We start from the raw sequence: 55869 nt of genomic DNA on the forward strand, positions 1-55869 counted from the left end.
CTCGTCGGCCGCCGGCTCGGGCGCTGCCGGGACAACGGCTGCCTCCGCCGCCGGTTCTGCGGCAGCCCCGCCGCCGGTGCCGGCCGCGATGCCGCCGCCCCCCGCCCCCGCCCCGGTTTGGCTGCCGCCGCCCGACTGCGCGACGATCATCCAGACCGCGCTCGAGGGCGACCGCATCCTCTTCGACTACTGGAAGGCCGAACAGCGCGCCGAGCACGGACCGGTGCTCGACCGTCTCGCTGCCGGAATCAAGCGCTGCGGCGCCGGGGCGCGGATCGAGGTGGCGGGTCATACCGACAGCCACAACTGGACGGGGCAGAACCAGAAGCTCTCCGAGGATCGCGCCGGGGTGATGCGCGCCGAACTCGTGCGGCGCGGCGTCGAGGCATCGGCGCTGGTCGTGGTCGGCCATGCTGCGAACCGGCCCGTCGCCCCGAACGACTCGGAGGAGGGCCGGGCCCTCAACCGCCGGGTCGAGTTCCACGTCCTGCCGCGCAATTGAGGAGAGGGTGATGCTGTATCTCGTCCAGACCTTCGCCGCTCCCCTGCTCCTCGCCCTCGCCGGTGGTCTCGCCGTCGGTTGGGTTACCTCCGACCGGGAGGATCAGGGGCCGAGCCCATGGGCCGCGCTTGCCATGACGGTCTTCGCGCTCATGGTGGTGGCTGCGGCCCTGAACTGGTTGCCGGGCCGCCCCGGCCTGTGGCTCGACACGGTGGTGCTGTTCGGTGCCGCCTATCTCCTCGGATGTCTCGTCGGTGCCTTCGCCCGCGTCTTCACCGACAAGGCCGAGGAGGTCGCAGATCCCCTGCAGCCCCTGGCTGCGGCGGGGCAGGCCTTGGCTGCAGGCACCGCGGCTGTCAAGGCGGTGGCCGGCTCGGCGGCTGCCGCATCGCCCCCGGCGACGGCCAGCGCCCTGGCGGCGTCCGAGGCCATGGCCCAGGGCAGCAAGCCGCAGGGCGTCGTCGCGCCACGCTCCGGCAAGGCCGACGAACTCGAACTGATCCGCGGCATCGGACCGCAGAACGAGGCGCGCCTCCATGCGCTCGGGATCTACCATTTCGACCAGATCGCCGCCTGGACGGCGAAGGAGGCCCAGTGGGTCGGCGGCTATCTCGCCTTCCCCGGCCGCATCGAGCGCGAGGACTGGATCGGCCAGGCCAGGGTGCTGGCTGCCGGCGGAACCACGGCCCATGCCGACCGCGTCAAGCGCGGCGAGATCGCCAGCACGCCCGACGGAAAACCGCCGGCCACATGAGGATTGCCCTGCAACGCAGAGGGCCCCGGCTGTCGATGCCGGGGCCCTCTGTCGTGGCGGTGACTGCCGTCAGATCAGGTAATGGACGCCGGCGGCGATGATCAGCGTCCAGACAACGAAATTGACGGTGATGGTGGCCAGAACAGCCCTGGCTGGAGACATGTGGAACCTCATCGCAAAGCCTCGCCCCGATGGGACAGACCCCGTCCGTCGTCTGTTCTAGCGCAGGGCGGCCGGACGTCGATGAAAGGATGAAGGCAGGGTTAACCGAGCGTCCCGGCGTGGGGCGCCGTCAGACACTGCCCACCGTCTTCAGGCGGACGCGCGGATGGATCTCCGCCTGGCTGAGGACCGGCGTCTGGGCGCGGAAGCGCTCGACGATGGAGCGCACGAAGGGCCGGATTCCGGGGCTGGTGAGCAGGACCGGCGCCTCGCCCATGCGTGCGGCATCCTCGAAGGAATCGCGCACCAGCATGATGAATTCCGACAGTTTGGACGGCTGCATGGCCAGCTGGCGGTCGTCGCCCTGGCCGACGATGGAATCGGCAAAGGCCTGTTCCCAGGTGGGCGACAGGGCGATGAGGGCGAGGCCGCCGTCATAACCGGCATATTGGGCGCAGAGCTGGCGGGCGAGGCGCGAACGCACGTGCTCGGCGATCTGGGCCGGTGACCGGGTGAAGGCGACCGCTTCGGCGATGCCCTCGAGGATGGTCGGCAGGTCGCGGATGGAGACGCGCTCCGCCAGAAGCGTCTGCAGGACACGCTGGATGCCGGAAATGGTGATCTGGCCGGGCACCAGATCCTTGATGAGGTCGCCCTGGTCCTTGGGCATCTCCTTCATCAGCTTCTGCACCTCGGTATAGCTGAGGAGGTCGGAGACATTGGCCTTGAGGATCTCGGTGAGGTGCGTCGACAGCACGGTCGCGGCATCGACCACCGTGTAGCCGCGCACGCTCGCCTCTTCCTTCAGCGCCGCATCGACCCAGGTCGCCGGCAGCCCGAAGGTTGGCTCGGTCGTGTGGACGCCCGGGAGGTCGACCTGGCCGCCGGCCGGGTCCATGACCATGAACTGCATCGGCCAGATCTGGCCCTGGCCGGCATCCACCTCCTTGACGCGGATGATGTACTGGTTGGGCGGCAGCTGCACATTGTCGAGGATGCGCACCGAGGGCATGACAAAGCCCATGTCGGAGGCGAGCTGGCGGCGCAGCGCCTTGATCTGGTCGGTCAGGCGGTCCGAACCCCCTTCCGACTGGACGAGCGGCAGCAGGCCGTAGCCGAGCTCGATCTTCAGGTCATCGATCTTCAGGACGGAGGACATCGGCTCCTCCGCCGGGGGTGCGGCGGCTGCCGCCACCTCGGCGGCCTGGGCGACATCCGCGTCCCGGGCGATGCGCTTGGATTCCTCGCTGAGCGAATAGGCGGCCCAGCCCGCCAGGGCCGCGAGGCTGGCGAAGGGCAGGAAGGGGATGCCCGGCAGGAGCGCCATGGCGCCCATGACGCCGGCCGAAAGACCCAGCGCCTTCGGATAGCCGGTCAGCTGTTTCAGCATCGCCTGGTCGGCGGAGCCCTGGACGCCCGCCTTGGACACCAGGAGGCCGGCGGAGGTCGAGATGATGAGGGCAGGGATCTGGCTGACCAGGCCGTCGCCGACGGTGAGGATCGTGTAGGTCCGCGCCGCCTCGAGGAAGGGCATGCCCTGCTGGGCGACGCCGATGATGAGGCCGGCGATGATGTTGATGAAGGTGATGAGCAGGCCGGCGATGGCGTCGCCCTTCACGAATTTCGAGGCACCGTCCATGGCGCCGTAGAAGGCGCTCTCGTCTTCCAGATCCTTGCGGCGTGTCTTGGCGGTCTGCTCGTCGATCAGGCCGGCGGAGAGATCGGCGTCGATCGCCATCTGCTTGCCGGGCATGGCGTCGAGAGAGAAGCGCGCCGCGACCTCGGCAATGCGGCCCGAGCCCTTGGTGATGACGATGAAGTTCACGATCACCAGGATGGCGAAGACGATGATGCCGATGACGAAGGAGCCGCCCATCACGAAATTGCCGAAGGCCTCGATGACATGGCCGGCAGCGGCGGTGCCCTCGTGTCCATGCGACAGGATCAGGCGGGTCGAGGCCAGATTCAGCGCCAGCCGCAGCATCGTGGCGATGAGCAGCACGGTCGGGAAGGACGAGAATTCCAGCGGCTTGTGGATGAACAGCGCGGTCATGAGGATCATGACCGAGGAGATGATCGATACCGCCAGCATCAGATCGAGGACGATCGCCGGCAGCGGGAAGATCAGGATGACCAGGATGCCGATGACGCCGACGGCCATCCACAGGTCGGGACGGCGCAGCCAGCCGGTCATCTGGCCAACCGACATGCCACTGGCCGTTGCGCGCTGTCTGTCGGCTAATGCCGTATCGCTCATGCCCGGTCCCCGGCCGCAAACACGCGCGGATTCGCTGAATCGTCCTGGGCAAGAATTGCCGGGCAGATGGTTAACGGGAGGTTACCCGGCGGCGCTGCGCCGGCGCTTGTTCCCGGCCTGGAGGAATGGCAAAGCTCTGGACGGGCGACGCTGCCCTCTCATGGAGCCCGCGATGGCCGATTTCCGTCTGTCCGGCGCCGGCGGCACGCCCGGTGGCCTGATCCCCTTCTTCGTCGGCCTCGGCATGACGGTCGCCGGGGCCTATCTCTTGACCAACCAGGTCTCCGTCCATGGGGGATCGTGGACTCTGGGCGGCTATTCGGCCTTCGGCCTGTCGCTTGTGCCCATTCTTTTCGGCATCGGCATGCTGTTCTTCGACGGCTCGTCGCGCTTCGGGTTCCTGCTCCTTTTCGCCGGCGTGGTCATCATCGCCGCCGGTATCCTGGTCAACCTGACCATCTATTTCGTGCCCACCAGCCTCTTCAACACACTGATGATGCTCGGCCTGACAGCCGGCGGAATCGGGCTCGTCCTGCGCTCGCTGCGGTAAAATCGTCAGTCCGCCCCAAAACGCACGGCCGCGTTAACCATCCGGTAACCACCCACCCGGCAAATCTTGCCCAGCGAACGGCGGCAGGCCGCGTCGCCTGGGACCGGATGGCTGGTGGCGTCTTGAACGGCATGATGGAGTTCATGAAGAAGCTGGGAGCGCCCCGCCTCGCGGCGATGGGGGCGGTCTCGCTCGGCCTGGTCGGGTTCTTCGTCTACATCATCCTCAGGATGAGCCAGCCGCAGATGGCGCTGCTCTTCTCCGATCTCACGCTGGAGGATTCGGCGCAGGTCGTGAAGGAACTGGAGCGCCGGCAGGTAAAGTTCCAGCTGCGCAACGATGGCGCGCAGGTCTTCGTCCCGCAGGAACAGGTCGCCCGGGTCCGCCTTCAGCTCGCCGAGGGCGGGATGCCGCGCGGCGGCGGTGTCGGCTACGAGATTTTCGACAAGGGCGACGCGCTCTCCTCCACCTCCTTCGTCCAGAACATGAACCAGCTGCGGGCGCTGGAAGGCGAGCTCGCCCGGACCATTCGCGGCATCGAGCGGGTGCAGTCGGCGCGCGTCCACCTGGTTCTGCCCGAGCGCGCCCTGTTCTCGCGCGAGCGGAGCGAGCCCTCCGCCTCCATCGTTCTCCGAGTGCGCGGCGGGCTGGAGCCGCAGCAGATCCGCGCGGTGCGCCATCTCGTCGCCTCGGCGGTCAGGGGCCTGTCGCCGCAGCGCATCTCCATCGTCGACGAGGGCGGCCGGCTCCTCGCCGACGGGGCAGGCGATGCCACGGGCATGATGGGGTCCACGGTCGACGAGCGGAAGGCCGGCCAGGAGCGCCGCCTGCGCGAGCAGGTCGAGAGCATCATCGCCTCGGTCGTCGGTCCCGGCCGGGCCCGCGTCCAGGTTGCCGCCGACATGGACTTCAACAGGGTCACGCAGACTTCCGACGATTTCGACCCGGAGCGCCGCGTGGTCCGCTCGACCCAGACGCGCGAGGAACAGTCCAGCTCCAACGAGGGTCGTGGCGACGGGCAGGTGACGGTCGGCAACGAGCTTCCCGGCGCCAACCAGACCGGCGCCGGCGCCAATCCATCGCGCGAGGCGAGCCGCAAGACCGAGGAAACGGTCAATTACGAGATCGCCCGCACCCAGCGCACCGAGGTGATCGAGGGCGGTCGCATCAGGCGCGTGTCCGTGGCGGTTCTGGTTGACGGCATCTATGCCCGCGACGCCCAGGGCAACGTCAACTATCAGCCCCGGTCGGCGGAGGAGCTGGAGCGGATCGGCGCGCTGGTCCGTTCGGCCATCGGCTTCGACCAGCGCCGCGGCGATCAGGTGGAGATCGTCAACCTGCGCTTCGCCGAGGCGCCGCAGCTGGCTGCGCCCGAGGCCGAGCGGCCCTGGTGGATGGTCTATGACTTCACCAAGGAGGACATCCGCTACGCCATCGAGCTCGTCGTGCTGCTGCTCGTGTCGCTGCTGGTCATGCTCTTCGTCGTCCGCCCGCTGCTCCGCCGCATCGTGGCGCCGGAGGAGACGCCAACGGCGGCCCTGCCGGCCGGCAGCACCGGCAACGCCGCGGTGCGGACCGAGGCCGCCGCGGGGGGCGAGACCGGTGAACGCGGCGACGGCACGGTAGCGGTCAAGGCGCCGCCGCTGGCGCCGACCGCCGAGAGCCCCACGATGAAGATGATCGAGATCGCCCAGATCAAGGGCGAGGTGCACCAGGCCTCGCTCGCGAAGGTCGGCGAACTGGTCGAAAAGAACCCGCACGAGACGGTGTCGATCATCCGCCAGTGGCTGAATGACGGGGAACCGAAATGACCATCGCCCAGATGGAACGCGACGCGGAATTCGGCAAGGCCCTCGCCGCCCTGTCCGCTGAGGGCCGCGTCAACACGCTCGCCGCCAAGGGGCTGAATGGCCACCAGCGCGCCGCCATCCTGATGCTGACGCTGGGCGACAAGGTCTCCGCCCGGATCTGGAAACTGCTCGACGACGACGAGATCCGCGTCCTGTCGATCGCCATGTCGCAGCTCGGCACGGTCGAGCCGGACGTCGTGGAAAGCCTGATGCTCGAATTCGTCGGCCGTCTGTCGGCCGCCGGCGGCCTGATGGGCAATTTCGACGCGACCGAACGCCTTCTCTCGCAATTCATGCCGTCGGACCGCGTCGCCAGCCTGATGGAGGAGATCCGCGGACCTGCCGGCCGCAACATGTGGGAGAAGCTCTCCAACGTGCAGGAGCAGGTGCTCGCCAACTACCTGAAGAACGAGTATCCGCAGACGGTTGCGGTGGTGCTGTCAAAGATCAAGCCGGAACATGCCGGCCGGGTCCTCGCCATCCTGCCGGAGGAATTCGCCCTCGATGTCGTCGGTCGCATGCTCAAGATGGAGGCGATCCAGAAGGACGTCCTCGAGCGCATCGAACAGACGCTGCGCACCGAGTTCATGTCGAACCTGTCGCAGACCTCCCGCCGCGACAGCCACGAGGCCATGGCGGAGATCTTCAACTCCTTCGACCGGCAGACCGAGACGCGTTTCATCACCGCCCTGGAAGAGCAGAGCCGCGACTCGGCCGAGCGCATCAAGAGCCTGATGTTCACCTTCGACGACCTCGCCAAACTCGATGCCGGTTCGGCCCAGACGCTGGTCCGCCAGGTCGAGAAGGACAAGCTGGCCATTGCCCTCAAGGGTGCCAGCCAGACGATGCGCGACTTCTTCCTGGCGCAGATGTCGACCCGCGCCGCCAAGATGCTGCAGGACGACATGCAGGCGCTCGGACCGATGCGCCTCAAGGACGTGGACGAGGCGCAGGGCGTTCTCGTCAACCTCGCCAAGGATCTGGCCGCCAAGGGCGAGATCATGATCTCCAAGAATCGTGCCGACGACGAACTGGTCTTCTGAGGGCATGAACGTGGCAGCACCGGTCAAATATCTCTTCGAGACGGAGTTCGGGCAGGAGGCCAAGCGCGCCGCCGAGCCGCGGATCGCGCTGTCCGAACACCAGCAGCTGGTCGCGCTGGCGCGCCAGGAAGGCGAGGCGGCCGGGTTCATCGCCGGCGAGACCAGGGCCATGGCCTCGGTCGAGCGCCAGCGCGCCATCGCCCTCGGCGATCTCGGTGACCGGCTGACCGTCGCCGCTGCCGCGCTGACCGCCCTGGAGGGGCGGCTGGAGGCAGAGGCCATCGACATCGCGGTGGCGGTCGCACGGAAATTGTCCGAGGCTCTCGTCGCCCGCGAGCCGCTGGTCGCCATCCGCGATCTCGTGTCCGACTGCTTCGCCAATCTGCGCAGCGCGCCGCATCTGGTCGTCCGCGTCAGCGACGAACTGCTTGAGGACGCCCGCACAGAACTGACAAGGCTCGCCGCCGAGCGCGGCTTCGACGGGCGCCTGGTGATCCTCGCCGAACCGGGCGTCCCGCTTGGCGACTGCCGCATCGAATGGTCGAGCGGCGGCGTCATGCTCGACCGTGACGAGACCGCCCGCCGCATCGCCGAGGCGGTCGGCCGCTATATCGCCTCCACTTCCGGTACCGCCGAGGCCCTGTCATGACCAACCCGACCGAAACCGGCATGCCGCTGCCCGATCTCGAGAATGACGGCATGGACGTGGTGCCCGGCAGCAATGCCGGCATGGAGGTGGACGAGGGCGCCGACAACAGTTCCAAGGACGCCGCGGATCTGGAAGCCGTCTTCGACGTGCCGGTCAATGTCTCCGCCGTCCTCGGCCGCTCGCGGCTGGATGTCGGCGAACTCCTCAAGCTCGGCCCGGGCACGGTTCTCGAACTCGACCGCAAGGTCGGCGAGGCCATCGATATCTATGTGAACGATCGTCTCGTCGCGCGTGGCGAAGTGGTTCTCGTCGAGGACCGCCTCGGCGTCACCATGACCGAAATCATCAAAGCCGAGCGCTGAAGGAAACCGAACGATGCGCCTCCTGATCGTCGGAACACTCAAGGGCCAGCTTTCCATCGCCACCAAGATGGCGGTGGACAAGGGTGCGGCCGTCACCAATGCCGAAGACATCGAGACGGCCTTGCGCGTCATGCGCGCGAAGGGGGCCGACCTTGTCATGGTCGAAGTGACGATGGACGTCAGGGCGCTCGTCCAGGCCTTCGCCGACGAGATGATCGCGGTGCCGATCGTCGCCTGCGGGACCTCGAACGACGCCCGCGCGGCGGTGGCGGCGATCCATGCGGGTGCCAAAGAGTACATCCCGCTGCCGCCCGACCCGGAACTCATCGCCGCGGTGCTGGCGGCGGTCGCCGACGACGCCAAGCAGCTCATCTACCGCGACGAATCCATGGCGCGCGTCGTCCAGCTCGCCAATCAGGTGGCGGGCTCGGATGCCTCCATCCTGATCACCGGCGAGAGCGGCACCGGCAAGGAGGTGCTGGCCCGCTATGTCCACACCAAGTCGAACCGGGCGAAGGCGCCCTTCGTGGCGGTGAACTGCGCCGCCATTCCCGACAATCTGCTGGAGAGCGAACTCTTTGGCCACGAGAAGGGCGCCTTTACCGGCGCCGTGGCCCGCCGCATCGGCAAGTTCGAGGAGGCCAATGGCGGCACGCTGCTTCTCGACGAAATCTCTGAGATGGACATCCGCCTGCAGTCCAAGCTCCTGCGCGCCATCCAGGAGCGGGTCATTGACCGTGTCGGCGGCAACCGCCCGGTGCCGGTCGACATCCGCATTCTCGCGACCTCCAACCGCACGCTGGCGGACGAGGTGCGCAAGGGCACGTTCCGCGAGGATCTGCTCTACCGGCTCAATGTCGTGAACCTGAAACTCCCGCCGCTGCGCGAGCGGCCGGCCGACATCCTCGAACTCGCCGGGCATTTCGCCAAGAAATATGCCGAAGCCAACGGCATGGCACCCAAGCTGCTCTCGGCGGAGGCCCGACGCCAGCTCACGGTGGCCCGCTGGCCGGGCAATGTGCGCGAACTCGAGAACACGCTGCACCGCGCCGTGCTGCTCTCGACGGGCCCCGAGATCGGCGTCGACGCCATCCGCTCGCCTGACGGCGCGCGGCTCGACGAGCGCCGCGGTCCCGATCAGGTGGCGGCGCAGGCGGCGATCGCGGCGGAGGCGGTGACACGCGGTCTCGTCGGCCGCACCGTCGCCGATGTCGAGCGCGACCTCATCCTCGACACGCTCGGCCATACGCTCGGCAACCGCACCCATGCGGCCAATATCCTCGGCATCTCCATCCGCACGCTGCGCAACAAGCTGAACCAGTATGCCGACGAGGGCCATGCCATCCCGCCGCCGCCGCAGGGCGAGGCGCGCTACGAGGCCCGCTACGGCTGATCCGTCCGGATCGCCCGTCGGCAGCGCCCTTGGCTAGCCGGCCTGCTTCGGCCGGGCCGCGCGGCAGCGGTCGGAGCAATAGCGGACCTCGTGCCAGACCCGTTCCCATTTCTTGCGCCAGGCGAAGGGGCGCCCGCAGGTCGCGCAGGTCTTCTGCGGCAGGTCTGCCTTGCGGATCATCTTCGCCATCGCGCATCCGTCCCTGAACCGCCGCCCGGTGCCCGCCGTATCACGATGACCGGCCACAATGCCGGCAGCGGAACAGCGGCATCATGGCGGATACCTTCCTCATCTACGGCGGCTCGGGCGGCATCGGATCGGCGCTGGCGCGCCGGCTGCACGGCCGCGGGCATCGGGTTCACCTGGTGGCGCGCGACCGTGAACGCCTGGTCGCGCTGGCAACCGAGATCGGCGCGAGCTTCTCGGTGGCCGACGTCGCCGATCGCGCCAGCATCGCGGCAGCCGCGGCCGAGGCCGGCGACAGGCTCGCGGGCCTTGCCTATTGCGTCGGCTCGATCAACCTGAAGCCCGTGGCGCGTCTCACCGATGCCGATTTCACCCGCGACTTCGAGATCAACGCCCTCGGTGCCGTGCGTGCCGTCCAGGCGAGCCTCCCGGCCCTCAAGGCCCATGACGGGCCGACGGCTGCGATCCTTCTCGTCTCGACCGTGGCGGTGGCCCAGGGCTTTGCCGCCCATGCCTCCGTCTCCATGGCCAAGGGTGCGGTGGAAGGCCTGACCGTGGCGCTCGCCGCCGAACTCGCCCCGAAGATTCGCGTCAATTGCGTCGCGCCCTCGCTGACGCGGACGCCCCTGGCCAAGGCGCTGACCGGGTCGGAGACCATGGCCAATGCCATCGCCGCGCTGCATGCGGTCCCGCGGCTCGGCGAGCCGGACGACGTGGCGGCGCTCGGTGCACTTCTGCTCGACGCCGAAGCGGGCTGGATCACCGGCCAGATCATCGGCGTCGATGGTGGCCGCTCCATGCTGCGCACCAAGGGCTGAGGCCGGTCTTGCCGACGCTGCGCCTCGTTCTCGGGGACCATCTGTCGCGTGACGTCGCCGCCCTCGACGGCTTGGACGCGGCCGGCGACGTCGTGCTCATGGTGGAGGTGGCGGCGGAGACAACCTATGTCCCGCATCACAAGCAGAAGATCGTCTTCATCCTCGCAGCGATGCGGCATTTCGCCGAGGCGCTGCGGGGGGAGGGGATCAACGTCGATTATGTGCGGCTCGACGACCCGGCCAATGGCGGCAGCTTCACCAGCGAGTTGATGCGGGCGCTGACGCGTCATGCCGTCGACCGCATCGTGGTGACCGAGCCCGGCGAGTGGCGGGTACGCGCCATGATGGAGGATTGGGCCGCGGCGACCGGGCTGCCGGTCGAGATCCGCGAGGACGACCGGTTCTTTTGCCCGCGCGGCCGCTTCGCCCGCTGGGCCGAGGGGCGCAAAGCATTCCGCATGGAGTTCTTCTATCGCGAGATGCGGCGCGAGACGGGGCTGCTGATGGAGGGCGGCCAGCCCGCCGGCGGGCAATGGAACTATGACGCCGAGAACCGCAAGGCCCTGCCGAAGGACGCGCGGCTGCCGCGGCGCCTGCGTTTCGCACCGGACGCGATCACCCGGGCGGTGATGGATCTGGTGAGCACGCGTTTCGCCGGTCATTTCGGCGACCTCGAAGCTTTCGGCTGGGCGGTGACGCGGGCGGATGCCCTCATGGCGCTCGATCATTTCATCGCCGAGGCGCTGCCGGCCTTCGGCGACGTGCAGGACGCGATGAAGCGCGGCGAGCCCTTCCTCTATCACGGTCTTCTCTCGCCCTATCTGAATGTCGGACTGCTGACGGCCCGGGAGGTCTGTCTGGCGGCCGAGACGGCCTGGCGCCGCGGCACCGCTCCGCTCAATGCCGTCGAGGGGTTCATCCGCCAGATCCTCGGCTGGCGCGAATATGTCCGCGGCATCTACTGGCACCAGATGCCCGCCTATGCCGAGACGAATGCGCTGAACGCCACGCGTCCGCTGCCCTGGTTCTACTGGTCCGGAGAGACCGATCTCGCCTGTCTGGCCGAGGTGGTCGGCGACACCCGCCGCAACGCCTATGCCCACCATATCCAGCGGCTGATGGTCACCGGCAATTTCGCCCTTCTCGCCGGCATCCGGCCGGCGGAGGTGGAGGCCTGGTATCTCGCCGTCTATGTCGATGCCTTCGAGTGGGTGGAACTGCCCAATGTCCACGGCATGGTGATGTTCGCCGATGGCGGGCTCCTCGCCTCCAAGCCCTATGCCGCGTCGGGCGCCTATATCGACCGGATGTCCGATTATTGCGCGGGCTGTGCCTATGATCCGAAGGTGAAGATCGGCAAGGGGGCCTGCCCGTTCAACCTGCTTTACTGGCGCTTCATCGCCGAGAATGCCGGCACGCTCAGCGGCAATCCGCGGATGGCCATGCCCTACCGGACCTGGGAAGGCATGGAGAGCGGCCGCAAGGTGCAGATCCTGACTGAGGCGCGCGCCTTCCTCGACGGGCTGGATGCACGCCCGGCGGGCCCATCGCGCGGGCGCCCGGCGATGCTCGACCTCTAGCTGCGTCACGCCATCCGCCGACCGGGAGGGCTTCCGCAAGGCGATCCGATCGGCTTTGATGCGACGTGTCGATACACGTCACGAAACAATTGGCCCCGGAACGCTCCCCATGTCGCTTCCCGCTTCGCTCGCCAGCCGCCTGCAGCTCCCGGCCATCGGGTCGCCGCTGTTCATCGTGTCGAACCCCGACCTCGTCATCGCCCAGTGCAAGGCCGGCATCGTCGGCTCCTTCCCGGCGCTGAACGCGCGGCCGGGCCCGGTGCTGGAGGACTGGCTCAAGCGAATCACCGAGGAACTGGGCGCCTATGACGAGGCCAACCCGCATGCGCCATCGGCGCCCTTCGCGGTCAACCAGATCGTCCACAAGTCCAACGACCGGCTCATGCACGATGTCGAGATGTGCGTGAAATACAAGGTGCCGGTGGTCATCACCTCGCTCGGCGCGCGCCCGGAACTGAACGACGCGATCCATTCCTATGGCGGCATCACGCTGCACGACATCATCAACATCACCCATGCCAGGAAGGCGCTGGAGAAGGGCGCCGACGGGCTCATCGCCGTGGCCGCCGGGGCCGGTGGCCATGCCGGCACGCTCTCCCCCATCGCCCTGATCCAGGAGATCCGTGAGTTCTTCCAGGGGCCGCTGGTGCTGTCGGGCGCCATCGCGACGGGCCGTGCCATCCTCGCGGCCCAGGCGATGGGGGCCGATCTCGGCTATATCGGCTCGGCCTTCATCGCCACGAAGGAGGCCAATGCGACGGAGGCCTACAAGCAGGCGATCGTCGACGGGACCGCCGGCGACATCGTCTATTCGAACCTGTTCACCGGCGTGCACGGCAATTACCTGCGCGCTTCCATCGTCAATGCCGGTCTCGACCCGGACAACCTGCCGGAGAGCGATCCCTCCAAGATGAGCTTTGGCTCGGGTGGCTCGGAGAAGAGCAAGGCCTGGCGCGACATCTGGGGTTCGGGCCAGGGCATCGGCGCCGTCAAGGCGGTGGAGAGCGCCGGCGAGTTCATCGCGCGGCTCAAGCGGGACTATGCCGCGGCCTGCAAGGGCCTTGCCGGCGTGACCTCCTGGCCGCTGCGCGAGGCCCAGCGTCTCGCCGGCTGAACCACGGAACGGCTTGACGCGGCGCGCGAGCGCGTCATCCTCTCACCCGTCCCCCCGAAAGTCGCCGGCCACGAAGCCGGCCACGTCATGCCATGCGGGGAGGCACCATCATGACCGATACATCGGCAGCGGGCATCGCGCCGCGACCGCCGCAGCCTGTGATCAAGATCGCCACGGTCGAGGACATCAAGGCGGCGCTGGAGGCGGCCTGGGGCGACCTGAGGGCCGCGCCGGCCTTTGGTCTGTTCTTCGGCGCCATCTACTGGCTCGGCGGGCTGACGCTGCTGATACTGCCCGCCCGCTTCGGCTATGCCTGGGCGGTGTTTCCTCTCGCCGCCGGTTTCGCGCTGATCGGCCCCTTCGTTGCGGTCGGTCTCTACCAGGTGTCGCGCCTGCGCGAACAGGGCATCCGGCCGAGCTGGGGGGCGGTGCTGGCCATGGTCTGGCGGCAGGGCGGGCGGGAGCTCTCCTGGCTCGCCTTCCTCACCATCTTCGTCTTCATCATCTGGATGTACCAGGTGCGCATGCTCTATGCGCTGTTCTTCGGCTTCGCCAGCCTCGACCCCGTGCTCTTCGCCAAAGCGCTGTTCCTGACCACCGACGGCTGGACCTTCCTGGCGATCGGCACCGCCGTGGGCGCGGTGATGGCGCTTTTCACCTTCTCCATCACCGTGGTCTCCTTTCCGCTGCTGCTCGATCGCGACCTCGACATCGTCACCGCCGTCATCACTTCGGTGCGGACCGTGCAGGCGAGCCCGGTGGTCATGCTCGGCTGGGGGGCGGTCACAGCGGTCGTCGTCTTCCTCGCCATGGCGCCGCTCTTTGCCGGCCTGCTGGTGGTGCTGCCGCTCTGGGGCCATGCGACCTGGCATCTCTACCGGCGGCTGGTCAGTTTCGGTCCGCCCGACTGAGACGACGGCAACCTGTCTGGTCCTTATGGCAAAGTTCTTGCGTCGGTTCCCTCCGTGACTGTCCGGCCGCCATCGCGCGGCCTTTTCCGCGGAGCCAGACCCATGATCACCCGACGCGCAGCCACTGCCGGCCTCGGCCTCGCCCTGTTCGCCCCCGCGGTGCGGGCGCAGGCCCTGACGCCCATCAAGTTCACGCTGGGCTGGAAGACCCAGGGCTCCGATGCGCCCTATTTCGTTGCCCGCGACAAGGGCTACTTCCGCGAGGCAGGGCTCGACGTGACCATTGACCAGGGCGAGGGCTCGGGCGCCACGGTCACGCGCATCATGGGCGGTGCCTATGATGCAGGCTTCGGCGACATCAATGCGATCATTCAGAATGCAGCGACCCGCCCGGCCGACACGCCGGTCATGGTCTACCAGATGTGGAACCAGCCGCCCTTCGCCATCGTGGCGAAGAAATCGACCGGCATCGCCACGGTGAAGGACCTCGAGGGCCGCAAGCTCGGCGGTGCTCCCGGCACGCCGACGACCCGCCTCCTGCCGGTCTTCGCCAAGGCCAACAACCTCGACATGGCCAAGCTCACTGTCACCAGCATGGCGCCGAACCTGCAGGAGCCGATGCTGATCCAGGGCCAGATCGATGCGGCGCTGGTCTTCAACATCACCAGCTATTTCAACCTGGTGCTGAATCGCCAGGACCCCGACAAGGATTTCGTCTGGTTCGCCTTCGGCGACCACGGTCTCGATCTCTATTCCAACGGCATGATGGTGTCGCAGAAGCTGCTCAGGGACAATCCGCGGGCCGTGGCCGGCCTGGTCAGGGCCGTCAACCGCGCCAATGTCGAGGTCGCCGCCGACCAGAATATGGGCATGGCCGCGGTGCGGGCCTTCGACGGGCTCGTCAACATCCCGGTCGAGAAACGCCGCCTGCAATATGCCTTCGACAAGCTGATCATGTCGCCCGAGCTGAAGGAGATCGGTGCCGGCGACGTGAAGGACGACCGGCTCGCGCGCGCCATCGGGATGGTGGTGACCGGCTATGGGCTGACGCGCACGCCGGCGCCGGCAGAGATCTTCAACCGTGCATTCCTGCCGGCCCGCGGCGAGCGCGAGATGACCTACACGATGACCTGAGGCGGGCGCCGCGGGGGGCTCAGGCCCCCCGCGACCCCGGAACGATCCCCTCCGGCAGGGCGGCGACATGGTCGGCGATGGCGCCGGCCGTGGCCAGCCAGACATCGTCGCGGCGCAGGGCGATATGGGCGAGGGCCCGGCGCAGCTGGCGCAGGCGGTAGGGCTGGCCGACGATATAGGGGTGGAGCGCGATGCCCATGACCAGCGGCATGGCGCGCGACTGGTCCAGCATCTCCTCGAACTGGTCGATGATCATGTCGGCGAACTGGCTCGCGGAATCCTTGCGCGCGACAATGGACGGGATGTCGTTGAGCTCCTGCGGATAGGGCATGGAGAGGATCCGCCCACCACCACGGGTCGCGAACCAGACCGGCTGGTCGTCCTGGCACCAGTCGAGCAGATAGGTATAGCCGCCCTCGGCGAGGAGATCGGGCGTCACCGGGCTCTGCGAGATCCAGGGGCCGAGCCAGCCCTTCGGGGCCTTGCCCTCGGCGGCGGCGATGACGGCCGTCGTCTCGCCGACCAGCGTGCGCTCACCGGCCTCGTCGAGCAGGCCCTGACGCTCGGAATTGGTCCGGCCGTGGCCGAGGACCTCGTCGCCGCGCGCGCGAAAGGCGTCCATGACCTCCGGGCAATAGCCGTAGATCGATGCATTGACGAGCACGGAGGCAGGCAGGGCGAGCGTGTCGAAGAGGTCGATCATCCGCCAGATGCCGACCCGGTTGCCATAGTCGCGCCAGGCGTAGTTGAGGACGTCTGGCTGCGGCCCGCCGGGGGCGAGTTCGGCGCCGAGCCCGGTACCGAAGGCGAAATGCTCGAGATTGACGCCGAGATAGACGGCGAGCCGCTTGCCCTCCGGCCAGTCATAGACCGGCCGGCGGGTGATGGCGCTGTAGGCATAGCGCCCGTGGGAGGGCAGGGTCGGCGGTATGGGTGGCTGGGTCATGATCGCAAGGGCATGAAAGGACTGGGAGAGCAGGGCAGCGTGCCGAAAGGCTGTGACGCTTTGCAAGCGCCGTACCGCGGCAGGCTCCATGCGCGCCGGCCTGTGGACCGTCCCGCGCGCCGCCATTGCCTTCCCCGCGCTTCTGGGGATGATCGGCCGGCCCTTCATCCCGGATGATCCATGACCGCCTTGCCCGCGCTTTCCGACCTGACCATCGGCTTCGGCCATTCCGCCTATCGCCTCGGGGAGGAGTTCGCCCGCCGGAACACCGGCATCCGCTTCGCGGAGTTCCGCTCCGCCGCGGAGTTTCACCAGCGCATCTGCGATTTCGACGTCGTCTGCGTCTCCGCCTTCTGGCGGGGCGCGCCGCTGGAACAGGCGGGGAAACTGCGATTCATCCAGTCGGTGAGCGCGGGGATCGACGTCTTCGCCCTCGACGCGCTGAAGGCCCGCGGCGTGCGTCTTGCCAGCGCCCAGGGCGCCAATGCCATCGCGGTGGCCGAGCACGCCATGGGGCTGACGCTGGCGCTGTCGCGGATGATCCACACCGCCCGCGACAACCAGGCGCGCAAGCACTGGCGGGGCATGATCTCGGATCCCCTCGCGCGCGAGGACGAACTCGCCGGCAAGACCATGCTGATTGTCGGGCTCGGCGGCATCGGCGGGCGCCTCGCGCGCTTCGCCAAGGCTTTCGACATGCGCGTCATCGGCCTCAAGCGGGACACCAGCGTCCGTGTGGACAATGTCGATGCGCTGGTCGGTTCTGCCGATCTGGACCGGGCGCTGGGCGAGGCCGACATCGTGGCGCTGACCTGCCCGCTGACGCCGGAGACGCAGGGGCTGATCAATGCCGAGCGGCTGAAGGCGATGAAGCCGACCGCCCATCTCATCAATTGTGCGCGTGGCAAGGTCGTGGACGAGGATGCGCTGGTGGCTGCACTTCAGGCTGGCACGATCGCCGCGGCCGGCCTCGACGTGACGCGCGAGGAGCCGCTCCCCGAGGCCTCGCCGCTCTGGACGATGGAGAATGTGCTGATCACCCCGCATACGGGCGGCGAGACGGCGTCCTATGAGAGGCGCGTCGTCGATCTGCTGGTGGAGAATCTCAGCCGCCTGTCGCGGGGCGAGCCGCTGGTGAACCAGATCCTCTGACAGGACATCGCTCACCGCGGCCAGGTTGCCTTTCGTCCCCGGATACCTCCCAATCCGGATGTGATGATTCGCTCCGGTGGTCGAGGTCGATGGCTGGCGACCGTGGCAGGGCTGGCGATGGCTCTCGTCGCCCTGGCCGGGGGCGTTCGGCCTGCCGCAGCGCAGGGCGCCGTCACGATCACCTACCAGATGCCGGGCGGCAATCGCACCGTGCTGATGACCGACTTCTCAGGCGGCCGCCGTGCGCCGCTGGTCATCGTCCTGCACGCGGCGGAAGGATCTGCCGACCAGATCAGGCGCTATCTCACCTGGGACGAGATCGGCAAGCGCGAGAAACTGGTCGTCGTCTATCCCCAGGGCGTTCGCGGGTCATGGAACGACGGTCGTCCGGCCGATGGCCGCCGCTTCAACCCGCTGCAGCGCGTCGACGACGTCGCCTTCATCCGCAACCTCGTCGCCGATCTCAACAACAAGGGCCGCATCGACCGCCGGCGCGTCTATGTCGTCGGCATTTCTGCTGGCGGGCACATGACGAACCGGTTGATCTGCGAGGCGAGCGACCTTTTCGCCGCCGCGGCGCCATTGCTCGCGACGCTGTCGGTCCGGTGGACACGGTTCTGCAGCGGCCAGCCGCTGCCGGTCCTGATGGTCGCCGGCACCGAGGATCCGATCACGCCCTTCGGCGGCCGGGCCGGTGGCGCCGACCCCGACAGTGCCCTCCACCCGGTGATGGACACGTTCGCTTTCTTCCGCAGCCGCAACGGCTGTCTGTCAGCTGGTGAACGCGTGCTGCCCGAACAGGAAACCTCGGACAATTCGCGGGTCTTCCTCACCGAAGGCACGGGCTGCCAGCATGCGGTGCGCCTCTACCGAGTGGAAGGCGGCGGCCATCACACGCCGACCCAGCTGGACCGCCGGCAGAGGCCGCCGATCGGTGCCCTGCTGGGGCAGCAGAACCATGACATCGAGACGGACGAGGAGATCTGGGCTTTCTTCGCCGACAAGCGGCGGCCCTGACCCAGCCCCTGGTCAGGGAACGAGCAGCGCCTTCACGGCGGGCCAGCGCATCTCGGCGCGGTCGAGGGCCTGTTCCGGATCGGCGGAGAAGGCCTGCCGGTTGGCTTCGGAATGGAAGACATAGAGGCGATCGCGGTAGAGCGCCCAGACCGAGGGATGGCCGGCGGTCGGCAGGCCGTCGCCGATGGCGATGGGGTCGTGACCGCCGAAGCGCGGCTCGTAGATGGATGGGTCCTGCATGAAGGCCTCCCGGTTGCCTTCATTGATGAACCGCCAGGTGGCGCCGGCCCAGGACAGTTCATAGGTCGCTGAGCCCTGGCGCGGGGCCTGTTCGGTGAAATAGGCGACGGGGTCGAAGCCGAAGATGGCGAGGCCGGTCAGCCGGTCCGTGACGATGCGCTCGGTGGTGGCGGCGCGGGTCCCGGTCTCGCTGGTCATGGCGATCAGCACGGCGATGCCGGCATACAATCCCGTGATCGCCAGCGTCCAGGCGAGCGGGCGCAGAAACTGCCTCATCACCGACATGATCTCACCTGATTCTGAGGTCTCAACGTCTCTGGACCATGCTTTCTGAGGGTAACTTCTTCCTTACCGGTTCCGGTTAAATGCCGGTCTGGTGACCAGATGGTTACCATCCGCGTTTAGCATGAGCCCCAATGATCCCTGGCTGATCGGGCCGGACCCATTCGAGAGGTGAGCATGCGCCATCCCACGTCCTTCGACCGCCGTACGATCGTCGCCGGCCTCGGTGCTTCGTTCCTCGTCGGCCTCAACCAGAGCGCCCATGCCCAGCGCTCCTACAATGCGCAGTCGCCGCAGACCTTCTCGGGCAACGAGGTGCTGACGGCCGGCCACCGCTTCTTTGGCGGTGCCAGCCGCGGCCTCGCCAATCTCGTCGAGCGGGCCACCCAGCAATGGGGCCGACCGAGTGCCTATATTCTCGGCCAGGAGGGCTCAGGGGCCTTTGTGGCCGGGCTGCGTTATGGCGAAGGCATGCTTTACACCAAGGGTGGCGGCGATGCGAAGGTCTACTGGCAGGGCCCGACCCTCGGTCTCGATTTCGGCGGCGACGGCGCCCGCACGATGATGCTCGCCTATCGCGTCCGCGACGTTTCCGATCTCGAGCGCCGATTCATCGGGATCGACGGCTCGGCCTATCTGGTGGGCGGGCTCGGCATGACCGCGCTCGGCGCCGACAACATGCTCATCGTGCCCATCCGCACTGGTGTCGGTGCCCGGCTCGGGGTCAATGGCGGTTATCTGAAGTTCACGTCGCAGCCCACCTGGAACCCCTTCTGAGCGGCAGCCGGCCGGGGCGGGCCTGCCCCTGCGTGATGTCTGACGACCTTGGCACTTTCCGCCGCAACGTCAGCGTGGCAGAAGGGGAATGGCCGGCCACCATGGGAGATGCGCCGTCGTGACCATCGAGACCGCCATGGTCTTCGTCCTGGGCTTCGTAGTCGCCGCGCTCCTGTCGCTGGCGCTCATGGGGGCCGTGTGGCGACGGGCGGTGCGGCTCACGACCCGGCGGGTTGAAAGCGCCGTCCCGCTGTCGATGGACGAGATCAAGGCGGACAAGGACCAGGTGCGAGCCGAATCCGCGCTGGCGATCCGCCGCGCGGAGATCGTCGCGGACAAGTTGCGCGAGGCGGCCAATCTGCAGACGATCGAGATCGCCCGCCGCGTCGAGACCATCCGCGATCTGAACAGCGAACTCGACGCCCGGGCGGCGCGCATCGCCGGGCTGGAGGGCGACAGGACGCGCCTGGAGGCGCAGGTTGCCGCCACCGAGGCGACCGTTGTGGCGCGCACCGAGGAACTGGCCGCGGCCAGGGCCGCGATCACCGCGGGTGAAACGGCCCTCGCGGCGCTGACCGCCGAACATGCAGCCAAGGTCGCCGAGAGCGACGGCCAGCGGGTGGAGATCGTGGCGCTGCGCACGCAGGTCGACAACCAGCGCAACCAGATCGGCACATTGTCTGCGGATCTCGCGACCGCCGAAGCCGATCTCGCCGGCCATCGGCTCTCCTATGCCGAAACCTCCAACCTGCTCACCTCCGAGCGCCAGCGCATCGCCGACGTCCAGGCCGCGCTCAAGCGCGAGCAGGAGGGTGCCGCAGCGCTGCGCGCCGATCTCGCCGATACCGGCAAGAAGCTCGCGGAGACGGCGACGCTGCTCGCCGCCGAGCGCAAGCGCGCCACCGAGCAGGCCGGCGAGATCAAGACCCTGCAGGGCCGGCTGGCAGCGGAAGAAAAGCGCGCCGCCAAGCTCGAGCGGGAGCGCGACAAGCTGCAGGTCTCGCTTGAGGGCGAGAAGGACCGGGCGACGCGCGAGCAGACGGCGCGCGACGCCATCGAGCGCAGCCTCGCCCGCATTGAAGCCGATCGCGACCGCGCCCGCAAGGAGGTGGAGGAGGTGCGCGAACGCAGCGCCGAGGCCGCTCGCCGCCTGCAGATTGCGGCGGAAACCGCCATCGCCGAAAGGAATGTCCTGGAAGGTTCACTCGCCAATGTCCGCGCGGATCGCACCCGGATCCAGCGCGAGGTGGCTGCCCTGACCCGCTCGGCCGAGAACGCCCTGGTCCGGGAGACGGCTGACGGCAACGAATTGCGCAGCCGCATCGACGACGTGGCTATCGAGGTGGCGCGGGTGACGGCCCTTCTCGAAGGACCAGGTTCGCAGATCGACCAGATTCTCGCCGCCGCCGCGCCGGCCGGTTCCGGCGGCCGCCGTCGCCGGAACGATCTGCCGCTCGCCGAGCGCATCCGGGCGGTTCTCGAGGCCAGCCGCGGCAACCAGGCCGCCGAATAGGCCGATGGGGCGCGATCCCGCGCGCCCCGGATGGCAGCCTTCGCAGTCCTCACGGCCCATTCGTCCCCACGCCAAGCCGGGCATGCGGTTCTGGTTTGGACCGATCGACGACGACCGTCCGGTCATCACCGCCCCGGCGGGGCGGTGATGGGAGCCGGTTTCAGCGGCGCGTGAAGTTCTGGCGGATTTCCTCGAAGCTCTCCTTCATGCGGTCCTGGATGACCCGCACGGCTTCGGCATTGGACTTCTGCATCAGTTCGGCCATGTCGCGGGTGTTCTTGACCGCGGCCTCCATGGCGCGCTTGGCGAACTCGGTCTGCGCCGCCATCATTTCCTGGGCGCTGCCCGGCAGCTTGAAACTCTCGGCCGCCGTCTGGATCTCTTTGACCGCCGTCTCGACGATCTCCTTCTGCTTGGCGGCGATGGCCGTCGCGCCTTCGGCGGCAGCCTTGCCGCTGGCGGCGAGCGCCTCGAGGTTCTTGCGGTGATGTTCGACGATCTTGTCCATGTCGACCGCCGGGACCTTCATGTCCTCGCCGAGCTTCTTGAACATGTCGAGCAGCGCCTGAGGAGTCTGGGTCATCAATGGTCTCCACAACAAAGGACGTTTGAAAAAGGCGACGCGGCACCTGCGGCGGGCCGGACGAACCGGGGGAGCTTGCTGACACTAGGCCCAGCCGATGACCGTATCAAGAAGCGCGCAGCAGCACCTCGATCGTGTGGAGCACCAGGCCGGCGAGGCCGCCGATCAGCGTGCCGTTGAGCCGGATATATTGCAGGTCGCGGCCGATGTTCAGTTCGATCAGCCGGATCAGCTGCTGCATGTTCCAGGCCTTGACCTGGTCGGCGATGAAGCGGGAGGCCCCGCTCTTCTGCTGCTCGACGAGCGTCGACAGCGCCACGACGAAACCCTCGTTCATCTCCGCCTTCATGCGCGGGTCGGAGGCGAGCTTGGCGCCGATCTCGGTCAGGATCGCGGTCATCTGCGCCTCGATCCGCGATTGGGGCGAGGCGACGTCCTTCTCGATATAGGCGATGATGTTGCGCCACAGCGCCTGGGCGACGTCACGCAGTTCCTGCCGGCCGAGGACATCGTGCTTGAGCTGCTCGGCGCGTGCCTCGTAGTCCGGGCTCTCGCGCAGGCCGACGATGAAGCTCTGGACGAAGCGGTCGAATTCCTGCCGCAGGGCATGGTCGGGATCCTGCTTCACCTCGTCGAGGAAGGTCCCCGTGGATTTCAGGATGCGGGAGAGCAGATAGGCGTCGGCCTTGAACAGGTTGAACAGCGTCGGCAGTTCCTTGCGGATCTTGTCGCGGATCCCCTCCACCGTTGCGGGGTCGTTGAGGATGCGCTCGACCGCGCCGATCAACTCGTCGAGCAGGCGCTGGTGGCGGCGGTCGGCGGTCACGGCGCCGAGGAGCTGCGCCGCCAGCGGGCCGAGCTTGAGGGCATTGACCTGGTCGGTGAGCCGCTCGGCCAGGAACTCCTTCATCCGTGACTGGTCCATGCCGGCGAGGGCGTTGGGCAGAAGGTTGACGGCAAAGCGGGACAGGCTGGCGCTTTTGGCGGGGTCGGCGAGCCAGGCGGCGATCAGCGCGGCGAAATCCACCTCGCGCAGCTTGCTGCCGACGGGGCCCGGGGCAAGGAAATTTGTCTCGACGAACTTGCCGAGACTGTCGGCGATGCGCGCCTGGTTTTTCTGGATGATGGCGGTGTGCGGAATCGGCAGGCCCATGGGATGCTTGAACAGCGCCACGACCGCATACCAGTCGGCGAGGCCGCCGATGGTGGCGGCCTCGGCGAAGGCGGCAATGAAGCCGAAGGCCGGGTGGCGGTGCTCAAGGAGCTTTGCCGCGATCATCACCGTAATGCTGCAGGCGAGCAGCGCGGTGGCCACAAGCTTGGCGCGGCGCAGGCCGGCCTCCTTCTCCAGGTCCCGGGCCGATAGCGGCGTCGCGTCGGTCTCGGGCCGGGTCTGTCCGGCAGGCGGGGATGAGGCCATGCGATCGGTCTCCTGCGGGGGCCATGCGTCAGATAGGCGGAACCCGTGCCGGGCAAAAGGGTTCAGGCCGCCGCGGACACCCATGACAATGCTGCATTGCACAATTAATGTTGCAATGCAGCAAAAATTCGTCTAGAGGGAAGATCTCCACCGGGCCGTTCCGGACGGTGGACCATGGCTCACAAGAGAATGGAGACCCCTATGTTCGACACGACGATGAAGACGGCCGCCGAGGCCACCCTGGCGCAGATGAAGCAGGCCATCCAGGGCTTCGCCACCGCGCCCGGCCCGTTCCAGGTTCCGCCCGCCGTCCAGGAATTCGCCGCCCACGGCGCACTGACGGCGAAGGCGCATTTCGCCGATGCCGAGGCTGCTGCCCGGAAGGCCACAGCCGGCGCCGAGACGCTGGCGACTTCCCTTGCCGGCGCCGGCGCCGATCTGGCCCGCACCGCCGTCGAAGGCACCATCGCCAATGCCACCATGACCATCGATGCGGTCCAGCACGTTCTCGCTGCACCGACCCTGCAGGAGGCGCTGCAGCGTCAGGGCGACTTCCTCAAGACCTTTGGCGAGGCAAACCTCGCCCGGGCCCAGGACGGTCTTGCCAGGGCGCGCGATGCCGCCACCGATGGCATCAAGGTGATACAGGCGGAAGCGGCGGCCTACACCGCCGGCTTCAAGGCCGCCTGAGCCGCTTTCTCCGCCCAACCGTTCCCCCGCATGCAAGAACCCGCCGGGATTCGTCCCGGCGGGTTCTTCGTCGTCGCGATGGCAGGCGGTGGCTCAGAGCGCCGCCGCGCGTTCCTCGGCTTCCCGGTGCTGGCGGGGTACTGCGAGGGCCGGCTCGACGGGCAACGCCAGCAGGCCCGTGACATCGCCGCCTTCGAAGGTGAACCGCGCCCCGAACTTGCGAGCCAGGGCGCGCATTGGCCGGTTGCCGGCGGTCGAGGTGATGCGCAGTTCGGGAAAGCGCGAGTAGCGCGCGGCGACCATCACCGTCTCGAACAAAGCCGTCCCGATCCCGCCATTGCGGAAGTCCGGCTCGACGGAAAAAGCGATGTCGGCCGGATGATCGGCAGCCGGCGGATGGAGTTCGGCGGTGCCGCGCGCGATGCCGTCCTGGTCGATCCAGGCGAAGACACGGGTGCGCCCGGCAAAGCAGCGCGTCGAGTAGGCGGTGATGAAACGGTCGTCGGCGACACCGTTGAAGCGCTCACGCCGTCCCTGCGGGTCGAGACGCAGCAGGTGGTCGCGGTGCCATGCGGCATCCCGGCCGGAGAGTTCGCGAATCGTGCCGAGCGCGTTGGAGGCCCGTGCCATGGTGATCTCCTCGTGAATCATCGTCCCGAGGCGTTCACATCCCTAGAGCTTTTAGATTGTGCGGTGCAGCATAGATGTCAATGGTCGTGGGCGGGAAGATGCCTGCTTTGCTGCAAGGGTTTAATGCGGAGCGGCAAGGGAACCTTTTCAGCGCGTGGTCTGGGCGCGCCGAGGCGTCGCCGGGCGGGCGGCGGCGGGAGGATCGCTCCACTCGGCCGGAGCGGCGACGCGGACGGCGGCGTCCGGTTCGGCCTTCGGCGCGAAGGTCTGCACGGCGAGCCGGGCTGCGACCAGCGTCTGGGCATCCAGGCGGGCTGCGACCTCGTCGCGCTTCTTGGCCGAGTCCTGATCGCCACCGGCGGCGGCGAGGGCGAACCACTTGTAGCTCTCGGCCAGGCTCTGGTCGACGCCGAGGCCGCGCGCATAGAGGATGCCGAGATTGTACTGGCTGTCGGTGACGCCGTGTTCAGCCGCGCGGCGGAACCACTGGGCGGCGGTCTTGTAGTCCGGACGCGGCGTTGCCTGCCCCTGGGCAAACATGACCGCGAGGTTGTGCATGGCCTTGGCGTTGCCCGCTTCGCCGGCGCGCTCGTAAAGACGGCGGGCGCGCTCGAAGTCGCGCAGCACGCCGGTGCCCTTCTCGTACAGGCTTCCGAGGCGGTACTGCGCCGGGACGATGCCAGCATCGGCGGCGCGCTGGTACCACCGCGCAGCCTCCGCAGCACTGACGGCGACGCCGCGGCCTTCCAGGTGGCGTGTGCCCATCTCGTGGGCGGCCAGGGGATCGCCGGCATCGGCGGCGGCCTTCAGCGCGGCCGGAACCGATGCGGGGCGTCCAGTGCGGGTATCGACGGGCTGCCAGCCCGAGGGCGAGACGGTCATGCCCGGCGGCGGGGTGCGGCTGCCGCTCACCGAGCCGGTGGTCGCGGGGGCCGTGTCGCCGCCCGGCATGGCCGGCGTGGGATCGGTCGCCGACGGTCCCGCGGCAGGCGCGATCAGTTCGGCCGGGGTCGCACTGGTCGAGGCCGGCGAGAGGTTCGAGGCCGGGGCAGGGGCCGCGGGTGCGTCGGAGATGGGCGCCGCGGCAGGGGTCTCCACCGTGGCGGCCGGGATCGCCGTCTGCTGCGTCCCGGTGGCGTCAACCAGGCTGCGGATCTTCGGCACGGTGGCGATGCCGGCCGCCAGCACCAGCAGGGCCGCTGCGATGCCCATCAGGATGGTCTTGCGGTTGACCGCGAGAATCGGCTTCCTGGCCAGCTCTAGCTCGGCTTCCGCGGCCGGCTGGATCGCGACGGGTTCCGGCGCCGGGATGACCGGAGCCGCATCCTCGCGTGCGGATTTGGCCAGCCAGCGGGGCTTCTTCGGCTGCGGCGCCGCAGGCTGGACATCGTCCGGGTCCTTAGGCGCGCCGCGGAAACGCGCGAAGAAACCAGGCTTGGCATTCTCTTCCGGTTCCGGGCGAAGGGCCGGGTCGACGGCCGCCGCGCGCGCGGCCCGACGGGCGGCCGCGATGAAATCGGTCTTGGTGCCGCCGACGGGGGCAGCGCCCGGGGCTGGCGGGCGCACGCGGGGGGCGCCCGACCCCGGCTCCAGAGGCAGATCCACACTGCCCGGCGGACGGCCCGGCGCCGTCTGGCGGGAGACGGGCGCAGCGGGACGCTCGGCAACCAAGGGGGCCGAAGCTGACTTGGGACGGGCGAGGGCCGGTTCCGGGTCGCGGGGAGCGAGCGGCGGCGAGGCGGCCACCGGCGGGGCCTCGGCAGGTTCGATCTCGGCGATGCGCTTGGCGACACGCTCGAAGGTCTGCTGCACGGCATCGACCGTGTCGGAACCCTTCTGGTCGATGGCGAGGCGGGAGCGGCGGACCTCGGCGATCTCGCGGCGCAGGGCCTCGATCTCGTCGTCCGTGCCGCTGCCCGGCGCTGCCGCAAGAGCCTTGCGCGCCGCCTGTTCGGCGGCCTCGATGGCGCCCGCCCGCATCTCTTCCATCTGGACGAAGAGGTCGGAGAGGCCGCGCTCGATGGTGCCGAGCTGGGCAAAGCGCCCGTCTGCGGCATCGATCTTGGCCGCGAGCGACAGGATGTGCCGCTCGATATCAGCCAGCGCCTTGGGGTCGTCGGGGCGGGCATGGCCGTCCTCCAGCTTGTCGGCGAGGCGATGAAGCGCCTCCTCCAGCTGGGGATTGGTGGCGGGCGCCGCGGCCGGGCGTGGCACAGCGGCAAGACGTTCGGCGATTTCCTCGATCCGCGCCTCGATGGCGGAGGTGATCGCGGCGACGTCGCTCGACGTCTGGCGCGGCTGCGCGAGTTCGTCGATGCGGCGGCCGAGCGCGGCGATCTGGTCGCCGAGCGCGTCGATCGCGTCGCGTGACACGGTGTCGGCCAGCATGGCGCGGATGGCGCCGGTTTCCTGGGTGAGCCTGTCGAGCAGGCCGCCGCTCAGATCACGGCTAGCCAGGGTGTCGACACGATAGGACAGGGCCTTCAGCTCGTCGGCGATTCCCTCGGCGGGCATGAGCCGGGCGAGAGCCCGCTCGAATTCGTGAACCAGCTGTTCCAGAGGCTCGGCCGGCAGCCCCTGGGCGCGGGCCGCATCGAGCCTGGCGCCCAGTCCCTGCACTTCGGCCTCGAGGGAGGCGACGGCGCGGCGCGGCGCGAGATCGGAGAGCTGGTCGGCAATGGCGGCGATGTCGGAGCGCAGGTCGGCGACGGCGCGGTCATAGTGACCGGTCTCGCGCTCGGCGAGGTCGCGCCGCATCTGTTCGACCCGGCCGGACAGCGTCCGGATCTCGCTCTGCAGCCCGTCGGAGGCGGGGACCGCCATGGCGTCGATCCGCTGGCTCAGCCGGCCGATCTCGCCGGCGAGCGCCGTGCTTTCGGGCGCACGCGGCGCCGCGGAACGGGGCTGGTTCAGCACCGTCTCGATCTGGCGGGACAGGGCGTCGAGCCGTGCGGCAATGGGCGCCATGTCCGGCATGGCGAGCGGGTCGGCCGGTGCCGCGGCCATCGGCAACGGGGCCTCGCTGTGGCCGTGGGCGAGACTCTTCTGGCGCGCGGCAATCTCGGCCACGGCCATGTCGATGTCGCTGCGGAAGTTCTTTCGCGGTATCGATATACCATTAGTCACATCAACGTGGCGCGGGGCTGGCATGTCAAGACTGCGGATCGAGCGTGCGATCGCGTCCATCTGGGCTGAGTGGTCGGCCCTTCCCGGAGTGGCAGCCGTCGCCATGGCCGGGGCCGATACGATGGACGGGGCTGGCCTCGTGCCACCCAGCCGCTCGACTGCCTCGATGGCTGCGGCTGAACGCCGCTCGGAGATCTCTGCGAGCCGCGCCACGGCATCGAGGGCGCGGACGATGTCACTGTTGTCACTGCGAGCGGTGGGCAGTTTCGGGATCGCGGTCTCCGTTTCGCGCCGCGTCACCGCGTCGAGGCGCTGGGAAATCGATTCAAGCCGGCGGGTCACGGTGGACAGCCCCGTGTCGGTCACGGCAGCGGCGGAAACCTCCGCGGCCTGGTCAGCAATGGCGCTGTTCAGCCATTCCCCGAGCGACATGCCGGAGCGGCGGGCCGCTTCCTTGGCGGCCTCCCTTGCGTCCTGATCGACGCCTTTCACGCTCCAGGGGACAGTGTGTCGCATCACGGGTCCACACGTTTGGCCAGATGGGACCGGGAACACCCATTGCTAGACGGATGGTCGCGATCGGGGCATCCTCCAAGGCGAATCCACGATGCGCCATGCGAACACTCCCGTTCCGCAATCTTGGCCTTCATGGTAAATGGAGAGTTAACGGCGCGTTTTTTTGTTGCCCACGCCGCCGGTGCGTTAACCGTTAAGCTGATGGTAAGCGATTATAGGTGTTTCTGGATGGCCGGCGTGGACCTGTCCTAACGGTAAGTAACAGATCGGTTTGTGTCGCACTCTCGCCTCGGGTGTGCAATTTCCGGTAAAGGGTGTCCCATCCACGAATGAGTGTTCCTCGGGCAGCGAGGATGGAGCAAATTATGGAACGGAAGGCATTTATGACTCGCAAGAACGACGATGACGTCTTTTGGATCGAGGACGATGCCGAGGCCGCCAAGGCAGGTCCGGCAGTCTACACCATCGGCGATTTGGCTCGCGAGTTCGACGTCACGCTTCGTGCGCTCAGGTTCTATGAGGCAAGGGCCTTCTTTCGCCGCGACGCGAGGGGCTGGCGCGTCTCTACAGCGCCGCCGATCGCGTGCGTCTCCAACTGATCCTGAAGGGCAAGCGTCTTGGTTTCACCCTCGCCGAGATTGCCGAGATGGTCGAGGCCCACGAGCGCAACGATGCCGGTCCGGACCAGCAGCTCAAGCTGTCCCGCGAGAAGTGCATGGAGCAGATCGCCCATCTCGAGCAGCAGAAGCGCGAGATCGAGGAAGCGATTGTCGAGCTGAAGCGTACCCATGACACGCTGACCCAGATGATCGACCGGACCCGCTGATGCGTCCGGCGGGAGTCGCCCCGGGCGGCTCCCCATACGTTTCGGCGGAGAAATGCCCGCAGCGGCCAAATTGGCGGTCCGTGACAGCGCACGCCCTTGCCCGGCTCCGCGGTTCCTGTCATTCGGTGTCCGCCTGAAGGCTCGCGTACGGACCATCTCATGCCCACCAGCTCGAAATCTGCCGCAACCGGCACCCTCCGCCGGGCGGCCCTGTCGCTGTCCAAGAACCGCATCAAGATCCTGCTGCTCGAAGGCATTTCCGACACGGCGGTGGGCGTCCTCGAACAGGCCGGCTACACCAGTATCCAGCGACTGCCGAAAGCGCTCGATGCCGCCGCGCTCACCAAGGCGATCCGCGGTGTTCATCTGCTCGGCATCCGCTCCCGTACGCACATCACCCCCGAGATCCTCGCCGCCGCTGACCGCCTGATCGCCATCGGCTGCTTTTCCGTGGGGACCAACCAGGTCGACCTCGTCGCCGCCAACCGGGCCGGCGTGCCGGTCTTCAACGCGCCCTTCTCCAACACGCGCTCGGTGGCAGAACTGACCATCGCCGAGATCGTCATGCTGTTCCGGCGCATCTTCCCGAAATCCGGCGCGGCCCATGTCGGCGGGTGGGACAAGTCGGCGGTCGACAGCTACGAGATCCGCGGCAAGACGCTGGGCATTGTCGGCTACGGCAATATCGGTTCGCAACTCGCCGTGCTGGCCGAGGCCATGGGCATGCGGGTCATCTATTTCGACCACACGGACAAGCTGCGCCATGGCAATGTCGAGCCGGCCGAGAGCCTGTTCGATCTCCTCGGACGCGCCGACGTCATCTCGCTGCACCTGCCGGAGACGCCGGCGACCCAGGGTATGATCGGTGCCCGCGAGATCGCGGCGATGAAGAAGGGCGCCTATCTCATCAACAATGCCCGCGGCACCATCCTCGATCTCGCGGCTCTCTCTGAGGCGCTGAAGTCCGGCCATCTGCGCGGTGCCGCGGTGGACGTCTTCCCGGTCGAGCCGTCCTCCAATGCCGACCCCTTCGTCAGCCCGCTGCAAGGCCTCGACAACGTCATCCTGACGCCGCATGTCGGCGGCTCGACGGAGGAGGCGCAGGAGCGCATCGGCGCCGAGGTGGCGCGCAAGTTCATCGAATATTCCGATGTCGGCTCGACGTCGGGCGCGGTCAATTTCCCGCCGGTGCAATTGCCCGTGCGCCCCGCCGGTACCCGATTCATCCAGGTTCAGCGGAACCTGCCTGGCGAGTTGCGGCGGCTCAACGACGTCTTTGCCGGGCGTAGCATCAACATCGCCGCGCAGTACTACCAGACCGACGGCGAGATCGGCTACGTGGTGCTGGACGCCGACGGGGCCGTGGCCGATGCGGAGGCCGTACTCGAGCAGATCCGCGAGCTTCCCGGCACCATCCGCGCCCGCCTCCTCTATCGCGGCGCCTGATCCGCTCCACCCGCGATGGCTGGCCCCGGACTTGCTCTCCGGATGCCGAGATCGGTCGCGCGGGTGTTTCTGCCTGTTTTTTAGGCGGTAGCGCGGGCGGTCGTCTGCAGGGAGCGACCGATGCCATCCAGCGAACTGACCGCCGAGGCCGCCGAGCGCTATCTTGACGCGGTGGCTTCCATGCTCGGCCTTGCCGTCGCTCCGGATTACCGTCCCGGCGTCGTCCTCAACCTGCAGATCGCCATGCGTCTGGTGCGGATCGCCGAGACGCTCGATCTCGGTGACCACGACGAACCCGCCGCGGTTTTCGAGGCCTGACATGACGGACCTGACCCAGTTCACGGCCGCCGCCCTCGCCGAGGGCGTCAAGGCAGGCGCCTTCACCGCGCGGGCCGTGGCCGAGGCGCATCTCGCCCGGATCGCCGCCCATGACGGCAGGGTCGGCGCCTTCACGGCGGTCACCACGGAACGGGCGCTGGCCGAAGCCGATGCGGTGGATGTGAAGCGGCGCAGCGGCGCGCCGCTCGGCCCCCTGGCGGGCGTGCCCTATGCCGTGAAGAACCTCTTCGACGTTGTGGGCTTGCCGACCCTGGCGGGATCGAAGATCAACCGCGACCATCCGCCGGCGGCGCGCGATGCGGCGCTGATCGAGAAGCTCGCGGCAGCGGATGCCGTCCTCCTTGGTGCCCTCAACATGGGCGAATATGCCTATGACTTCACCGGCGAGAACGCTCATGTCGGTCCGTCGCGCAATCCGCACGACCTGATGCGCATGACCGGCGGCTCGTCCGGCGGCTCGGGGGCCGCCGCCGCCGCCGGCTTCGTGCCGGTGACGCTCGGCTCCGACACCAACGGCTCGATCCGGGTTCCGGCCTCGCTCTGCGGACTGTTCGGGCTGAAGCCGACCTTCGGGCGGCTGTCGCGGGCGCGCTCCTTTCCCTTCGTGACCAGCCTCGACCATCTGGGTCCGCTCGGCCGGTCGACTGCCGATTGCGCCGCCTTCTACGATGCCATGCGCGGCCACGATCCCGACGACCCGGTCTCGCAGGACCGGCCCGCTCCGCCGCTCGGCCCGGAGGTCGGCGCCGGGATCGGCGGCCTGAGGATCGCCCGCGCCACGGGCTATTTCAACGGCATGCAGGAGGCGGCGGCGCGGGACGCCACGGCCCTGGTGGCGGGGGCGCTCGGCGCCGGCGTGGTGGAGATCCCCCATGTCGCCGCGGCGCGGGCCGCCGCCTTCGTCCTGACCTGTTCGGAAGGCGGGGCGCTGCATCTCGACCGGCTGCGGACCCGTGCCGCCGATTTCGACCCCGACACCCGCGACCGTCTCATCGCCGGGGCGCTCCTGCCGGCGGCCCATGTCGCCACTGCCCATCGTGTCCGCGCCAAATACCGCGACGCCATGCGGGCGCTGTTCCGGGATGTGGACGTGATCATCGCGCCGGCGACGCCGACGCGCGCGCCGGCGCTCGGCCAGAAGACCTTCGACCTTGACGGCCAGCGGGTGCCGGTGCGGGCCAATCTCGGACTCTTCACCCAACCCTTCTCGTTCATCGGCCTGCCGGTGATGAGCGTGCCGGTCTGGACCGCCGGCGAGACGCTGCCCATCGGCGTGCAGATCATCGCGCCGGCCTGGCGGGAGGATATCGTGGTGCGCGTCGCCGGCCATCTGGAGCGGGCCGGCCTGGTCGGCGCCAGGATTGCCCGGCTCGACTGACCCGCAGGATTCATGTTTCGTTGACCATGATCCCGACAATTGTCCGCAAGTCCGGCCCAGGCAGGGACCGTTTTCGCCGCCAGCGGGTTCGTCCCGCAGTCCCGGAGAGCGTGCCATGCCCCGCCTGCTATTGTTCACCACGGCCCTTGTCACGGCCTGTGCCGTGGCCGCCATCGTTGCCGCAACCGATCCGTCGGGCGGTGCCGTCCTCGCCCATCTCGCGCCCGCTGTCGCGGCTCTGCCCTGATCGCGGCGCCCCCTCAGGAGCCTTGCCGTGATCATCAACGACCCCGCCGTCCATGCCGAGGTGAGCGCCGCCTTCGCCACCTACGAGAAAGCGCTGACTGACAACGATGTGGCGACGCTCGACGCGCTGTTCTGGGAGGCGGACCACACGATCCGCTACGGGATCGGCGAGAACCTCTACGGCTTCGGCGAGATCGCCGCTTTCCGGTCTGCCCGCTCGCCGGTCGGTCTGGAACGCCGGATCATGCGGACGGTGATCACGACCTATGGGCAGGACACGGCCACCGCCTCGACGCTGTTCCACCGGGAGAGCATGGGCACGGAGAAGATCGGCCGGCAGATGCAGACCTGGGCGCGCATGCCCGAGGGCTGGCGGGTGGTCGCCGCCCATGTCAGCATCATCTCGACGCCGAAGGTCTGAACAGCACAGGGCCGTCTCGGCCCTTCGGCACATTTACAGCCCGTCCTCGCATGCTAGCGTTCCGGTGCATAAACGGCGGCGACCGAACCAACGGGCGCGCCCCGCATCCGAGGACACGCCATGGACATATTCTCGCCGGCCCGCACCACCCGCTCCTGGCGCCTCAACGTTTCCTGCGATCCGCTGGTCCTGACCGAGGAGGCGCGTCCCGTGCCAAAGGGTCGCGAGGTGCTGATGAAGGTCAGCCATTGCGGCGTCTGCCACTCGGACCTGCACATCCGCGAGGGCAAGTACAATATCGGCGGTGGCCGTTCGCTGAACCTTTCGGACCGCGGCCTGAAGCTGCCCCTCACCCTCGGCCACGAAATCCTCGGCACGGTCGAGGCCGTAGGCCCTGAAGTGACCAGTGTGAAGCCGGGCGATCGCCGCCTGCTGCACACCTGGATCGGTTGCGGCGATTGTCCGCTCTGCAAGTCCGGTGACGAAAACCTCTGCGCCACGCCGCAGTTCCTCGGCGTGCAGGCGCGCGGCGGCTTCGCCGACCATGTGCTGGTGCGCGACGAGGAGTTCCTCGTCGATGTCGAGGGGCTCGATCCGGCGCTCGCCGCTACCTATGCCTGCTCCGGTGTCACCGTGTTCAGCGCGGTCAACAAGATCCGTCCGCATCGCGAGGGCGAGAAGATCGCCGTCTTCGGCATTGGCGGCCTCGGCCAGACGGCGCTGCAACTGCTCAAGGCGCTGGGGATGGGGCCGGTCATCGCCATCGATCCCTCGCCGGAGAAGCGCAGGATCGCCGAGAGCATCGGCGTCGCCGCGACCCTCGATCCGACGGCGCCGGACGCGGCCAAGCAGCTCTCCGCCTTCGCGGGCGGCCGGCTCGCCGCAGCGCTCGACTTCGTCGGGGCTGAAGACACGACGAGTCTGGCCATCAACGGCCTGCGCAAGGGCGGCCAGCTGGTCATCGTCGGCCTGTTCGGCGGCGAACTGCGCTATCCGCTGCCCTTCATCCCGATGCGCGCCATCTCCATCCGCGGCTCCTATGTCGGTTCGCTGAAGGAGCTGAAGGAGTTCGTCGCCCTCGTCCGCCAGGTGAAGCTGCCGGCCATTCCGATCGAGACGCGGCCGATGAACCAGGTCAACCAAGCCCTGCATGATCTGGAAGCGGGCAAGGTCGCCGGCCGCATCGTGCTGGAAGCCGTCCCGGCCTGATCCGGCGCGATGGCCTATCTGAGCGGCATTGCCGTCACGGCCTTCGGCAAGCATCCGGGGCGCGGTCCCGTCGCACTGATGGAGGAGGCGGCGCTCGCCGCGCTCGCCGATGCCGGCCTGCCGCGTCAGGCCGTCGACGGGTTGATTGCGGGCTATGCCACGACCTATCCGCATCTGATGATGGGCACGGTCATGGCCGAGCGGCTTTCTCTCCGGCTGCGCCATGCTCATCAGGCCCAGGTCGGCGGGGCGACGGGCGCGGCGGCCATCATTCTCGCCCGGCACCTGATCGCCGCCGGAGCCTGCCGTCACGTGCTGGTGGTTGGCGGCGAGAACCGGCTCACGGGTCAGAGCCGCGACGATGCGCTGAAGATCCTTGCAGGCGTCGGCCATCCCGTCCACGAGGTGCCGCTGGGAGCCTCCATCCCCGCCTATTATGCTCTTGTCGCGGCGCGCTACCTGCATGAGACCGGGGCCAGCGAGGCCGACCTTGCCGAGCTCGCCGTGCTGATGCGCCGCCATGCGGCGGCCCATCCGGGCGCGCAATTGACAAAGCCGCTGACGGTGGCCGAGGTTCTCGCCTCGAAACCGATTGCCACGCCGCTGAAATTCCTCGACTGCTGCCCGATCTCCGACGGCGCCGCGGCGGTGATCGTCTCGGCTGAGCCGACGGGCGCGGCGGCCATCCGCCTCGCCGGCTGGGGCGAGGCCCATACCCACCAGCACGTCTCTGAAATGCCCGACGACCTCGGACTGGGTGCCAAGATCGCCGCCGCCCAGGCCTTCGCGACGGCCGGGCGCCAGGCGGAGGACATGCGTCTCCTTGGCCTCTACGACAGTTTCACGCCGACCCTCGCCATCTTCCTGGAGGTGCTCGGCTTTGCGAAGCCCGGCGAGGCGGGCGCCGCGGCGCGCGAGGGCCGCTTCTCGCGCGACGGCGCCCTGCCGCTCAACCTCCATGGCGGGCTGATGTCCTATGGCCATCCTGGCGTCGCCGGCTTTCTCGCCCATGTGGTCGAGGTCGTCCGGCAGATGCGCGGCGCCGCGGGGCAGCGGCAGGTGAGAGATGCGCCGCTGGCCTATTGCCACGCCGATGGCGGGGTTTTCTCCAGCCATGCCGGCTTCGTCCTGGAGCGCGTCGCATGAGCGGTCCCATGCTGCAATCCTGCCGCACCTGCCGACATGGCTGGCAGTTCCAGCGTGCGGCCTGCCCCGCCTGTGGCGCGCAGGACATCGTCGCGGCCGAGTCCGGGGGAGGGGGCACGGTCTGGTCGGTGACGACGGTGCTGCGCGCCCCGTTGCCCGAACTGGACATGCCCGGCGGCTATGGCATCGCCCTCGTCACGTTGGACGAAGGCCCGCGGATCATGTGCCGGAGTGCGCCGGGCCTGGCGATCGGCGAGCGGGTGCAGGTTGCCGTGGAGGCTGACGGGATGCCGCGCGCCGTTCCCGCCGGGTCAGAACTTGAAGACGCTGGCAGCGGCTGATTTGCTCGCTTCCTTGGCACCCATATCCATCTCCAGACGGGCGATCTCGATCTTCAGCAGGGCGATCCGTTCGGCGAGTTCGTGCACCGACAGGGCCGACAGATCCTGTCCCAGCACATGAGCGGGTGGCTTCGGGCGCGGCTTCGGGTCGTCGTCGAACATCAGGGCCTCCTCCTCGCGGACTGGCATTGCCTCGCCGGCGAGGCTACACCGTCTCACCCCCCGCTGTCGAAACCGGACGCTCTCATGACCGCTGTTCCCCCGACCATGACTGCCATTGCCATTCCCGTTCCCGGCGGCCCCGAGGCCCTGGTGCCGGAGACGCGGCCGGTGCCCGTGCCGGCCGCCGGCGAGCTGCTGGTGAGGATCGCCGCGGCCGGCGTCAACCGGCCCGACGTGCTGCAGCGGGCCGGCGGCTATCCGCCGCCGAAGGGCGCCTCCGACATTCCCGGCCTGGAGTTTTCCGGCGAGGTCGTCGCCTGCGGCGACGGCGTGACCCGTTTCCAGGCGGGCGACAAGGTCTGTGCACTGGTGACCGGCGGCGGCTATGCCGAATATGCCGTTGTCCACGAGAGCAATGCGCTGCCGGTCCCGGCCGGTCTGTCGATGGTCGAGGCGGCGGGCATCCCCGAGACCTTCTTCACGGTCTGGTCCAACGTCTTCGACCGCGGCGGTCTGAAATCCGGTGAGACCATCCTGATCCATGGCGGTACGTCGGGCATCGGCGTCACCGCGATCCAGCTCGCCAAGGCCTTCGGCGCGACGGTGATCACCACTGCCGGCTCGGACGAGAAATGCGCCGCCGCCAGAGCGCTTGGCGCCGACCATGCGATCAATTACCGCACGACCGATTTCCCCGCCGCGGTGAACGAGATCACGGCCAAGCGCGGCGCCCATCTCATCCTCGACATGGTCGGCGGCGACTATGTGCAGAAGAACCTCGACTGCGTCGCGGCCGACGGGCGCATCGTGCAGATCGCTTTCCTGCACGGCTCGGAGATCAAGGCGGATATCCGCTGGATCATGCTGAAGCGCGTCACTTTCACAGGCTCGACGCTGCGCATCCGCGACATCGCCTTCAAGGCGGCTCTGGCCGACGCGCTGAAGGCGAAGGTCTGGCCATTGCTGGAGAGCGGCAAGGTCAAGGTGGTGATGGACTCCACCTTTCCGCTGGCTGAAGCCTCCAAGGCCCATGCCCGGATGGAGGGCAGCACCCATATCGGCAAGATCGTGCTGACGGTGTGAGACAGGGCGCCGGGCGCCCGGCGCTGCGACCCAATCTCGCCCCCGGGGCGCGAGCGCCCTTACGCCCCCGCGGGAAGGGCGTAGGGGCTCTTGTCGCGGGCGAGGAAGGTGCCGGCCCCCATGGCGCCGACGACCTTGCCGTCCTCCACCACGGTCCTGCCCCGGGCGATGGTCATGACCGGCCAGCCGGTGACAGCGAAGCCCTCCCAGGGGGTGTAGTCCGACCCGTGGTGCAGGATCTCCTGGCGGATCGTCTCCTTGCGGTTCGGATCCCACAGGACGATGTCGGCATCGGCGCCAACGGCGATCGTGCCCTTCTTCGGATAGAGGCCGTAGAGCTTGGCGTGGTTGGTGGAGGTGAGCGCCACGAATTCGTTCATGGTGATGCGTCCCTTGGCGACGCCCTCCGACCAGAACACCGGCAGGCGCGTCTCGACGCCGGGCAGGCCGTTCGGCACCCATTTGAACGAGGTGCGGCCCTTGTCGTTGAGCTTGCCGCGCGGGCTGTCGTAGAAGAACGGGCAGTGGTCGGAGGAGAAGGTCTGGAAGACGCCCTGCTTGATCCCTTCCCAGATGGCCTGCTGGCTGTCGGTATCGCGCGGCGGCGGCGAGCAGACATATTTGGCGCCCGACATGTCCATGTTCAGGCCCTTCATGTCGTCCTCGGTGAGGGTGATGTATTGCGGGCAGGTCTCGGCATAGACCTTGAGGCCGCGCTGGCGGGCCCAGCGGATCTGTTCCATCGCCTCGCGCCCCGAGACGTGGACGATCATGATCGGCACGTCGAGCAGTTCGGCATGGCTGATGGCGCGGTGGGTGGCCTCGCGCTCGATCACCTGCGGGCGCGACGGCCCGTGATAGTAGGGCGCCGTCTTGCCGGCCGCTTCCAGCCGCTCGGTCAGGAACTTGATGTTGTCGTAGCCCTCGGCATGGACCATCACCAGCGCCTGTTCGCGGCGGGCCACCTCGAAGACCTCGAGCAGCTGCCGATCGGAAAGAACGAGGTCGTCATAGGTCATGAAAACCTTGAACGAGGTGCAGCCGTCGGCGAAGAGCGCCGGCAGTTCCTGGTTGAGGACGGTCGGCGTCGGGTCGGAGACGACGAGGTGGAAACCGTAGTCGATATAGGCCTTGCCCTCGGCCTTGCGGTGGTAGTCGCTGACGCAGGCCCGCAGGGATTCCCCCTTCACCTGCATGGCGAAGGGGATGATGGTGGTGTTGCCGCCGGCGGCGGCCGAGCGCGTGCCGCTCTCGAAGCCGTCGGCCATGGTGATGTCCGGCCCCGAGGGCTGGTCGAGATGGACGTGGCTGTCGATGCCGCCGGGCATGACGAGAAGGCCCGAGGCGTCGATGGTGCGGGCGGCCTCGTTGATGGTATCGGCGAGCAGGGCCACCTTGCCGTCCTTGATGCCGACGTCGCAGCGGATCGTGTCGGAAGCCGTGACGACGGTGCCGCCGCGGATGGCGAGGTCGAGATCGAGCATGAGGGGTCCCCGGACAGTCTGGAAGGCAGCAGGATGGACTGCCGACGCACCGCATTTTCAGCCGCCCGTCAAGTCCGAGCCGCCGTACCCCGGTTCACCGCGCCACCTCCCGCCGTCTGTGCTGCACCGCGAAGAATCGGCGCCTGCAACGGACCGGGTTAACTGGGGGTTAACCTTTCTGCTTTAACAAGAAAATCGTTCAGTTCGCTGGACGCGAGTGGCTCCTGTCCACTCTGTTTGACGCCTCCCTGTATTCCACTTCAAGGCCGCCTTCGGGCGGCCTTTTTTTACGCTGACCGGCCCTGTTTCCGGGCGCCCGCCTGCGCTGCATTTTCAGCCTTGGCACCGCCGCGTTTTCATCGTCTCATCATCGTCGTCGGATGCTCCCTGTCCCGTTGCGGGACGGATCGGACTGGCACCGGCCTTGCTGAATCAGATCCGAGACCGCATTTCCGCCGCCGTTTACCTTTCCTTAAGCAAACGCTTTACGCGGCGCGAGGACGGCGGCACACACGGGTTCTGAGGAGTTTTAGCGTGATGTCGCATGAGAGCGTTTCGTCGATCGCCGAGCCGACCGTCGCCTTCGGGGCGCGGCTCGCCAGCTCCCCCGCCTTCAAGGAGCTGTTCCGCGACGGGATGGGCCTCGTGGAGGAGACGGCAGCCTATCTCGATGGTCCCGGACGCGAGGAAAGCCGCGCTCTCGAGCGCGGAGCGGCGCTCGCCTATGCGACCGAGAGCATGCGTCTGACCACCCGCCTGATGCAACTCGCCTCGTGGCTGCTGCTGCAACGCGCCGTCAACGAGGGTGAACTGACGCAGGAGCAGGCGGCGCAGGAGAAGTCCAAGGTCCGCCTGTCGTCGGTCGGGGCGCCGACGCCGCTGTCGGTCATCGAGGAACTGCCCGAGGCGCTCGGCCTGCTGATCGGCAAGGCCATGCGGCTGCAGGAGCGGATCGTCCATATCGACCGTCTGCTGTTCAACCCGCCGCCAGAAACGGCCGCGGCGCCGATCAACGCCATTTCCAGCCAGATCGATCTCCTGGCGAATGCCTTCGGCGCGCGGCGCTGATCGCGGCCGGCCGCGCTGGATTTCGCGGCCCCACCCGCCTATAAGTCGCGCCGACCTGTAGCCGGCGCTCAGCGCGGCGCGTGAGTGCCTGCGCCCCTGCACCGGCTGTCCACCGCCGAGAGGGGCATATGGCCGGCCATTCACAGTTCAAGAACATCATGCACCGCAAGGGCCGCCAGGACGCGGCCCGCTCCAAGCTGTTCGGCAAGCTGGCGCGCGAGATCACCGTGGCGGCCAAGATGGGCCAGCCGGACCCGGCCATGAACCCGCGCCTGCGCGCCGCGATCCTCGCCGCCCGCGCCGAGAACATGACCAAGGACACGATCCAGCGCGCCATCAACAAGGCCACCGCCGGCGACGCGGAGAATTACGACGAGATCCGCTATGAGGGCTATGGCCCCGGCGGCGTCGCCGTGATCGTCGAGGCTCTGACCGACAACCGCAACCGCACGGCCTCCGAGGTGCGCTCCTACTTCACAAAATCGGGCGGCAACCTTGCCGAGACCGGTGCCGTCTCCTTCATGTTCGACCGGGTCGGCAGCATCGAGTTTTCCGCCGACAAGGCCTCGCCCGACGCCATGCTCGAGGCGGCCATCGAGGCGGGCGCCGAGGATGTCGTCTCCTCCGAGAACGGCCACGAGATCACCACCGCCGCGGACGCCCTCGCCGAGGTGGCGAAGGCGCTGGAGGCGAAGTTCGGCGAGCCGAGCAAGACGGCCCTGACATGGAAGCCGCAGACCAATGTCGCCGTCGACGACGAGACCGGCGAGAAACTGCTGCGCTTGATGGACAATCTCGACGAGAACGACGACGTGCAGAACGTCTATTCCAACTTCGAGCTCTCCGACGCGCTCATGGCCAGGATGGGCGGGTGAGGCTTCGGCCGGAATTGTCCCGGACCGGCGTGCCTGCCGCGCGCCAGCCCTAGCGCAGGATCCGGTCGAGCAGCGGCAGGCTCGTCAGCGCGGCGATGGCGATCACCGCGAAGGCGACGGGCCGGAAGAGGCGCGGGTCGGCCCGTTCGAAGAGCAGAGCGCCGAGGCCAATGCCAACCGCATAGGGCAGGAGGGCCCAGGCCGCGACGCGGAAAACCTCCGACGTGAAGATGCCGGCGAAGGCCAGGAGGCTCATCGAGAGCAGGGAGGCCGGCACGAAAAAGGCGACGGAGGAGCCGCGGACGCCGGCATTGTGGCTCGGCCCCGCCAGCCAGAACAGCGACAGCACCATGCCGCCCAGGCTCGCCAGTCCCGAAATGATGCCGGAGACGGTGCCCGTCGCCAGCGTCGCCGGCAGGCCGGGTGAGCGCTCGATACGACCGGCCGTCAGCAGGATGGTCAGCACCAGCACGATGGACAGCGAGGTGACCCAGCGCACCGGCGTCGGGTCGATGGTGACCAGCAGCCAGACGCCGATGGGCAGGCCGACAACGTAGCCGACGAAGAGCGGCCCGATCTCGCCCCAGCGGGCATGACGCCAGGTGGAGCGCAGCATGGCGAACTGCATCACCGCATCGATGATCGACATGATGCCGATGGCGGCCTTGGGACCGAGATAGGCGCCGGCCACCGGCATGAAGATCATGGCCGAGCCGAAGCCGGTATAGCCGCGCACGGTGCCGGCGAAGAAGGCGGCGACGAGGACGGCGATCGGCGGGGGAGAGCCGAGGGCGGCGATGAGGTCCAAGGCAGGGGGCTTTCGGCGGAGCGTTTCCGGGCTTTTTGTTCCGCTTAGGGGGATTTCCGAGGGACGGGAACTGACGGCCGCGCGGGGCTCTCCTGCAAATGGGCTAGATTGCCGGCATGAACGGCACGATTCGCATTCTCGGCATCGATCCCGGCCTCCGCCGAACCGGCTGGGGCGTCATTGATGTCACCGGCAACCGCCTCGCCTTCGTCGCCTGCGGCACGGTGACGTCGGACGACAAGGCCGAGCTCGGGCCGCGTCTCGCCCAGTTGCACCGCGGGATATCCGACGTCCTCGCGGCCTGGTCGCCGGAGGAGGTGGCGGTCGAGCAGACCTTCGTCAACAAGGATGCCGGGGCAACGCTGAAGCTCGGCCAGGCGCGCGGCATCGCCATGGTGGTGCCAGCGTTGGCGGGCCTGCCCGTCGCCGAATACGAGCCGAACAAGGTCAAGAAGTCGGTGGTGGGTGCCGGCCACGCCGAGAAGAACCAGATCCACATGATGATCGGCATCCTCCTGCCCAAGGCCGATCCCAAGACCATGGACGCGGCGGATGCATTGGCCATCGCCATCACCCATGCGCATCACCGTGGCGGGCCGGGTCGGCGGTGAGCCCCAGCCCGCCGGTGCGGACCGCGCCCGGACGCTGGACGGACTCGATCGTCCTTGACCGCCGGGCCGCATGCGCCTATCCCGGTCGGCGGGACATGCCCCCCCAACGGGGCACGCCCATCTGTGAGGATGGAGATCCAAATGTCGACAACCGCCCCGACTGCGCGTCCGCGCGTGAATACCTTTTCGTCCGGCCCTTGCGCCAAGCGCCCTGGCTGGTCCCTCAAAGCTCTGGCTGACGCGCCCCTCGGGCGGTCGCACCGCGCCAAGATCGGCAAGGCGAAGCTGAAGCTTGCCATCGACCTGACGCGCGAGGTGCTGCAGGTCCCGGCCAGCTACCGGATCGGCATCGTGCCGGCCTCCGACACCGGCGCGGTCGAGATGGCCATGTGGTCGATGCTCGGCGTCCGCGGCGTCGACATGGTCTCCTGGGAGAGCTTCGGCGAGGGCTGGGTCACCGACGTGGTCAAGCAGCTGAAGCTTGCCGATGTCCGCACCATCACCGCCCCCTATGGCGAGCTGCCGAACCTCAAGACGATCGACACCAAGACCCGTGACGTCGTCTTCACCTGGAACGGCACGACCTCCGGCGTGCGCGTTCCCAATGCCGACTGGATCGCCGCCGATCGCCAGGGCCTGACCATCTGCGACGCGACCTCGGCGGCCTTCGCCCAGCGTCTGGACTGGGACAAGCTCGATGTCGTCACCTTCTCCTGGCAGAAGGTGCTCGGCGGCGAGGCGGCCCACGGCATGCTGATCCTGTCGCCCCGTGCGGTCGAGCGGCTGGAGAGCTACAAGCCGGCCTGGCCGCTGCCCAAGATCTTCCGCATGACCAAGGGCGGCAAGCTCATCGAGGGCATTTTTGAAGGGGAGACCATCAATACGCCCTCGATGCTCTGCGTCGAGGACTATATCGATGCGCTGAAATGGGCGCAGAAGGTCGGCGGCCTCGACGGTCTGGTGAAGCGCGCGGATGCCAATACCCGGGTCATCGCAAAATTCGTGAAAGACAACGACTGGATCGACTTCCTGGCCACCAAGCCGAAGACCCGCTCCAACACCTCGGTGTGCCTCAAGTTCACCGACCCGGCCGTGACGGCGCTGCCGGCCGATGCTCAGGCGGCCTTTGCCAAGGGCGTGGTGGCGGCGCTGGAGAAGGAGGGGGCCGGCCTCGATCTCGGGCATTACCGCGATGCGCCTCCCGGCCTCAGGATCTGGTGCGGCGCGACCGTTCAGGCGCGTGATCTCAAGGCGCTGATGCCTTGGATCGCCTATGCCTTCGCCGCCGAGAAGGCGAAACTGAAGAAGGCGGCGTAAGCACCCACCGCCATCCCCGGCCTGCCGCGTGAGCGGCGAGGGAAGGGGATCCAGGCTTTTCGGGCATCGCCCTTCAGCGTCTGGACCCCCTTTCACCTCGCTATTGCTCGTCCGGGGGTGAAACGCGGAGCCATAGGGCTCCGCTCAGCCCTTTTCCCCATTCACCTGGCGCCCCACGGCGCCCCCTCTCCCCCCGAGGAGAGGCGCATGCGGAGCATGACCCCGTGACCAAACCCCGCGTTCTCATTTCCGACGCCCTCTCGCCCGCAGCCGTCCAGATCTTTCGGGATCGGGGCATCGATGTCGATTTCCAGCCGGCCCTCGGCAAGGACAAGGACAAGCTCGCCGCCATCATCGGCGACTATGACGGCCTCGCCATCCGCTCGGCCACCAAGGTGACGCCGGCGATCCTGGCCCATGCCACAAATCTGAAGGTGATCGGCCGCGCCGGCATCGGCGTCGACAATGTCGACATCCCCAACGCGACCTCCCGGGGCGTCATTGTGATGAACACGCCCTTCGGCAATTCGATCACGACCGCCGAGCACGCCATCGCGATGATGTTCGCCATCGCCCGCCAGATCCCGGACGCCGACCGCACGACCCAGGCGGGACAGTGGGAGAAGAACAAGTATATGGGTGTCGAGCTGACCTCGAAGACGCTCGGCATCATCGGCTGCGGCAATATCGGCTCCATCGTCGCCGACCGGGCCCTCGGCCTGAAGATGAAGGTCATCGCTTTCGATCCCTACCTCTCGCCCGAGCGGGCCGTGTCCATCGGCGTGGAGAAGGTGGAGCTGGATGAGTTGCTGCGCCGCGCCGACTTCATCACGCTGCATGTGCCGATGACGGCGCAGACCAAGAACGTCCTCTCCCGCGAGGCGCTGGCCAAGACGAAGAAGGGCGTTCGCATCATCAACTGCGCCCGTGGCGGCCTGGTCGACGAGCGGGCTCTGCGCGATGCGCTCGATGCCGGCCATGTGGCGGGCGCGGCCTTCGATGTCTTCGCCGAGGAGCCGGCGACCGCCAATCCGCTCTTCGGCCATCCCAACGTCATCTGCACACCGCATCTCGGCGCCGCCACGACCGAGGCCCAGGAAAACGTCGCCCTGCAGGTGGCCGAGCAGATGTCGGACTATCTCCTGTCGGGCGCCATCACCAATGCGGTGAACTTTCCATCGATCTCGGCGGAGGATGCGCCGAAGCTCAGGCCCTTCGTGGCGCTCGCCGAGAAGCTCGGTTCCTTCCTCGGCCAGCTCACGGAAGCCCCGATCAAGGGCATTCGCATCGAATATGAGGGTAAGGTTGCCGACCTCAACGTGCGTCCGCTGACCGCCGCGGCGGTGACGGGCGTGCTCCGGCCCTTCCTGTCCGACATCAACATGGTCAATGCCGTTGGTATCGCCAACGACAAGGGCATCACGGTTGACGAGGTGAAGCGCGAGGCGCCGGGCGGCAATCTAGAGAGCCGCATCATGATCACGGTCGAGGCCGAGGACATGCCGCGGCACGCCGCCGGCACGGTGCTCGCCGACGGCAAGCCGCGCATCGTCGAGATCCGCGCCATCGCGATGGACGCGGAATTCGCCCCGCACATGCTCTACGTGCGCAACGACGACAAGCCGGGCTTCATCGGCCGCTTCGGCTCGCTGCTGGGCGATGCCGGTGTCAATATCGCCACCTTCAACCTCGGTCGCGACAAGCCCGGCGGCGACGCCATCTGCTTCGTGGCGGTGGACGAGCGCATCTCCGACGATCTCCTGGCGAAGATCCACGAGATCCCGCAGGTGAAGCGCGCCCGCCGCCTGGCGTTCTGACCGGCATCGCGCGCCGTCATTGGCCCCACCCTTACCCTCCCCTCGCTGCCGCGAGGGAAGGGGGCCTACCGCGTCGCGCCCGGCCTGCCCGGTCGAGCCTGGCGCAAGGTGCGAAACGAACTTGAGCGGCTGAAGCCCCCCTCCCCGCGCAGCGGGGAGGGTGAGGGTGGGGCCTTCCTTCACGATCGATCGCCCGGGCCCAATCCAGGTCCCGCCTGCCCCGGCCTGCGCTACACTCAGCCGTCCCGATTCGCCGGAACCCGCCCATGTACGTCCTCGCTCGTCTGTCCTTCGGCTTCGTGGTCGGGGCGCTGGCCGTGATCCTCGCCCTGCAGGGGGCCGTCTGGCTGATGGGCCAGATCGGAATGGCCGCAGTCCAGCTCTTCCCGATGCGCGCGCCGTTGCCGGCGACCCTGCCGGGCCTCACCCAGCCGGCGATCATCGGCGGGCTCTGGGGCCTGCTCTTCATCCTGATCTGGGACCGCTGGGGCCGCCAGGGCATCGTCAAAGGGGCCGGGTTCGGCACGCTCTTCGGCCTCGTCGGCCCCGGCATGGTGCTCTGGGTCGTCTGGCCGGCGCTCAGGGGCGCCGCACTGTTCGAGGGCGGCAATGCCAGTCGGGTCGCCGCCGGCGCCGCCTTGGCAGTGGCCTTCGGCATCGGCCTCGCCTGGATCGGCCAGATCCTCAATGGCTACATGCGCTACGCCGTACGCTGAATCAGCGCTTGCCGCTCTCGGCTATGGCGATCCCGCCGAGCACCAGCAGCAGCGCCACGGCATGATACCAGGCGAAGATCTCGCCGAGGATCAGCGGCCCGAGAATGGCCGCCCAGACCGGCACGAGATTGACCCAGAGACCCGCCCGGCCCGGCCCGATCAGCTCGACGCCGCGCATGAAGAAGAGCTGGGCGACGAAGCCCGGCAACACCGCGACGTAGAGAATGATGAGCCAGCCGTTGAGGTCCGGCCATTGCGCCGTGCCATGGGCCACCTCGGCGGCAAGCAGCGGCAGCGACGAGATGAGGGCCACCAGCGCCAGCGCCATGAAGAAGGGGCGCGGGGAGATGGCGGGTCGGTTGCGCAGGGCGACCGTATAGGCGGCATAGCCCAGGCAGGCGACCAGCATCAGGACATCGCCGAAATTGAAGGCAAGACCGGTCAGCACGGCGAGGTCGCCCCGCGCCGCCAGGAGCGCAATGCCGGCAATGGTCACGACGATGCCGATGGCCTGCAGGGCGGTGACGGCGGTGCGATGGACGAGATAGGCGCCGGCCAGAACCATGACCGGGATCGAGCCCTGGATGATGCCGATATTGACGGCGGTGGTGTAGAGGGCGGCGAGATAGAAGAGGGCATTGAAGCCGGTGAAGCCGACGACGCCGAGGATGGCCAGCCATTTCCAGTGGGCGCGAATCTGCGGCCATTCCCGCAGGAAGGCCGGACCGGCAATGGCGATCATCAGCGACAGGGTCCCCACCCAGCGCAGCGTCGTCAGCATCATGGGTGACACATGGCCGATCGCCAGACGGCTGGCGATGGCATTGCCGGCCCAGATCAATGTCGTGGCGGCGAGAATGAGGTAAGGACGATCATAGAGGCGCATGCGCTCGCAAAACCCTGATGGAGTCACACTATAGACGGCCCCGGGCAGTCGTGGCAGCCGGTCGCGGCGCAGCCGAGCAATGCCTTGCACGGAGGTTTGGACGGAGTCGTCCAGTCTTTGCGACAAATTGGATGATTATGCGCTAAGTAACTGATATCGCAGGGCATAGAATTTCATTTTTCTGTCAAGCAGTGGTCATAGAAGTATCGCGCAGCGGCCCTATCCAAAGGCTGCATCCCTTGTCCGACCCTGCGCACAGAAGCGCTGGACGAGGTCCCTCCAAGGACAGGAGCATCCTGTGAAGTTCTCTCTCTTCCTCTCTGCCGCGGTCGTCGCGATCGGCGGCACCGTTCTCGCCACGGCGCCGGCGAATGCCCAGGCCCGCGACCGCATCCAGATCACCGGTTCCTCGACCGTGTTCCCCTTCACCACCACGGTGGCCGAGCGCTTCTCGCAGCGCGGCGGCCGCGCCCCGATCGTCGAGTCGACCGGCACCGGCGGCGGCATGCGTCTGTTCTGCGCCGGCGTTGGCCTGAACACGCCCGACATCACCAATGCCTCGCGCCGCATCACGCAGAACGAGTTCAACACCTGCAAGACCAATGGCGTCGATATCGTCGAGCTGCAGATCGGCTTCGACGGCATCGTCTTTGCCAACGCCAAGGCGGGTCCGAAGGTGCAGCTCACCCTCGAGCAGATCTATCTCGCCCTCGCCGCCAAGGTCCCGAACGCCCAGGGCCAGCTCGTCGACAACCCGCACAAGAACTGGTCGGATATCGCGCCGAACCTGCCGAACGTGAAGATCGAGGTCATCGGGCCGCCGCCGACGTCGGGCACCCGCGATTCGTTCAACGAGATGGCACTTCTTGGTGGGTGCCGAGAGCATGCCAAGCGTCGGAACGTTCAGATTGGCAGCCGTGAATGTCAGCAGATCCGCGCTGACGGCGCCTTCATCGAGGGCGGCGAGAACGACAACATCATCGTCCAGCGCCTTGTCGCCAACCCGACGGCCTTCGGCATCTTCGGCTACGCCAACCTCGAAGAGAACCAGGACAAGATCCAGGGCGCCGTCATCGGTGGTCATGAGCCTTCGGTCGAGGCCATCCAGAACGGCAAGTGGCCGATGGCCCGGTCCATGTTCGTCTACCTGAAGAAGAACCATATCGGCACCGTTCCGGGCCTGCAGGACTTCTTCAACGAATATGCCTCGGAGCAGGCCATGGGCGAAGACGGCTATCTTGAGAGGAAGGGTCTCGTTCCGAGCCCGGCCGCCGATCGTGCACGCTTCCGTGCCGCTGTCGCCGCTGCCACTTCGATGGCGGGTCTCTGATCGCCGGTTGATAAGGCTTCTGGGGGTCCGGCTCCGGCCGGACCCCTCCGCCGGATGATCCGGCCTGCTTCGATCGCGTAAGGAAGGCTCTGATGTTCCTGACCCTGTTCGGCCTCGTCCTCGCGGTTGCAGTCATCTGTTTCGTCATGGGCCGGAGCCGCGCCGTCGCCGTCTCCGGAACCCAGTTCAGCGCGCTCCATTCCCTGCCGAGCTATCATGGCTGGTGGATGGTCCTGATGGCCGCGGGTCCGGCCTTCGCCGTCCTGGTACTCTGGTCGCTGATCAGTCCTTATCTGCTGCGGCCGATGATGCTTTCCCAGTTTGCGCCGCAACTGGCCGAGTTCAGTGCCGCGCAGCTCGACGGCTTCTGGCGCGACATCCAGGCCATCGCCGGCGGCGGAATGCCGGGCGTGCGCGACGCCTTCCGCGAAGAGGCGGCAGCTGCCTATCAGTCGACCAGCCGCATGTCGCTGATCGGGATGGTCACGCTCATGATCGCCCTCGGCGCGGCCGGGTTCTATTTTGGCTGGAACGCGATCGCCGTGAACTTCCGCGCCCGGCACCGGGTCGAGACCGCGGTCAAGGTCTTCCTGGCGGGGTCGGCGACGGTCGCGATCCTGACGACAGTCGGCATTGTCATGTCGCTGCTGTTCGAATCGCTGCGCTTCTTCACCATGGTGAGCCCCCTCGATTTCCTGTTCGGGACGACGTGGACGCCTCAGCAGATGGCGTTCCGCGCAGACCAGGTCGGCGGCACCGCCGCTTTCGGCTTCATCCCGCTGCTGACCGGGACCCTGCTGATCACCTTCATTGCCATGATGGTGGCCGCACCGCTCGGCATCCTGGCGGCCATCTACCTGTCCGACTACGCCTCCCCCCAGGTGCGCGCAGTCGGCAAGCCGGTCCTGGAACTGCTCGCCGGCATCCCGACGGTGGTCTACGGCTTCTTCGCCGCGCTCACCGTCGCCCCCTTCATCCGCAATAGCGGCCAGGCCATGGGTCTTGACGTATCTTCGGAGAGCGCGCTTGCCGCCGGCGTCGTCATGGGCATCATGATCGTGCCGTTTGTATCCTCGCTGTCCGATGACGTCATCAGTGCCGTCCCCCAGTCACTGCGCGACGGCTCGGCGGGCCTCGGTGCCACCAAGTCGGAGACGATCCGGCGCGTGGTCCTGCCAGCGGCGCTTCCCGGTATTGTCTCGGCCCTGGTGCTCGCGGTGTCACGCGCCATGGGCGAGACGATGATCGTCGTCATGGCGGCCGGCATGGCTGCCAACCTGACCCTCAACCCGCTGGAGGCCGTGACGACCATTACCGTGCAGATCGGGACGCTTTTGACCGGCGACCAGGAATTCGACAGCCCGAAGACGCTGGCCGCCTTCGGTCTCGGCCTCTCGCTCTTCGTCATCACCCTGTCGCTCAATCTCGTCGCCCTGCGCGTCGTCAACAAGTATCGGGAACAGTATGACTGACGCCTCGCTGCCTCGGATCGCCACCGATCTGCACACCAATGACGCGGCCCAGAAACGGCTCAAGGCCCGCTATCGCGGGGAGTTCATCTTCCAGGCGATGGGGATCAGTGCCCTCGCGATCGCCGCCGGTTTCCTCGTGCTCTTCCTGTCGACGATCGTCGGACAGTCCCTTCCTGCCTTCACCCAGCATTATCTGAAGCTGGACGTGGAACTGAAGCGGGAAGAGCTCAATCCGCAGAATGCCACAGGAGCGGACCTCACCCGTGCCGTCGGGGCCGCCAATTTTGATGCCCTGGTCAATCAGTCTCTGCGGAGCTATTTCCCGTCGGTCACCGATCGGGCATCCCGCCGCGCGCTGGGCTCCATCATGTCGTCGGGCGCGCCGTCGATGGTTCGCAACGAGGTTGTCTCCGACCCCTCCACGATCGGCACGACTCGCCAGATCTATGTGCCGTTGCAGGCGAATTCCGACCTCTATCTCAAGGGTCTGGTATCACCGGTCGAAGTGACCAGGGGCGCGGGCGAACTGGGCGTATCCGGCACGTCCGGCCAGGTGCAGCTCTCCTCCACGGTCAACAATTTCGCGCCGCTCCTGGCTGCGGTCAAAGCCCAGCTTGTCGAGAAGGCGACGCGGCTTCGTGGCGATCTCGCCGGCAAGGAACGGGTCCTCGTAGCCCTGGAGCGGGATGCAGGCGCGCTTCAGCGGGGCCTTGCGACTGTTGCCGAAGCCGATCGTGCTCGCCTTCAGGGCCGGGTCGAACAGGAAGCCCGTCAGGTTGCTGCGACGCGCTCGGAGATCGAACAGCTGCGCCAGGGCATTGCCGCCCTCGATGCGCGGATCACGGGCGCCGACCGGGCTGAGGCGCTGGACAATGCCCTGTCCAGCTATCTCATCCGCATCAATGGCGGTGTCATCAAGCTCACGTCGGTCCAAAGCGCCAATGCCGTCGGCCAGGTACTCTTGCCGCCGCGCAATACCGACGTGGCCAAGGCCGGCGACTGGGAAATCCTCCGCATCGTCCAGCCGGAGGCCAACCGGCGCATCGGCGACCGCGAGATCGCCTATCTCGAATCCCTCAAGGCGCGCGGCCTGATCGAACAGCGCCTCTCGCGTGAATTCTTCTTCGGCGGCGCGTCGCGCGAAGCCGAACTGGCGGGCGTCTGGGTGGCGGTCGTCGGCTCCTTCATGACCCTTGCCATCACCCTCTTGCTGAGCTTTCCCATCGGCGTGGCCGCGGCCATCTATCTTGAGGAGTTCGCGCCGAAAAACCGTCTGACCGAGATCATCGAGGTCAACATCAACAATCTCGCGGCCGTACCGTCGATCATCTTCGGCCTGCTCGGGCTGGCGGTCTTCCTCAATGTCTTCGGCATGCCGCGGTCCGCGCCCGTGGTCGGCGGCGTGGTCCTCGCCCTGATGACGCTTCCGGTGATCATCATTGCCGCGCGCGCCGCCATCCGCGCCGTGCCGCCCTCCATTCGCGAGGCCGCCCTCGGCGTCGGTGCTTCGCACCAGCAGGCCGTGTTCCACCACGTGCTGCCGCTCGCCATGCCCGGTATTCTCACCGGTACGATCCTCGGCATGGCCTCGGCTCTCGGCGAGACCGCGCCGCTCCTCCTCATCGGCATGGTGGCCTTCGTCGTCGACGTGCCCAAGGGCGTTTCGGATGCGGCGACCGTCTTGCCGGTTCAGGTGTTCATGTGGGCCGACTTCCCCGAGGCCGCCTTCGTTAGCAAGACCGCCGCAGCCATCATCGTCTTGCTCGTTTTCCTGATGCTGATGAACGCGCTCGCCATTATTCTCCGCAAGAGGTTCGAGCGCCGCTGGTGACAGTCCGGACGCCCACGACAAAAGGATCACGTCGATGAACTCGCTTCCCAGCTTCGAGACGACGGCGGCCACGTCCGCCGTTCCGGCGGCGGCGGTGCACCCGAAGATCACGGGCCGCAACGTCAATGTCTTCTATGGCGAAAAGCACGCCATCAAGGACGTCAATGTCGACATCCCCGAGCGCTCGGTCATGGCCTTCATCGGACCGTCGGGCTGCGGAAAGTCGACTTTCCTGCGCTGCATCAACCGGATGAACGACACGATCTCGATCTGCCGTGTCACCGGCGACATCCGGATCGACGAGAGGGATATCTACGATCGCAGCCTCGACGTCGTCCAGCTGCGCGCCCGTGTCGGCATGGTGTTCCAGAAGCCGAACCCGTTTCCGAAGTCGATCTACGAGAACGTTGCCTACGGCCCGCGCATCCATGGCCTGGTGAAGAGCAAGTCCGAACTGGACGAGGTCGTCGAGACCGCACTGACGAAGGCGAGCCTGTGGAACGAGGTCAAGGACCGCCTGCAGGAATCGGGAACCGGCCTGTCCGGCGGCCAGCAGCAGCGCCTGTGCATCGCCCGCGCCATCGCGGTGTCGCCGGAGGTGATCCTGATGGACGAGCCTTGCTCGGCGCTCGACCCGATCGCCACTGCCAAGATCGAGGAGCTGATCGACGAACTGAAGCAGAACTTCACCATCGTCATCGTCACTCACTCGATGCAGCAGGCGGCGCGCGTGTCGCAGCGCACTGCCTTCTTCCACCTTGGTGTTCTCGTCGAGGAAGGCACGACCGACCAGATCTTCACCAATCCGGTCGATACCCGGACGCGCGATTATATCACCGGCCGTTTCGGCTGACGGCCTGCCGGGCGCCGCGCGCGACTTCCGGCCGATCCCTCCCACCGGTCTCGAAAGGCGCCTCCCGCCTTGGGGTGGCGCCTTCAACCGGCCCGGACCGTCGCCACGCGGTGGTGGAAGGCGGTCGGCTCCACACTTGCCACCCTCGTTCCGATCCATTATCCGCACAGTGCAAGGGCCCCGGGAGGACGCGCTAACGCGCTGCCGGGGTTTGCCTTGCCGTGGAGGATGTTGGACCATGGCAAACGTGGTTGTCGTCGGCTCGCAGTGGGGCGACGAGGGTAAGGGCAAGATCGTCGACTGGCTGTCGAGCCAGGCCGATGTGGTCGTCAGGTTCCAGGGCGGGCACAATGCCGGCCATACGCTGGTGATCGACGGCGTTACCTACAAGCTGTCGCTCCTGCCTTCGGGCATCGTGCGTCCGGGAAAACTCTCGGTCATCGGCAACGGGGTGGTCATCGATCCCCATGCGCTGGTCGCCGAGATCGAACGCGTGTCGGCGCAAGGCGTGGCCATCGGGCCGGAGACACTGCGCATCGCCGAGAATGCCTGCCTCATCCTCTCCCTGCACCGTGAACTCGACCAGCAGCGCGAGAGCGCCAATGCCGGAACCAAGATCGGCACGACGGGGCGCGGTATCGGACCTGCCTATGAGGACAAGGTCGGCCGTCGCGCCATCCGCATGACAGATCTCACCGATCCCGGCTCGCTGATGCCGAAGATCGAGCGGCTCCTGGCCCATCACAATGCGCTCCGCCGCGGCCTTGCCCTGCCCGAGATCGCGGCCCAGGCCATCTACGACGAACTCGCCGGTGTGGCGCCGAAGGTGCTGCCCTATGTGACGACCGTTTTCGACCTGCTGGACGATGCCCGGCGCGCCGGCAAGCGCATCCTGTTCGAGGGCGCCCAGGGCACGCTGCTCGACATCGACCACGGCACCTATCCCTATGTCACCTCCTCGAACACCGTGTCCGGGCAGGCCGCCATCGGCTCCGGCATGGGGCCCGGCGCCCTCAATTACGTTCTCGGCATCACCAAGGCCTATACGACCCGTGTCGGCGGCGGGCCTTTCCCCACCGAGCTGGAGGATGTGGACGGCCAGACCATGGGTGAGCGCGGCCGCGAGTTCGGAACGGTCACCGGCCGGCGGCGCCGCTGCGGCTGGTTCGACGCGGTACTGGTGCGCCAGGCGGTCAAGACCAACGGCATCGATGGTATCGCCCTGACCAAGCTCGACATTCTCGACGTCTTCAAGGAGATCAAGGTCTGCGTCGCCTATGAGCTGGACGGCAAGAGGATCGATATCCTGCCAGCCAATCAGGAGGCGCAGGCGCGCGCGACGCCCATCTACGAGACGATCGAGGGGTGGCATTCCACGACGATGGGCGCCCGTTCCTGGGGCGAACTGCCCGCCCAGGCGATCAAATATGTCCGCCGAATCGAGGAATTGATTGGTTGTCCGGTCGCGTTACTATCAACCAGCCCGGAACGTGACGATACGATTCTGGTGCGTAATCCTTTCGAGTAGCAGTAGAGGGGCGAGAAGCGAGTTTCGATGGCCGATTATACGCCCCTCATCTCCCGCGCCGTTGGGGCACTGGCGGAGAACACCGGCGAAGCGCGGCGTGGCGTCTACGACCGCGCGCGAGCCGCGCTGCTGGCGCAACTGCGCAACATGAACCCTCCTTTGCCGGAGGAGCACATCACGCGCGAGCGGATGTCGCTTGAGGATGCGATCCGCAGGGTTGAACTCGACAATTCAGCCGACAGCCTGGATGCCATGCTGGAGCGCGAATTCGCCTCGCTGGGCAAAACGGCGCAGCGGCCCGAGGCCATCTCCATCGCCGGGGCGCGTACCGTCAGCGATGCGGCCCATGACGCGGAGGGGCTGGGGGATGCCACCGCCCATGCCCACAAGTCCGCCCGCGACCAGTTGTCGCCTCCGGCGCCGGTCGCCGATGCCGCGCGGATCGAGCCCAGTGTCGGCCGGTCACGTCCTTTCACCGACGCTAACGAGGCCGGGCAGGCGCCGATCCGGCCGCGGGTGTCCGTCCTTGGCGAGGACGACGCCAAGCCGGCTCGCAAGAGTGGCGGCGCCATCGCCATCGTGCTGGTGATGCTGCTGCTGGCCGGAGCTGGCGGGCTCGGCTGGTACGTTGCCAACAACCATCCCGACCGCATGCCCTTCGCCACCGCACAGGCGCCGGCCCCGGTCGCCGTTCCGGTGCCGGCTCCGGCCGGCGATCCCGAGCGGCCGAAGGCGACCGACCGCGTCGGCGGCGATACACCCGCGACGCCCTCAGCCCAGCCGCCGGTGGCCGTGGTCCCCCCCGCCACCCCGCGCCAGATCGTCCCCGTCGATCCGCCCGTGACGGCCCTGCCGCCGGCCTCGGCCGATGCCTCCGATACCCCGCCACCCGCGGCGGGCACTCCCGACCCGGCTCCGGCTACCGCTGCGGAAGCGCCGCCCGTGGCGCCGGCCGCCCCGCCGGTGGCGGCACCTGTCGCACCGACTCCTCCGGTCGCAACCGTACCGGCGGCGCCGGTCCAGCCCGGCCAGGCCCACCGGGCCGCCCTCTTCGAGGAGACCCCTGGCAATGCCGCGGGCACGCTGATGCAGGGCTCCGTCGTCTGGCGAACCCAGACCGTCAGTGTCGGACCCGGCCAGCCACCGGATCTCGCCCTGCTGGGCGAGGTGTCGATTCCCGAGCGGCGGATGACGGTGACCATCACTATCCGTCGCAATCTGGATCAGACGCTGCCGGCCAGCCACACGATCGAGGTGCTCTACGCGCTGCCGCGCGACTTCCAATTCGGCGGCGTCGCCGAGGTGCCGGGCGTGCTGATGAAAGTGTCCGAGCAGGCGCGGGGCGTGCCGCTCGTCGGGCAGGCAGTGCGGGTGACCAACGGATTCTTCTTCATCGGCCTGTCGGGTTTCGACATGGACCGCAATACCAATATCCAGGCGCTGAAGACGCGCCCGTTCTTCGATATTCCCATGCGCTACGATTCCGGCCGCCGCGCCATCCTCACCATCGAGAAGGGCGCGGCCGGCGATCGCGCCTTCGAAGAGGCGATGCAGGCCTGGGGCCAGTAGCGGAGCGGGGCGACGCCGTGTTGAGGCCCAAGCTCCGGAGGACCCAAGAAAGAAAAGGGAGGCCTCGCGGCCTCCCTCATGCGTTCTGACCCGGCGGCTGTGGTCAGCCGGCAGCGATCTGTTGGGCCTGGGCTGCCGGGCGCTCGATCTCGCGGATCGACTTGACCACGGCCTCCTGCACCTTCTCGAAGGCGCGGACCTCAATCTGGCGGACGCGCTCGCGCGAAACGCCGAAGCGCTCAGCCAGTTCTTCCAGGGTGATCGGGTCGTCCTTAAGGCGACGCTCCTCGAAGATGATGCGCTCGCGATCGTTCAGCACGCCGAGGGCGCGGGTGAGGGCAAGGCGGCGGTTGTCGGTCTCCTCCTCGCGCGCCAGCACGGCCTCCTGGCTGTCGGAATCGTCGGCCAGCCAGTCCTGCCACTCGCCGTCGCCGTCCTCGCGGACGGGGGCGTTGAGGGAGGCGTCGCCGCCGAGGCGGCGGTTCATGTCGATGACGTCCTGCTTCTCGACGCCGAGCTTTGTGGCGATGATTTCCACCTGGTCAGGGCGCAGGTCGCCGTCCTCAAGCGCCGAGATCGAACTCTTGGCCTTGCGCAGGTTGAAGAACAGCTTCTTCTGGTTCGCGGTGGTACCCATCTTCACCAGCGACCATGACCTCAGGATGTATTCCTGGATCGAGGCCTTGATCCACCACATGGCATAGGTGGCGAGGCGGAAACCCTTGTCGGGCTCGAACCGCTTGACCGCCTGCATCAGCCCGACATTGCCTTCGGACACGACCTCGCCGATCGGCAGGCCATAGCCGCGATAGCCCATGGCGATCTTGGCGACCAGCCGGAGATGGGAGGTTACGAGCCTGTGGGCCGCCTTGCTGTCGCCGTGTTCGCGCCAGCGCTTGGCGAGCATGTACTCCTCCTGTGGCTGAAGCATGGGGAACTTGCGGATCTCG

At 67.7% G+C, this 55869-nt stretch carries 53 protein-coding genes and 2 pseudogenes (1 of these 55 only partly in view); 42 read left to right on the forward strand and 13 right to left on the reverse strand.

Annotated elements, in window-relative coordinates; genetic code table 11:
- Positions 1-502, forward strand: a 502-nt coding sequence (locus Q0C57_RS16710; RefSeq protein WP_296577817.1) for an OmpA family protein, incomplete at its 5' end; no start/stop codon positions are given.
- A 10-nt stretch (positions 503-512) separates the two neighbouring features.
- Entirely contained in the window at positions 513-1256 is a 744-nt protein-coding gene (locus Q0C57_RS21150) for a hypothetical protein (RefSeq protein ID WP_366937844.1), read from the forward strand.
- 292 nt (positions 1257-1548) lie between these two features.
- Here Q0C57_RS21150 and flhA read toward each other — a convergent pair whose 3' ends face one another.
- Positions 1549-3612 (reverse strand): flagellar biosynthesis protein FlhA, encoded by a 2064-nt coding sequence (flhA, locus tag Q0C57_RS16720; RefSeq protein WP_296577818.1) that lies wholly within the window; start codon positions 3610-3612, stop codon positions 1549-1551.
- Positions 3613-3847: 235 nt separating this feature from the next.
- Between flhA and Q0C57_RS16725 the strand changes: the two genes are divergently transcribed.
- From Q0C57_RS16725 to Q0C57_RS16750, 6 genes are all read left to right on the forward strand, one after another.
- Complete coding sequence (locus Q0C57_RS16725; protein WP_296577820.1) at positions 3848-4225, forward strand: hypothetical protein; 378 nt, start codon at positions 3848-3850, stop codon at positions 4223-4225.
- A 122-nt stretch (positions 4226-4347) separates the two neighbouring features.
- A complete protein-coding gene (fliF, locus tag Q0C57_RS16730; RefSeq protein ID WP_296577916.1) occupies positions 4348-6036 on the forward strand; it encodes a flagellar basal-body MS-ring/collar protein FliF in 1689 nt (562 codons plus the stop codon).
- The gene (gene fliG / locus Q0C57_RS16735) at positions 6033-7118 is read left to right on the forward strand and encodes a flagellar motor switch protein FliG (RefSeq protein ID WP_296577822.1); all 1086 of its coding nucleotides are present in this window, start codon (positions 6033-6035) and stop codon (positions 7116-7118) included. Before fliF ends, fliG begins: the two co-directional genes overlap by 4 nt.
- A 10-nt stretch (positions 7119-7128) precedes the next feature.
- Positions 7129-7767, forward strand: coding sequence for a FliH/SctL family protein (locus Q0C57_RS16740; protein WP_296577823.1), 639 nt, complete (start codon positions 7129-7131; stop codon positions 7765-7767).
- Positions 7768-7817: 50 nt separating this feature from the next.
- The gene (gene fliN, locus Q0C57_RS16745; RefSeq protein WP_296577918.1) at positions 7818-8129 is read left to right on the forward strand and encodes a flagellar motor switch protein FliN; all 312 of its coding nucleotides are present in this window, start codon (positions 7818-7820) and stop codon (positions 8127-8129) included.
- A 13-nt stretch (positions 8130-8142) separates the two neighbouring features.
- Positions 8143-9522, forward strand: coding sequence for a sigma-54 dependent transcriptional regulator (locus Q0C57_RS16750; protein WP_296577825.1), 1380 nt, complete (start codon positions 8143-8145; stop codon positions 9520-9522).
- A gap of 33 nt (positions 9523-9555) precedes the next feature.
- Here Q0C57_RS16750 and Q0C57_RS16755 read toward each other — a convergent pair whose 3' ends face one another.
- Positions 9556-9711, reverse strand: a complete 156-nt coding sequence (locus tag Q0C57_RS16755; RefSeq protein ID WP_296577827.1) for a DUF2256 domain-containing protein — start codon at positions 9709-9711, stop codon at positions 9556-9558.
- Between the two features lie 83 nt (positions 9712-9794).
- On the opposite strand from Q0C57_RS16755, the gene Q0C57_RS16760 reads away from it, so the two are divergent.
- The 5 genes from Q0C57_RS16760 to Q0C57_RS16780 all read left to right on the forward strand — a co-directional run bounded on the left by Q0C57_RS16760 (position 9795) and on the right by Q0C57_RS16780 (position 15265).
- Positions 9795-10526 carry an SDR family oxidoreductase gene (locus tag Q0C57_RS16760; protein ID WP_296577829.1) on the forward strand — a complete coding sequence of 244 codons (732 nt, stop codon included), beginning with the start codon at positions 9795-9797 and terminating at the stop codon, positions 10524-10526.
- A gap of 8 nt (positions 10527-10534) precedes the next feature.
- On the forward strand, positions 10535-12106 hold the full coding sequence (locus Q0C57_RS16765; RefSeq protein ID WP_296577830.1) for a cryptochrome/photolyase family protein: 1572 nt from the start codon (positions 10535-10537) through the stop codon (positions 12104-12106).
- Between the two features lie 109 nt (positions 12107-12215).
- The gene (locus Q0C57_RS16770) at positions 12216-13220 is read left to right on the forward strand and encodes a nitronate monooxygenase family protein (RefSeq protein WP_296577832.1); all 1005 of its coding nucleotides are present in this window, start codon (positions 12216-12218) and stop codon (positions 13218-13220) included.
- Positions 13221-13330: 110 nt separating this feature from the next.
- On the forward strand, positions 13331-14131 hold the full coding sequence (locus Q0C57_RS16775) for a DUF2189 domain-containing protein (RefSeq protein WP_296577834.1): 801 nt from the start codon (positions 13331-13333) through the stop codon (positions 14129-14131).
- A 102-nt stretch (positions 14132-14233) separates the two neighbouring features.
- The gene (locus Q0C57_RS16780) at positions 14234-15265 is read left to right on the forward strand and encodes an ABC transporter substrate-binding protein (RefSeq protein WP_296577836.1); all 1032 of its coding nucleotides are present in this window, start codon (positions 14234-14236) and stop codon (positions 15263-15265) included.
- 19 nt (positions 15266-15284) lie between these two features.
- Here Q0C57_RS16780 and Q0C57_RS16785 read toward each other — a convergent pair whose 3' ends face one another.
- Positions 15285-16211, reverse strand: coding sequence for a polysaccharide deacetylase family protein (locus Q0C57_RS16785; RefSeq protein WP_296577838.1), 927 nt, complete (start codon positions 16209-16211; stop codon positions 15285-15287).
- Between the two features lie 180 nt (positions 16212-16391).
- Between Q0C57_RS16785 and Q0C57_RS16790 the strand changes: the two genes are divergently transcribed.
- Positions 16392-17363: a D-2-hydroxyacid dehydrogenase gene (locus tag Q0C57_RS16790; RefSeq protein WP_296577839.1), complete on the forward strand. Its 972-nt coding sequence runs from the start codon at positions 16392-16394 to the stop codon at positions 17361-17363.
- Positions 17364-17480: 117 nt separating this feature from the next.
- Positions 17481-18380 (forward strand): PHB depolymerase family esterase, encoded by a 900-nt coding sequence (locus Q0C57_RS16795; RefSeq protein ID WP_296577841.1) that lies wholly within the window; start codon positions 17481-17483, stop codon positions 18378-18380.
- Positions 18381-18392: 12 nt separating this feature from the next.
- Here Q0C57_RS16795 and Q0C57_RS16800 read toward each other — a convergent pair whose 3' ends face one another.
- On the reverse strand, positions 18393-18905 hold the full coding sequence (locus Q0C57_RS16800) for a YHS domain-containing (seleno)protein (RefSeq protein ID WP_296577843.1): 513 nt from the start codon (positions 18903-18905) through the stop codon (positions 18393-18395).
- 174 nt (positions 18906-19079) lie between these two features.
- On the opposite strand from Q0C57_RS16800, the gene Q0C57_RS16805 reads away from it, so the two are divergent.
- Together Q0C57_RS16805 and Q0C57_RS16810 are read left to right on the forward strand one after the other, a co-directional pair.
- Positions 19080-19679 carry a DUF1134 domain-containing protein gene (locus Q0C57_RS16805; RefSeq protein ID WP_296577846.1) on the forward strand — a complete coding sequence of 200 codons (600 nt, stop codon included), beginning with the start codon at positions 19080-19082 and terminating at the stop codon, positions 19677-19679.
- Between the two features lie 118 nt (positions 19680-19797).
- On the forward strand, positions 19798-21192 hold the full coding sequence (locus tag Q0C57_RS16810; RefSeq protein WP_296577847.1) for a hypothetical protein: 1395 nt from the start codon (positions 19798-19800) through the stop codon (positions 21190-21192).
- 160 nt (positions 21193-21352) lie between these two features.
- Here Q0C57_RS16810 and phaP read toward each other — a convergent pair whose 3' ends face one another.
- Together phaP and Q0C57_RS16820 are read right to left on the reverse strand one after the other, a co-directional pair.
- Positions 21353-21775: a phasin family protein gene (phaP, locus tag Q0C57_RS16815; protein WP_296577849.1), complete on the reverse strand. Its 423-nt coding sequence runs from the start codon at positions 21773-21775 to the stop codon at positions 21353-21355.
- A 106-nt stretch (positions 21776-21881) separates the two neighbouring features.
- A complete protein-coding gene (locus Q0C57_RS16820; protein ID WP_296577851.1) occupies positions 21882-23195 on the reverse strand; it encodes a DUF445 family protein in 1314 nt (437 codons plus the stop codon).
- A gap of 174 nt (positions 23196-23369) precedes the next feature.
- On the opposite strand from Q0C57_RS16820, the gene Q0C57_RS16825 reads away from it, so the two are divergent.
- Entirely contained in the window at positions 23370-23885 is a 516-nt protein-coding gene (locus tag Q0C57_RS16825; RefSeq protein WP_296577853.1) for a hypothetical protein, read from the forward strand.
- 93 nt (positions 23886-23978) lie between these two features.
- Here Q0C57_RS16825 and Q0C57_RS16830 read toward each other — a convergent pair whose 3' ends face one another.
- Together Q0C57_RS16830 and Q0C57_RS16835 are read right to left on the reverse strand one after the other, a co-directional pair.
- Positions 23979-24515 (reverse strand): GNAT family N-acetyltransferase, encoded by a 537-nt coding sequence (locus tag Q0C57_RS16830; protein WP_296577855.1) that lies wholly within the window; start codon positions 24513-24515, stop codon positions 23979-23981.
- 147 nt (positions 24516-24662) lie between these two features.
- Positions 24663-28157: a hypothetical protein gene (locus Q0C57_RS16835; RefSeq protein WP_296577857.1), complete on the reverse strand. Its 3495-nt coding sequence runs from the start codon at positions 28155-28157 to the stop codon at positions 24663-24665.
- 383 nt (positions 28158-28540) lie between these two features.
- Here Q0C57_RS16835 and Q0C57_RS16840 point away from each other — a divergent pair, with 383 nt between their 5' ends.
- From Q0C57_RS16840 to Q0C57_RS16885, 10 genes are all read left to right on the forward strand, one after another.
- Positions 28541-28756, forward strand: a complete 216-nt coding sequence (locus Q0C57_RS16840) for a hypothetical protein (RefSeq protein ID WP_296577859.1) — start codon at positions 28541-28543, stop codon at positions 28754-28756.
- The gene (locus tag Q0C57_RS16845; RefSeq protein ID WP_296577861.1) at positions 28741-28983 is read left to right on the forward strand and encodes a MerR family DNA-binding protein; all 243 of its coding nucleotides are present in this window, start codon (positions 28741-28743) and stop codon (positions 28981-28983) included. The genes Q0C57_RS16840 and Q0C57_RS16845 overlap by 16 nt, the downstream gene beginning before the upstream one ends.
- Before the next feature lie 159 nt (positions 28984-29142).
- A complete protein-coding gene (gene serA, locus Q0C57_RS16850; RefSeq protein ID WP_296577863.1) occupies positions 29143-30429 on the forward strand; it encodes a phosphoglycerate dehydrogenase in 1287 nt (428 codons plus the stop codon).
- A 120-nt stretch (positions 30430-30549) separates the two neighbouring features.
- Positions 30550-30747 carry a DUF4089 domain-containing protein gene (locus Q0C57_RS16855; protein ID WP_296577865.1) on the forward strand — a complete coding sequence of 66 codons (198 nt, stop codon included), beginning with the start codon at positions 30550-30552 and terminating at the stop codon, positions 30745-30747.
- 1 nt (position 30748) lies between these two features.
- A complete protein-coding gene (locus Q0C57_RS16860) occupies positions 30749-32146 on the forward strand; it encodes an AtzE family amidohydrolase (RefSeq protein ID WP_296577867.1) in 1398 nt (465 codons plus the stop codon).
- A 115-nt stretch (positions 32147-32261) separates the two neighbouring features.
- A complete protein-coding gene (locus tag Q0C57_RS16865; RefSeq protein ID WP_296577869.1) occupies positions 32262-32393 on the forward strand; it encodes a hypothetical protein in 132 nt (43 codons plus the stop codon).
- Positions 32394-32420: 27 nt separating this feature from the next.
- Positions 32421-32813 carry an oxalurate catabolism protein HpxZ gene (gene hpxZ / locus Q0C57_RS16870; RefSeq protein ID WP_296577871.1) on the forward strand — a complete coding sequence of 131 codons (393 nt, stop codon included), beginning with the start codon at positions 32421-32423 and terminating at the stop codon, positions 32811-32813.
- Between the two features lie 120 nt (positions 32814-32933).
- On the forward strand, positions 32934-34022 hold the full coding sequence (locus tag Q0C57_RS16875; protein WP_296577873.1) for an alcohol dehydrogenase: 1089 nt from the start codon (positions 32934-32936) through the stop codon (positions 34020-34022).
- 9 nt (positions 34023-34031) lie between these two features.
- Entirely contained in the window at positions 34032-35168 is a 1137-nt protein-coding gene (locus Q0C57_RS16880) for a thiolase family protein (RefSeq protein WP_296577875.1), read from the forward strand.
- Entirely contained in the window at positions 35165-35509 is a 345-nt protein-coding gene (locus Q0C57_RS16885) for an OB-fold domain-containing protein (RefSeq protein WP_296577877.1), read from the forward strand. The genes Q0C57_RS16880 and Q0C57_RS16885 overlap by 4 nt, the downstream gene beginning before the upstream one ends.
- On the opposite strand, the gene Q0C57_RS16890 is transcribed toward Q0C57_RS16885, so the two are convergent.
- Complete coding sequence (locus Q0C57_RS16890; protein WP_296577879.1) at positions 35480-35671, reverse strand: DUF1192 domain-containing protein; 192 nt, start codon at positions 35669-35671, stop codon at positions 35480-35482. The genes Q0C57_RS16885 and Q0C57_RS16890 overlap by 30 nt on opposite strands.
- A gap of 84 nt (positions 35672-35755) precedes the next feature.
- On the opposite strand from Q0C57_RS16890, the gene Q0C57_RS16895 reads away from it, so the two are divergent.
- On the forward strand, positions 35756-36754 hold the full coding sequence (locus tag Q0C57_RS16895; RefSeq protein WP_296577881.1) for an NAD(P)H-quinone oxidoreductase: 999 nt from the start codon (positions 35756-35758) through the stop codon (positions 36752-36754).
- A 59-nt stretch (positions 36755-36813) separates the two neighbouring features.
- Here Q0C57_RS16895 and hydA read toward each other — a convergent pair whose 3' ends face one another.
- On the reverse strand, positions 36814-38238 hold the full coding sequence (gene hydA, locus Q0C57_RS16900) for a dihydropyrimidinase (RefSeq protein ID WP_296577883.1): 1425 nt from the start codon (positions 38236-38238) through the stop codon (positions 36814-36816).
- Between the two features lie 537 nt (positions 38239-38775).
- On the opposite strand from hydA, the gene Q0C57_RS16905 reads away from it, so the two are divergent.
- Positions 38776-39306 carry a DUF1465 family protein gene (locus tag Q0C57_RS16905; protein WP_296577885.1) on the forward strand — a complete coding sequence of 177 codons (531 nt, stop codon included), beginning with the start codon at positions 38776-38778 and terminating at the stop codon, positions 39304-39306.
- Between the two features lie 128 nt (positions 39307-39434).
- Positions 39435-40181, forward strand: a complete 747-nt coding sequence (locus Q0C57_RS16910; protein WP_296577887.1) for a YebC/PmpR family DNA-binding transcriptional regulator — start codon at positions 39435-39437, stop codon at positions 40179-40181.
- Positions 40182-40230: 49 nt separating this feature from the next.
- Here the strand turns inward: Q0C57_RS16910 and Q0C57_RS16915 are convergent, their stop codons facing one another.
- A complete protein-coding gene (locus tag Q0C57_RS16915) occupies positions 40231-40989 on the reverse strand; it encodes a sulfite exporter TauE/SafE family protein (protein ID WP_296577889.1) in 759 nt (252 codons plus the stop codon).
- 116 nt (positions 40990-41105) lie between these two features.
- Between Q0C57_RS16915 and ruvC the strand changes: the two genes are divergently transcribed.
- From ruvC to Q0C57_RS16935, 4 genes are all read left to right on the forward strand, one after another.
- Positions 41106-41600 carry a crossover junction endodeoxyribonuclease RuvC gene (gene ruvC, locus Q0C57_RS16920; protein WP_296577891.1) on the forward strand — a complete coding sequence of 165 codons (495 nt, stop codon included), beginning with the start codon at positions 41106-41108 and terminating at the stop codon, positions 41598-41600.
- Between the two features lie 141 nt (positions 41601-41741).
- Positions 41742-42917 carry a phosphoserine transaminase gene (locus Q0C57_RS16925; protein ID WP_296577893.1) on the forward strand — a complete coding sequence of 392 codons (1176 nt, stop codon included), beginning with the start codon at positions 41742-41744 and terminating at the stop codon, positions 42915-42917.
- A gap of 224 nt (positions 42918-43141) precedes the next feature.
- Complete coding sequence (gene serA, locus Q0C57_RS16930) at positions 43142-44734, forward strand: phosphoglycerate dehydrogenase (protein ID WP_296577894.1); 1593 nt, start codon at positions 43142-43144, stop codon at positions 44732-44734.
- Positions 44735-45000: 266 nt separating this feature from the next.
- Complete coding sequence (locus Q0C57_RS16935; RefSeq protein ID WP_296577896.1) at positions 45001-45450, forward strand: hypothetical protein; 450 nt, start codon at positions 45001-45003, stop codon at positions 45448-45450.
- 1 nt (position 45451) lies between these two features.
- Here Q0C57_RS16935 and Q0C57_RS16940 read toward each other — a convergent pair whose 3' ends face one another.
- On the reverse strand, positions 45452-46336 hold the full coding sequence (locus Q0C57_RS16940) for a DMT family transporter (RefSeq protein ID WP_296577898.1): 885 nt from the start codon (positions 46334-46336) through the stop codon (positions 45452-45454).
- A 298-nt stretch (positions 46337-46634) separates the two neighbouring features.
- On the opposite strand from Q0C57_RS16940, the gene Q0C57_RS16945 reads away from it, so the two are divergent.
- From Q0C57_RS16945 to Q0C57_RS16970, 7 genes and pseudogenes are all read left to right on the forward strand, one after another.
- Entirely contained in the window at positions 46635-47666 is a 1032-nt protein-coding gene (locus Q0C57_RS16945) for a substrate-binding domain-containing protein (protein WP_296577899.1), read from the forward strand.
- A gap of 92 nt (positions 47667-47758) precedes the next feature.
- Positions 47759-49138, forward strand: a complete 1380-nt coding sequence (gene pstC / locus Q0C57_RS16950) for a phosphate ABC transporter permease subunit PstC (protein ID WP_296577901.1) — start codon at positions 47759-47761, stop codon at positions 49136-49138.
- Positions 49131-49622 (forward strand): annotated as a pseudogene (locus tag Q0C57_RS21155) (DUF3333 domain-containing protein); the annotation flags it as partial. The gene pstC and the pseudogene Q0C57_RS21155, both read left to right, overlap by 8 nt.
- A gap of 543 nt (positions 49623-50165) precedes the next feature.
- Positions 50166-50969, forward strand: a pseudogene (pstA, locus tag Q0C57_RS21160) (phosphate ABC transporter permease PstA); the annotation flags it as partial.
- 34 nt (positions 50970-51003) lie between these two features.
- Positions 51004-51822, forward strand: coding sequence for a phosphate ABC transporter ATP-binding protein PstB (gene pstB, locus Q0C57_RS16960; protein WP_296577904.1), 819 nt, complete (start codon positions 51004-51006; stop codon positions 51820-51822).
- Between the two features lie 238 nt (positions 51823-52060).
- Positions 52061-53350, forward strand: a complete 1290-nt coding sequence (locus Q0C57_RS16965) for an adenylosuccinate synthase (protein WP_296577906.1) — start codon at positions 52061-52063, stop codon at positions 53348-53350.
- A 27-nt stretch (positions 53351-53377) separates the two neighbouring features.
- Complete coding sequence (locus Q0C57_RS16970) at positions 53378-54919, forward strand: hypothetical protein (protein WP_296577907.1); 1542 nt, start codon at positions 53378-53380, stop codon at positions 54917-54919.
- Positions 54920-55022: 103 nt separating this feature from the next.
- Here Q0C57_RS16970 and rpoH read toward each other — a convergent pair whose 3' ends face one another.
- Positions 55023-55869, reverse strand: partial view of an RNA polymerase sigma factor RpoH gene (gene rpoH, locus Q0C57_RS16975; RefSeq protein WP_296577910.1) — the 3' portion only. It continues 62 nt past the right edge of the window; only the last 847 of its 909 coding nucleotides appear in the window; its start codon lies off the right edge, out of view — the gene reads right to left on this strand; it ends in the stop codon at positions 55023-55025.

The organism is Phreatobacter sp. (assembly GCF_022843985.1).
In the GTDB taxonomy this organism is placed as follows: Bacteria; Pseudomonadota; Alphaproteobacteria; order Rhizobiales; family Phreatobacteraceae; genus Phreatobacter.

Bases quoted from the DNA above. Each gene is read 5' to 3' on its own strand.
- Q0C57_RS21150 (WP_366937844.1), top strand. From the start codon at position 513: ATGCTGTATCTCGTCCAGACCTTCGCCGCTCCCCTGCTCCTCGCCCTC.
- flhA (WP_296577818.1), bottom strand. From the start codon at position 3,612: ATGACCGGCTGGCTGCGCCGTCCCGACCTGTGGATGGCCGTCGGCGTC.
- Q0C57_RS16725 (WP_296577820.1), top strand. From the start codon at position 3,848: ATGGCCGATTTCCGTCTGTCCGGCGCCGGCGGCACGCCCGGTGGCCTG.
- fliG (WP_296577822.1), top strand. From the start codon at position 6,033: ATGACCATCGCCCAGATGGAACGCGACGCGGAATTCGGCAAGGCCCTC.
- fliN (WP_296577918.1), top strand. From the start codon at position 7,818: ATGGACGTGGTGCCCGGCAGCAATGCCGGCATGGAGGTGGACGAGGGC.
- Q0C57_RS16750 (WP_296577825.1), top strand. From the start codon at position 8,143: ATGCGCCTCCTGATCGTCGGAACACTCAAGGGCCAGCTTTCCATCGCC.
- Q0C57_RS16755 (WP_296577827.1), bottom strand. From the start codon at position 9,711: ATGGCGAAGATGATCCGCAAGGCAGACCTGCCGCAGAAGACCTGCGCG.
- Q0C57_RS16760 (WP_296577829.1), top strand. From the start codon at position 9,795: ATGGCGGATACCTTCCTCATCTACGGCGGCTCGGGCGGCATCGGATCG.
- Q0C57_RS16770 (WP_296577832.1), top strand. From the start codon at position 12,216: ATGTCGCTTCCCGCTTCGCTCGCCAGCCGCCTGCAGCTCCCGGCCATC.
- Q0C57_RS16775 (WP_296577834.1), top strand. From the start codon at position 13,331: ATGACCGATACATCGGCAGCGGGCATCGCGCCGCGACCGCCGCAGCCT.
- Q0C57_RS16780 (WP_296577836.1), top strand. From the start codon at position 14,234: ATGATCACCCGACGCGCAGCCACTGCCGGCCTCGGCCTCGCCCTGTTC.
- Q0C57_RS16785 (WP_296577838.1), bottom strand. From the start codon at position 16,211: ATGACCCAGCCACCCATACCGCCGACCCTGCCCTCCCACGGGCGCTAT.
- Q0C57_RS16790 (WP_296577839.1), top strand. From the start codon at position 16,392: ATGACCGCCTTGCCCGCGCTTTCCGACCTGACCATCGGCTTCGGCCAT.
- Q0C57_RS16795 (WP_296577841.1), top strand. From the start codon at position 17,481: ATGGCTCTCGTCGCCCTGGCCGGGGGCGTTCGGCCTGCCGCAGCGCAG.
- Q0C57_RS16800 (WP_296577843.1), bottom strand. From the start codon at position 18,905: ATGTCGGTGATGAGGCAGTTTCTGCGCCCGCTCGCCTGGACGCTGGCG.
- Q0C57_RS16805 (WP_296577846.1), top strand. From the start codon at position 19,080: ATGCGCCATCCCACGTCCTTCGACCGCCGTACGATCGTCGCCGGCCTC.
- phaP (WP_296577849.1), bottom strand. From the start codon at position 21,775: ATGACCCAGACTCCTCAGGCGCTGCTCGACATGTTCAAGAAGCTCGGC.
- Q0C57_RS16820 (WP_296577851.1), bottom strand. From the start codon at position 23,195: ATGGCCTCATCCCCGCCTGCCGGACAGACCCGGCCCGAGACCGACGCG.
- Q0C57_RS16825 (WP_296577853.1), top strand. From the start codon at position 23,370: ATGGCTCACAAGAGAATGGAGACCCCTATGTTCGACACGACGATGAAG.
- Q0C57_RS16830 (WP_296577855.1), bottom strand. From the start codon at position 24,515: ATGGCACGGGCCTCCAACGCGCTCGGCACGATTCGCGAACTCTCCGGC.
- Q0C57_RS16835 (WP_296577857.1), bottom strand. From the start codon at position 28,157: ATGCGACACACTGTCCCCTGGAGCGTGAAAGGCGTCGATCAGGACGCA.
- Q0C57_RS16840 (WP_296577859.1), top strand. From the start codon at position 28,541: ATGACTCGCAAGAACGACGATGACGTCTTTTGGATCGAGGACGATGCC.
- serA (WP_296577863.1), top strand. From the start codon at position 29,143: ATGCCCACCAGCTCGAAATCTGCCGCAACCGGCACCCTCCGCCGGGCG.
- Q0C57_RS16855 (WP_296577865.1), top strand. From the start codon at position 30,550: ATGCCATCCAGCGAACTGACCGCCGAGGCCGCCGAGCGCTATCTTGAC.
- Q0C57_RS16860 (WP_296577867.1), top strand. From the start codon at position 30,749: ATGACGGACCTGACCCAGTTCACGGCCGCCGCCCTCGCCGAGGGCGTC.
- Q0C57_RS16865 (WP_296577869.1), top strand. From the start codon at position 32,262: ATGCCCCGCCTGCTATTGTTCACCACGGCCCTTGTCACGGCCTGTGCC.
- Q0C57_RS16875 (WP_296577873.1), top strand. From the start codon at position 32,934: ATGGACATATTCTCGCCGGCCCGCACCACCCGCTCCTGGCGCCTCAAC.
- Q0C57_RS16880 (WP_296577875.1), top strand. From the start codon at position 34,032: ATGGCCTATCTGAGCGGCATTGCCGTCACGGCCTTCGGCAAGCATCCG.
- Q0C57_RS16885 (WP_296577877.1), top strand. From the start codon at position 35,165: ATGAGCGGTCCCATGCTGCAATCCTGCCGCACCTGCCGACATGGCTGG.
- Q0C57_RS16890 (WP_296577879.1), bottom strand. From the start codon at position 35,671: ATGTTCGACGACGACCCGAAGCCGCGCCCGAAGCCACCCGCTCATGTG.
- Q0C57_RS16895 (WP_296577881.1), top strand. From the start codon at position 35,756: ATGACCGCTGTTCCCCCGACCATGACTGCCATTGCCATTCCCGTTCCC.
- hydA (WP_296577883.1), bottom strand. From the start codon at position 38,238: ATGCTCGATCTCGACCTCGCCATCCGCGGCGGCACCGTCGTCACGGCT.
- Q0C57_RS16905 (WP_296577885.1), top strand. From the start codon at position 38,776: ATGTCGCATGAGAGCGTTTCGTCGATCGCCGAGCCGACCGTCGCCTTC.
- Q0C57_RS16910 (WP_296577887.1), top strand. From the start codon at position 39,435: ATGGCCGGCCATTCACAGTTCAAGAACATCATGCACCGCAAGGGCCGC.
- ruvC (WP_296577891.1), top strand. From the start codon at position 41,106: ATGAACGGCACGATTCGCATTCTCGGCATCGATCCCGGCCTCCGCCGA.
- Q0C57_RS16925 (WP_296577893.1), top strand. From the start codon at position 41,742: ATGTCGACAACCGCCCCGACTGCGCGTCCGCGCGTGAATACCTTTTCG.
- Q0C57_RS16935 (WP_296577896.1), top strand. From the start codon at position 45,001: ATGTACGTCCTCGCTCGTCTGTCCTTCGGCTTCGTGGTCGGGGCGCTG.
- Q0C57_RS16940 (WP_296577898.1), bottom strand. From the start codon at position 46,336: ATGCGCCTCTATGATCGTCCTTACCTCATTCTCGCCGCCACGACATTG.
- pstC (WP_296577901.1), top strand. From the start codon at position 47,759: ATGTTCCTGACCCTGTTCGGCCTCGTCCTCGCGGTTGCAGTCATCTGT.
- pstB (WP_296577904.1), top strand. From the start codon at position 51,004: ATGAACTCGCTTCCCAGCTTCGAGACGACGGCGGCCACGTCCGCCGTT.
- Q0C57_RS16965 (WP_296577906.1), top strand. From the start codon at position 52,061: ATGGCAAACGTGGTTGTCGTCGGCTCGCAGTGGGGCGACGAGGGTAAG.
- Q0C57_RS16970 (WP_296577907.1), top strand. From the start codon at position 53,378: ATGGCCGATTATACGCCCCTCATCTCCCGCGCCGTTGGGGCACTGGCG.